This window comes from Mycobacterium branderi (assembly GCF_010728725.1).
Taxonomy (GTDB): domain Bacteria; phylum Actinomycetota; class Actinomycetes; order Mycobacteriales; family Mycobacteriaceae; genus Mycobacterium; species Mycobacterium branderi.
This window is the reverse complement of record NZ_AP022607.1, coordinates 513894-571564: the sequence shown is the minus strand read 5'-3', so window position 1 is coordinate 571564 and position 57671 is coordinate 513894. Positions and strand designations below refer to the sequence as shown.

Below are 57671 nucleotides of genomic sequence, written 5' to 3'. Positions count from 1 at the left end.
CGCCGCGTTCGCCGCCGTCGTGGCGTTGCTCCACCGCGATCTGACCGGAGTAGGCCAATTCGTCGACGTGTCGGCCGTCGAAACCCTCTCGGCCATGATCGGTGATCGCCTGCTCGAATATGCCCTCACCGGACGGGAACTCGGCCCCGACGGCAACCGTCATCCCGACATGGCGCCGCACGACTGCTATCCCTGTTCCGGCGGCGACTGGATCAGCATCGCGGTCTCCAACGACGCAGAATGGCACCGGTTGTGCGATGTCCTCGGAGCGGATCTCGCCCAGCAACGACACCATGTCGACGAGCACGACTTGGCCCCGCTGACCAGCCGTCAGGACGCCGAGCAGTTGGCGCAGCGGCTGCGGGCCGCCGGCGTCCCGGCCAGCAAGAGCGCAACGGCCCTCGACGTGATCGGCGACCCGCGACTGTGGGAGCGCGAGTTCTACCGATTCGTCAGCGACCATCGCGAAGGACAACGACCGGTGCTCGGACCGCCGTGGCGGATGTCGCGCGCCGTGACCCGGATCGCCCGCGGGGCTCCCGACCTCGGCGAGGACAACGACTACGTGCTGAACGCAGTGCTGAGCGCCCGTTCGGCTTCGGGGGCCAGATGAGTAAAACACTGACCGGCACCGCTGCGCTGGTGACAGGCGCCAGCAGCGGTATCGGCACGGCCACCGCGCAGGCCCTCGCCGCCCACGGCGCCGCCGTCGGCCTGCTCGCGCGCCGCGCCGAGCGGCTGCACGAACTCAAAGCCGACATCGAATCGGCATGCGGCACAGCGCTGGTCGTGTCCGCCGACGTCACCGACGCCGAGCAGGTGGGCGCGGCGGTGCAGCGCACTGCCACCGAGCTGGGGCGCCTCGACATCGTGGTGAACAACGCCGGCCTGGTGCGAATGGGGCCGGCCGCCGAAGCGCGGCTCGAGGATTGGGACGAGCTGGTGGCGGTCAACGTGCAGGGCGTCTTATACGTCACCCGCGCCGCGCTGCCCCACCTGATCGATGCCGCCGCAACCTCGCCGCGCGGTGTCGCCGATTTGGTCACGATCAGTTCCACCGCCGGCTGGGCTGCCCGTCCCGGCACCGCGGTGTACTCGCTGACCAAGTTTGGTGTGAACGCGTTCAGCGAAGCCGTCCGCCAGGAAGTACTGGACAAGCGGGTCCGCGTCGGCGTGGTGGGACCGGGCACGGTGGACACCGAGATCAGCAGCCACCTGCCACCGGAGTCCAGGGCAGCTTTCGAGCTTCAGACCGCTGACATGGTCAAAATGCAGCCCGAGGACATCGCCGACGCAGTGCTCTACATGGTCACCCGCCACCGCCGCCTAGCAATCAACCACATGCTGGTGCGCGCCGCCGAACAAACCTGGTAATCGGGGTCATCGCCAGCCTTGCGCAACCAGCGGGGCGGTGTCCTCGGTGAGCCGATCGGCGCGTGGCAGGGCGTTGTCGCCCCGGGGGTGCACGATCTGAGGCCACCAGAACCAGCGCCCGAGCAAAGTGGCGATCGACGGCATGAACAATGTGCGGACGACCAGGGTGTCGAGCAGTAGACCAATGCAGATCGTCGATCCCATCTGACCGATCACCCGCAGGTCGCTGCCGAGCATGGCGGCCATGGTGAACGCGAAGACCAGACCTGCGGCCGTCACCACCCCGCCGGTGCCGGCCATCGATCGGATATAGCCGGTCTTGAGTCCGGCCTGGATCTCCTCTTTGAATCGGGAGACCAGCAGCAGGTTGTAGTCGGATCCGACGGCCAGCAGGATGATGACCGCCAGAGCCATCACGATCCAGTGGATCTTGATGCCGAACAGGTCCTGCCAGATGAGCACCGAGAGCCCGAAGGATGCCGCAATCGAGCTGGCCGCGGTGCCGACGATCACCAGCGCGGCAACGACGCTGCGGGTGAGCAGCAGCATGATCATGAAGATCAGTGTCAGCGAGGACACCACCGCGATCATCAGGTCATACTTGGCGCCGTCGTGCATATCCTTGAAGGTCGCGGCCGTACCCCCAAGGTAAATTCGGGCTTCCGACAGCGACGATTGCTTCAATCCCTCCTGGGCAGCCGTTCGTTCCGCATCAACCCGCGAAATCCCTTCCGGGGTCATCGGATCGCCCTGGTGGGTGACGAAAAAGCGGGCTGATTTGCCGTCCGGGGACAGGAACTGTTTGAGGCCGATCTTGAAGTCCGGGTTGTCGAAGGCCTCCGGCGGCAGGTAGAAGAAGTCGTCGTTGCGGGAGGCATCGAAACTTTGCCCCATGACGATGCCGGTGTCGCTCATCGACTCCATCTGGTTGATCATCGCCTGGAAGGTGCTGTGCATCGTCAGGGTCAGGGCGTGGGTGGTCTTCATGCTCTGGATCTGCGGCGGCAAGATCGCGACCATTTCGCGCTGCAGCGCGTCCAAACTGTGGATGTCTTTCGACACCCGGCCGAACTGTTCGTCGAGCTGATCGATGCCGTCTAGGGCGTCGAAGATGGATCTGATCGACCAGCAGATCGGGATGTCGAAGCAGTGCTTTTCCCAGTAGAAATAGCTGCGGATGGGCCGCCAGAAATCGTCGAAATCCGCGATGTGGTCCCGCATTTGATCGGTGACGGCCACCATGTCGTCGGTGACACCGGACATGTCGTGCGTGGTGTCCGACAGCTGTTTGGTGATGTCGAGCATGCGTTCCAGGTAGTTGATAGTGACCTGCATCTGGTCGGCCATCTTGAGCATGTCGGCCATGCGGTCCTTCAAAAACGCCATGTTCTGCATCGTCGTTTGGCTTTGCATGCTGTTCTGAAAAGGGATCGAGCTGTGCTGAATCGGGATCCCGAGCGGTCGGGTGATGTCCTGCACCATCACGATGCCCTGCACCCGCAGCACATTTTTAGCGACCCGGTCCAACACCAACATGTCGGCCGGATTGCGCATGTCGTGGTCGGCTTCGACCATCAACAGGTCCGGGTTCATTCTGGCCTGGGAGAAATGCCGGTCCGCGGCCGCGTATCCCTGGTTCGCCGGCGCACTGGCCGGCAGGTAGTAGCGGTCGTTGTAACTGGTGACATAGCTCGGCAGACCCAGCATGCCGACCAGCACCACCGCCCCGCTCACCGCCAAAATCGGTGCGGGCCAACGCACCACAGCGGTGCCGATCCGCCGCCACAGCCGCCCCCTGGCCGCACCCTTGGGCTCGAACAGACCGAAGCGGCTGCCCACGAAAAGAACGGCCGGACCCAGCGTGAGGCCGGCGGCCACCACGACCACCATGCCGATGCCCGCGGGTGCGCCCATCGTGTTGAACCAGGGCAGCCGGGCAAAGCTGAGGCAGTACACCGCGCCGGCAATTGTCAGGCCCGACCCCAACACGACCGGGGCCACCCCGCGAAACGTTGTGTAGTAGGCGGTTTCGCGATCCTCGCCGGCTCGTCGCGCCTCTTGGTAGCGGCCGATGAGAAAGATCCCGTAGTCGGTTCCGGCGGCAATCGCCAGCATCGTGAGAATGTTCGCCGCGAACGTGGTGAGCCCGAAGACATCGTGATAGGCCAGCACCGCGACGACACCCCGCGAGGACGCCAGCGCTATTCCGGTCATGAAAAGCTGCACCACTGTGGTGACGATCGAACGGTAGACCAGGAACAGCATGATCGCGATCGCGCCGAGGGTGAACAGGGTGATCTTGGCCAGGCTGGCGTTGCCGATCACGTGCGTGTCATCGGACAGCGCCGCAGGACCGGTGACGTAGGCCTGCACCCCGGGCGGCGCAGGTGTGCGCTTGACGACGTCCCGGACCGCGTCGACGGAGTGGTTCGCCTGGGTGGTGCCCTGGTTGCCGGCGAGATTGAGCATCACGTAGGCGCTCTTGGCGTCGGCGCTTTGGACTCCTGCTGCCGTTAGGCGATCGCTCCAGAAGTCCTGAATGTGCTGCACATGTTCGGGGTCGTCTCGCAGTTGACGGACGATGTCGTTGTAGTAGCGGTGTGCGGCATCGCCCAGCGGTTGTTGACCCTCCAGCACGACCATGATGGTGCTGTTGGAGTCGAACTCCTTGAAGTTGTGGCCCAGCCGCATCATCGCCTTCATCGACGGCGCGTCCACAGGGGCCATCGGTGCCGAGTGCGCCTCGCCCACGACTTCCAATTTGGGGACAACGGTATTGACGACGACCGTCAGCAAGACCCAACCCAGGATGATCGGCACCGCCAACCACCGGATCATGTGCGGGATAAGGGGCCGGTGCGGCCGAGAATTGGTCGGTGTAGTCATGCGGATTTCACCAGGCAGAAAGTCTGGGCATTGACGCCGTCAGCGGTCTTGTCTTCGCGGATGACCCCGTCGATCGTGATGCGGCAACCGATTCGGTCGCCGTCGCCTTGGGCCATGATGTTGGCGCTGACGGCGGGCAGGGTTGTGCTGATCGTGTACGACCACGGCAGGGGCGCCGCATCTACTTGATGGGTATTGGCTTCTGCATCCCAATAGTTGATGCTCGCGGTTGCCCCCGCGGGGCCGAAGACGTCATAAACCACGACCTTCGGATTGAACTGCACGATCTCAATCCCGGCACCCGACGCCGCATTGAGGTCTTCGGAACCAAAGATCCGATGTAACCGGCCGACCACAAACCCCGAAACTGCCAGCACGGCCACTAAAATCAGCGGAATCCAAGCCCGTTTGAGCACTCCGGTAAGCGAGACCACCCTCACGAGACCTCCTTCGCGTTACTGGGTCGGCGGAGCAGTACCGCGGCAGTTCGGTTACGTGAGGGCTGTGCGCCGGTGGTCGTGTGGGTGTATGTGTGGTCTGTTAGGCTCACGAAAGCCTCTGGTGCACAGTGCTTTCGGGGATGCCAGCCAGCATGACCACCATCAGGCAAAGCCACGCCGCGCCCCCCACAACAAGCGCTGTAGACCGACTCTCGTGATCAAAATCCTTGCCCTCCGTTCGCGTTCGGGCCATCCAGCTGCTAGGTCACTGCTCGGGCTGCCGCAGCACCACCGGAACCCGAGGCGGTAGTGCCGGGCCCGGGACGTGTTGTTGGTGGGTCCATTGCCGCCTCGGGGTGGGTCGCGTTGTCAAGCAGCCGCCGCATGATCGGCAAGGCGACTTGCGCGGAAAGCCACAGCGCGAACGTGTCTTCGCCAGGCAGTACCGCCAGCAGATCGGCAAGGCGCGCGCGACGGGTGCGTGTGCGTTGCGTCAGCAGTTGTTTGCCGGCCGCGGTGATGATCACCAATGCCGCCCGCCGATCAGCGGGGTCGCTGAGCCTGGCGAGCAGGTTCTGACGCTCCAGGCGCTGGACCAGCTGCGTCATGGCCGGCTGGCTTATCCCTTCGGCCGTGGCCAGTGCCGTCAGCCGCATCGGACCTTCCCGATTCACCCGGTTGAGCACCGCCGCGGCACTGACGCTCAGATCGGCACGGTCGGCCAGATACCGCAGGACCAGGTCGGCCGCCTCATCGAGCACCTCGCCGATCACAGCGCTGCGCTCATCGCGTGGCGATTCGTCCACGCCGGAGTTATATCACAAGACGTATATACATTTAGTTGCGGGGTCCCGCGGCCGGATTAGACGGCCAAGGTGACTGCCGCGCCTTCCGGCCAGCACCCAGGCCGACGAACCCGAGCCTGGGGGGCACCGGATTTCGCCGCACGGCAGCCGCGTCCCTAGCGGCGATTCCGCAACGATCAGCGGTAAATCGTGTAAGTGCCGCTACATTAGGCTGCTAAAGTTAATCGCGTGTTCGTCGCCATGGGCGAGTTCCGAACGGGTGCGGGTGCCGACCGTCACCGCGCCCACGCGTGGTCGCCCAGTCCGGCGCCACGTACTGCGCAGGCGCGTCGGTCAGCCCGCCGATCCACGGTTTCGATCCGCCGATATGCACGCCCCTTGATTCGCCTCCATGGCGGGAAGGAACAACCGGGCCGGTCGGTCCCCGTCACCCGTGCCGTGCGGTCGTGCCGGTTCGCCGACTTTTCAACGAGCCGGTAGCCAATGAGGCAGGCCGAGCAGCGAACCGGTGGGCTCGCCGAAGAGTTGCACCGGGTCTTGTCCAAGGTGCTGCTGGTGTTTGGCCGCCGCGACCCCGTCATCATCGCCGCAAGCGACCTCACGCTGAGTCAACTGTCGATCCTGAGCGCCCTGTCGGAAGCGGGACCGATGCGACTCAATGAGTTGGCCGCGCATGAACGCGTCCAACCCCCCACCATCACGGTGTGCGTCCGACGTCTGGAGAAACTGGGCCTGGTCACCCGATTGTCCGATCCTGAGGATCAAAGAGTCGTGCTCGTCGAACGTACGCCGCGCGGAGACGCCGTTCGGCGCGAAGCGCTGGCGGCGCGTTGTGCGGCGCTGGCGGCGATGCTGACCGCGCTGAACCGCGAGGATCGGGAAACGCTGTGCCGGGCATTGCCTGCCCTGGAGCGGCTCGCGGAGCAGGGTCACACCTGACGTGAGCGCGCAGCCATGCACGTGTGGCCGTCCGCGGTTATTGCGTGCCGGCCGGGCAGATTATCCCGAGCGGCATCGAGGTCAACATCGGGCCAGCCGGCCATTGCCGCTGCGGTACAGACTCAACCGCAATGCCGTAATTCGGCATGAGCGTTATGCGAACACAAACACGAAACAACTGTTGGCTGTTACCGAGACGTCCCGCGGTTTCAGCACTTTCGCCCTTGACAGACAACCGAGCGAGGGCGATGCTCAGTATTTATTAATAATGCACGTAGAAGTGCGATTTTAGCACTCGCGGCCTGCGTGTCATGGGCAGAAGTAACACGTTCATGGAAGAGGCTGTCGATGAAAGTGACTGTCGAACAAGATAAATGCGTCTCATCGGGAAATTGCGTGATGCAGGCACCGGACGTCTTCGATCAACGCGAAGAGGACGGCAGCGTCGTACTGCTCAACGAAAGCCCGCCGGCCGAGCACGCCGACGGTGCTCGCGCCGCCGCCGGCGGCTGTCCTGCACAGGCTATTCACATCGAGGAGTGATCCGGCTATCCCATTCGAGGAGTGACTGTGTCCGACTCCCTGACCGATAACGCGACCAAGGCTGACATACCGGAATATCCGATGGCCAGGGCAGCCGGCTGTCCATTCGCCCCACCGCCGGCCATGCTGTCACTGGCGGAATCAAAGCCGCTTAACAGAGTTCGTATCTGGGACGGCAGCACCCCGTGGCTGATCACCGGCTATGCCGAAGCCCGGGCGCTGTTTTCCGATGCCCGCGTTAGTGTCGACGACCGGCGCCCCGGTTACCCGCATTGGAATGAGGGCTTTTCGTCGACAGCGCACCAACGACCACGCTCAGTCTTCACCTCAGACGCCGAGGAGCACACCCGGTTTCGGCGGATGTTGTCCAAGCCCTTCACCTTCAAACGGGTAGAGGGCCTGCGGCCGGTGATCCAGCAGATCACCGACGAGCACATCGACGCGATGCTGACCGGGCCCAAACCGGCTGACATCGTCACGGCACTGGCGTTGCCCGTGCCGTCGCTGGTTATCAGCCGGTTGCTCGGCGTGCCGTATGAAGACGCCGAATTTTTCCAGCGGCATGCCAACGTCGGGCTGGCCCGATACGCGACCAGCGAGGACGCCGTCAAGGGCACTGTCGTGCTCTCGGAATACCTGACGAAATTGGTCGAAACAAAGATGGCCAATCCGGCCGAGGATGCGGTGTCGGATCTCGCCGAGCGGGTCAAGTCGGGCGAACTCGATGTCAGCGAAGCCGCCGAGCAGGCTGTCGCCCTGCTGATCGCCGGGCACGAGACCACCGCCAACATGATCGGGCTCGGCGTGCTGGCGCTGCTGCAGGACCCGCAGCAACTCGCGGTGCTTCGTGACACCGACGACCTGGGAGTGGTCGCCAACGCCGTCGAGGAACTTTTGCGCTACCTGTCCATCATCCATAACGGCCAGCGCCGGATCGCGATCGAGGACATCGAGATCGCCGGTGAGACCATCCGCGCGGGCGAGGGCATCATCATCGACCAGGCACCGGCGAACTGGGATACCACGGTCTTTGACGAACCCGGCCGGCTGTACCTGCACCGGTCGGGGGCCGGGCAGCATGTTGCCTTCGGCTACGGCCGGCATCAATGTGTGGGCCAGCAGCTTGCCCGCGCAGAGTTGCAGATCGTCTACCACACACTGCTTCGCCGTATCCCGACGCTGAAGCTGGCCGTGCCGATCGAAGAGATCCCGTTCAAACACGACAGCCTCGCCTACGGGGTCTACGAACTGCCGGTGACCTGGTGAGTACCTATGCCCGCCTAGCTGAAACGACGAAGACCCGAAACCGAGCCGGCCTGATTGGAGATCAATAATGTCCACTGGAACAAGTAGTGTTTCGCTTTATCCACCGGAAGGGTTTGGCGCTCCCAAGAATCGCCGCGGCCATGCGGACCTGAGTAGTGTGGGCTTGCCGGAAGGCACGGTGGTTTTCTCCGCAGATAACCACATTTCGCTGGCGGAAGATATCTTCTACCAACGGTTCCCATCAGATCTCAAGGATAGGGCGCCGAGGATCTGGTACGAAGACGGCGCATATCAAATCGGCCTGCAGGCGGGCCAGTCGTTCCTGCCACCCGATTTCAGCGCAGTGCTGATGCAATACGACGACCTGCCCGGGGCTAAAAGCAACAACATCGAGGCGCGGATCCAGGAATTGCGTGAGGACGGCGTCGACAAGGAACTGGCCTTTCCGAACGCGGTTTTGGCGCTTTTCGGATTCCCGGACCACGAACTGCGCGAACTGGCGTTTCGCATCTACAACGAGTACATCGCCGACCTGCAGGAGCGCTCGGCTGGTCACTTCTATGGTGTTGGGCTCATCAACTGGTGGGATCCGCAAGGGACCCGCCGAACACTTGCGGAGCTAAAGTCGCTGGGGCTCAAGACTTTCCTGCTGCCGTTGAGTCCGGGCAAGGATAAGCAGGACAACGTCATCGATTACTCGAGCACGGCCATGAACGCGGTGTGGGACGAGATCGAGGAGGCCGGTCTGCCGGTGACGCATCATATCGGTGAGACTCCGCCCAAGACTCCCTGCGAGGTCAATAGCGTAGTCATCAGCATGATGGTCAATGTCGACTCATTCCGGGAAATGTTCGCCAAGTACGTCTTTGGTGGCATTCTTGATAAGCATCCGCGGCTGCGGGTCGGCTGGTTCGAGGGCGGAATCGCCTGGGTGCCCCCGGCGTTGCAGGACGGCGAGCACCAGATGGCATCGTATCGGCACATGCTGGATCGACCGATCGAGCACGATGTCCGCTACTACTGGGACAATCACATGAGCGCGTCGTTCATGGTCGACCCACTGGGATTGCAGCTCATCGACAAGATTGGGGTCGACAAGGTCATGTGGTCGAGCGATTATCCGCACAACGAAAGCACCTACGGCTACTCCGAGAAGTCGCTGGCTGCGGTCGTCGATGCGGTCGGGCCCGAGGCGGCCGCGCGAATCGTCAGTGACAACATCACCGAATTCTTAGGTCTCTGAGGCGATTTGATGACGGCGTTTATGCAGGCGCAGGGATCGACGATCGACATCCCGGACGCGCCGGATATGGGCCGGATGCGCCGCGAGACTGGTGCGCGGCTGCGCGCGGCGATGGCCGACCACCAAGTCGACGCATTGATCCTGCTCGCCAACAGCGCTGTGACCTACGCGACCGGGACGAGTTGGCCGCTGGGCGATGCGGGCCTGTCACACATCGAGCGGCCGGTGGCGGTGGTGCTCGCCGACGACGAGTGGCCGCATCTGTTCCTGCCGTTTCGTGAGGGCGCCGCATACGAATCGGGATTGCCTGCCGACCATCTGCACGGCCCGGTCTATCCCGAGTTTGACGAGGGTGTCGAAAACTTCGCGCGGGTGATCGCCGATCTGATCCCCTCCGGTGCGAGCGTCGGTGTCGACGAGTTCACCGGAGCGATGCGCCGCGCCGATCAGCGGTTGTTCGGTCCGGGCCGGACGATCGATGCCGCTCAGGTGATCGGTGCGGCTCAGGTCATCAAGACCCGCGACGAGTTGGCCTGTATCCGCACCGCCTGTCGGATTACTGACGACGCCATGTCCGATGTGCAGGCAGCCTTGGCGCCCGGAGTTCGCCAGATCGATTTGTCGGCCGGATTCGTGCGCCGGGCATTCGAGTTGGGCGCCACGGCCAGCATGCTCGAACCGATCTGGCAGGTGATGCCGCAGCGCAAGGCAGACGGTGTTTGGACCACGCATGGAGATCTGGCGCTGCCGTTGCTAACCACCGAACGGGAACTGGCGGTCGGTGATGTGCTCTGGACCGATGTCAGCATCACCTACCGCGGGTACTGTTCGGACTTCGGCCGTACCTGGGTCGTCGGCCGCGATCCGACGCCACGCCAGCAGGACCAATTCCGCAAGTGGCAAGAGATCATGACCGCCGTTTTGGATGTGATGCGGCCCGGTGTCACCGCTGCGGAGCTGGGCAGAGCCGCGACCAAGGCCAACGGCGGTGACCGCCCATGGCTGCCACATTTTTATCTGGGCCACGGTATCGGTGTGTACGCCGCTGAAACACCCATGATCGGAACGGATCTCGGCGACGAATTTGATGAAAACTTTGTTTTCGAACCGGGAATGGTGCTGGTCTTGGAGCCGGTCGTGTGGGAGGACGGAACCGGCGGCTACCGCAGCGAGGAAATCATCGTCATCACCGAGGAGGGCTGGATGCGCTTGACCGACTACCCGTATGACCCCTATGGCAACTGAGGTCCTGCCCGACGACCGCGTTCTGCGCTGCGGGCGGCGGGAGCGCGTGCTGGCCCAGATGGAAGCCCACGACCTCGATGTGTTGGTGCTCGGGCGACAGGCCAACGTGCGTTACGTTGCGGGCGCGCCGCAACTGTGGATTGCCGGCACGCGGCCATTCGGTCCGACCTGCGTGCTGATCCGTGCGACTGGCGCCATCCACCTGATGAGCACTTGGGACGAGGGCGTGCCCGACGACATCCCGCATGAAAATCTGTACGGTCTGGCATGGAACCCGATGACTGTGATCTCAGTGCTACAGGGCATCGAGGGCGCGGCCACCGCGAAGCGTGTTGGCACCGACGCACTTTCACCGCTTTTCGCACAGTTACTGCCGATAGCCTTTCCGAAGGCGGAGCTTGTCGATGGCGAATTGGCCATGCGGGCCGCGCGCCGCGTCAAGACCGCCGAAGAGGTGCGCGCGCTGCGTGATGCTATCGGGGTGGCCGAGGCGGCGCTGACGGTAGCGGTGGCCGAGCTGCGTCCAGGCATCAGCGAGAAGATGTTGGCCGGTGTCTTGTTGGAAGCCATGACGGCCGGCGGGGTGAGCACCCCGGCAACTCAGGACGTCGCATGGGTGACGTCGCGGGAGCATCCGTGGCGACGGGGCAGCCTCGAGGGGCGCATTGGGCCCGGAGACTTGGTGGCGCTGTCCGCAGGTGTGCTCGCCGGCGGCTACATCGGCGAAGTGGGCCGGACTTGGCCGCTCGGCGAACCGGTCGGTGCCGCCGACCTGTTCCGGCGTTGGGATCTGCTGTGGCGCAGGTTGTATGACGCGTGCCAGCCTGGTGCGGCCGCTGCGGATCTATTGTCCGCGTACGACGCGGCGGGGGAGCCACTGCCGCCGATGCCGGTGGCGTGCGGGTTAGGCATGGGCTTCGACCCGCCGGTCGTGTCAGCGCAGCTACCTGCCACGGCGGCCGGGGAACGGCTGGAACCGGGCATGGTGCTCGCGGTAACGGGCTATGTCTGGGAGCGGGGCGTCGGCGCGGTGTTCGGCCGGGAGGCGGTGCTGATCGCCGCCGAGGGGCCGCAAGTTCTCACCTCGAGTCCGTTTGCCAGTGCGGCGGTTTGAGAATTTTACGGTTGAGCTGTGCTGTCCGCCGTAGCCGGACAAGGTCACCCTCTAGGTCTTAGGCCCGTTTTATTTCCTGTTACTTCAGGCCGCTGCCCGCGTCGACGGAAAGCGTGATGCCGGTGACGTAGCGGGACTCGTCGGAGGCGAGGAACAGCACCGCGTTGCTGATGTCCTCGGGTTCGACCCACGGGATCGGCAGGGTATGGAATGCCTGGCAGATCGGCGCGATGTCGTCGGGGCCCGGGTTGTCCAGGTCCGGCCGAAACAACCGGTAATTACTCTCGTTCATCACCATCGGCGTGTTCACATGCGTAGGATGCACTGAGTTCACACGGATCATGTGCTGGCCAAGCTCGACGGCGAAGGATCGCATCAGGCCTACTACGCCATGTTTGGCGGCCACGTAGTGGCCGAAGTTCGCGTAGGCCTTCAGCCCGCCGATCGAGCTGGTCAGGATGATCGAGCCGCCGCGCCCGGCCGACAATAGATGCGGCACACCGACTTTCACCGTCTTCCACACCCCGGACAAATTCACGTCGATCATGTCCCGCCAGTCCCGCTCGCTGGTCTGGTCGAGGGTATCTCCGCCGCTGCCGATGCCCGCATTGGCAACAATGATGTCCAGTCTGCCGAGCTGCTCGACGCCGGTGTCCACTGCGGCTTTGAGCGCGTCGAAGTCACGCACATCCACCTCGGCGGTGAAAATACGGCGGTTATGGCCCTTGACCAGATCCGCGGTCTCGGCAAGATCCTCCGGCGTCGATGGCGGAGTCGACACGCTATCGATCGGCTTGCAGATATCGATCGCGATGATGTCGGCGCCCTCCTGCGCCAGCCGCACCGCGTGACTACGGCCCTGACCACGCGCCGCGCCGGTGATGAACGCGACCTTTCCGTCGACCCGTCCCGCCATCAATACCTCACTTGTGCAACGTTGAACTTCGGACCGCTGCCGCTCAGCGGAGAACAGCCGGCATCGATTCCCAGCCTCGCACCGTTGACGTCGGTGAGAGCTTGGCGTTGGTCAGGTCCACGTCCCACTCCGGGAACCGTTTCAAGACTTCCTCGAGCGCGATCCGTCCCTCCAGCCGGGCCAACGCCGCACCCAGGCAGAAGTGAATGCCGACACTGAACGTCAGGTGCTGGCGGGTTTCCCGGTGGATGTCGAAAACATCTCCGCCCGGAGGGAATTGGCGATGGTCACGGTTGGCCGCACCGACCAGCAACATCATGATGCTGCCCGCGGGCACTGTCTGGCCGTGGAGGTCGACGTCGCGAGTGACGTACCGGGCCAGGTGCGGCGCCGGTGGCTCGTAGCGTAAAAGTTCTTCAATGGCTTGCGGGATCAACGACTTGTCTTCGGCGAGTTGGCGACGCTGCTCTGGATGCTCGGCCAGCACCTTGCCCATCCAGCCGATCAGCCGACCGGTCGTCTCGTTGCCTGCGCCGGCGACCAGGCCCGCATAGGCGAGCAGTTCATTGCGCGTCAATCGGCGTATGGTGCCGGTTTCATCCTCGAACTCGACGTTGAGCAGCTCGGTCATGATGTCATCCGACGGGTGGTCGGCTCGCCAGTCGATGTACCTGGCGAAGACTTCGCCGGCGTCAATGCCCTCTGCGGCGACGTCCATGGGTTGGCCGGCCTCCGTGCGCAGGTTGTCGTCCCAGCGATCCCGGACGGCTTGCTGGTCAGCTTCGGGCATGCCCAACAGCATGCCGATCACCCGCATGGGCATCTGTGTACCGAGGTCGGTGACGAAGTCGAACCGGTCGGTGCCGATCCGCGGATCCAGGCACTGAGCGCAGAATTCGCGGATCTTGGGTTCCAGGTCACTGATTTTGCGCGGCGTGAACATCCGCCCAAGCAACTTGCGATGGACGTCATGTAGCGGCGGATCCTCGTAAAGAAGGAAACCGGCGGGGATTTCGATGTTGGCTCTGATCGTCTCCAAGATCGCGCCACGCGCCGAGCTGAAGGTTTCGTGATCAACGAGTGCCCCGTCGACATCGGCGAATCGACTCAGCGCGTAGAAGTCGTGTTCCCGGTTGTAGTAGAGGGGCGCCTCTTCCCGGAGCCGGTGAAACATCGGATAGGGATTGGCGTTGAGCTCAACGTTGTACGGGTCGTAAAAGACATCGCTGGTGGCGCTGACTGTCACGATATCGCCTCCCGTAAGGACCGCATTCGCCAGGGAATCGCCGATCGTGCTGCACACTCTGTCACCAGCGATCACCAACTGTCAACGACAAATTCGTTTGTGAGATCTCTTGTCACTCTATGCAATACGGGGCGGTCCAGCGATGCCGAAAATGTGCGATATTCGAACGATTTGTCCGGACCGATCGCGTCGTAGCCGCCGCCGGAATAGCGTGCGATACACGCACATCCTCAAGTCAGTCAGGCGACCTCGACGGGCGGCCGGCGCGAGCCATTGACACTGCATTGTGGCCGAATCTAGCCTGGCCGTGGAGAAATCGTCTTACGAAATTAGCGTCCGAGAAGCAGTTGGCTCCCCGGAAAGCATGCGGACGAAGGGTGATCAAGCGAAGATGCTCACCTCAGAAGTTGCCGACTACTTCAATATGAACATGGGTGATGACCCCTATTGGAGTGACAGTTCGTGGTTCTCCTGGGCGATACCCGAGAGGAACATAAACGGCTTCTTCTATACCCATTTCCGGCCGAACATGAATTGTCTACTCAGCGGCCCCGCCATGTGGGACCCCTCAGGCCAGCATGCCTGGGAGTTCCTGTACTACGACTGGCAGCTGATGAAACCCCTGCCGTCGGGAAAGTACGGAATCGACTACAACAAGTACGATTTCGAGGCGCCGTGTACGACGTCGGTACGAATGCTCGAGCCACTGAAGCGCTACCGCCTCGGGTACAACAGAAACAACTTCAAGCTAGATCTGGTCTTCGAAGCTGTCGCTGCACCCCACCCGGTCGGTGAGCGCAGCGAAGGCGGTCTCGAGCACGCGTTCCGGCTCCATTTCGAGCAGCCTGGACACATCACCGGCACCGTCGAATTGGACGGCGAAACCTACCGGGTCGACTGCTACTCCATCCGCGATGGCTCTCACGGGCGCCGGCACCTGGAAACAGTCATGACTGGTGGTTACACGTGGTCGACGGCCGACGACAAGACCGGATGGCACGTCCTCGCTGTTGATAAGGACAACAGCCGCGATACCCAAGTCGTTGCCGGCTACGGTTACCTGCTGCGAGACGGTCACATGGCCCCGATCACCAAGGGCGTGCGGCGGGTGCTCGAGCGCACCGGGCCGCGACCCAGCGTGGTTGAGGTCGTGGCCGAAGACGCCGACGGCCGGACGCTGCATGCCCTGGGGCGAGAGCAGACACCTGCGGAGGTCATCCTCTTCCCCGACCACGGGCAGTGGTGGACCTTGTACAAATGGGACTACGACGGCTTCACCGACGCGGTCGGCGAAGACCAGGAGTACTACAGCCTCGACACATTTCGTCGCTGGCACCGTGCCGGCCCGGCCAGCTGGAAAACACGATGACGGCGCTAGGACGGTCGGCTGACTGCGTCGACGCCGTGGGGTCGACTCACGAATTGGCGTGGCGATGACCGGGCGACTCGTCGTCATTACCGGCACGAGCGGCAGCGGCAAGACCACGACGTGCCGTGAGTTCATCGCACAGGCCGACGATTTGTGGCTGCACTTCGGCGCCGACATCTTCCTCGGCACAATGACGCCCGCCAAGTTCGTCGATGGTGGCAGCCGCTGTACCGAAGGGCTGTACATGAGGCCCGATGACAGCGCCGCACCCGACGGTCCAGCACACCTGGCATTGGGCAGACACGGGCCTACGATGATCCGCACACTGAATGAGATGGCCTCGGCGGCGGTGCGCATGGGCCAGAACGTCGTAATGGATCACATCACTACGGCGCGTCCGCCGATTCTTCAGCAGTGCGTAGCCCAATTGCACGAGTTGCCAACGCTTTTCGTCGCGCTCAAGCCCTCTACCGACCTATTGCGCAAACGCATCGACGATCGCCTGCCCGAGGTGATAAATATTCTCGGTGATGAGCAAGGCCGAAAGGTGAATGCAGCGACGAAGAGCTGGTCTGAATCCATGGCGAACGAGATCTTTTGCCATGATGAGTTCGATCTCGTTTTGGACACCGGCGCCTTGTCGCCGCCCGAAGTGGCAAAGGCAATCATGGCCCGGTTGAGCAAGGGTCCCGGAACAGCGCTTGCCTCGCTCGCCCGCAAGCTTGACCGTAGGTGGGTACCCACCGCAGATACGCATTCGATGACAACGTCCGGCTGATCTGGGCCGAAATGGCGAAATGACCTGTCCTGCATGAAGAAGTCGTCGGTGCAATCGAATGACAATCGGACAGTCGCCTTGCCTGTGAAAATTGTTGGTGGCCAAGGCCGAAAGCAACGACGGCATGCGCTTGTAGGCAAGAAACTCGGTCGAGGAAAAGGGAGTCGGCAGCCGTGGTCAACGAACTAACGGGCAGGGTCGCCATCATCACCGGCGGCGCGTCCGGTATCGGTCGGGGCGTGGCGGAAAGATTCGTTGCCGAAGGTGCGCGGGTGGTGATCGCAGACCTCGACCGGCAACGCGGCGAGGATGTTGCCGCCGCGCTGGGAGAGAACACGCTCTTCCACTGCACCGATGTGGCCGACCCGCACCAGCTCGGCCGACTTGTCGCTGTCGCCGTCGAGAGTTTCGGCGGACTGCACATCATGGTGAACAACGCCGGCGTTTCCGGCACGATGCACGAAAGCTTCTTGGAGGACGACCTAGACGACTTCCAACGCATCATGGCGATCAATGTGCTCGGGGTGATGGCTGGTACCCGCGATGCTGCCCGGCACATGGCTGATCACGGCGGCGGATCCATCATCAATCTGACGTCGATTGGCGGCATCCAGGCCGGCGCCGGTGTGGTCACGTATCGCGCATCCAAGGCGGCGGTCATCCAATTCACCAAGTGCGCCGCTATCGAGTTGGCCTGCCACGACATTCGAGTCAACGCCATCGCACCGGGCAACATCCCCACGCCGATGCTTGCGTCCGCGGCGTCCGGAAAGTCCGCGGATGAGATCCGGCATTTCGAGCAGTCGCTACGCGAGGCGATGCGCGCCGACCGTCCGCTAAAGCGCGAGGGCACACCCGAAGACGTCGCGGGCGCTGCCCTGTATTTCGCCGGCAACCGTTCGCGCTACGTCACCGGGACGGTATTGCCCGTCGACGGTGGACTGGTGGCGGGCAAGCCAATTCAAGCCATGAATAGCTGATTCGGCAGGAGGTCGGAATGGATTTAGAGCTGATCGATGATCCGCAGCTGACTCACGATCGCGGCGGTGAGACGACCGCGGGTGAACCGTCATGACGTGGCTGCCGATCACCGCTGATGGGCAAAGCGAGCGAGATGCCGTACTCGGGATGCATCCGGAAGTTTATGCGCGGCACCGGACATTCCTCGAAACGTGCGCGGCGGCAACCGATCCGGACCTGCTCACGTTGTGTAAGGCACGAATCGCTCAAATGTTGCATTGCCGCGAGGAACTCGCCTTGCACAGCCCTGATCTGCTCGCCGAGCTCACGTCGTGGGAACGGTCGTCGTCGTTCACCGAGCTGCAGCGCAACACGCTCGAGTTCGTCGAGCAGGTCGTCATCGACCCGTCAGTGGTGAGCCGCGAGCTGGTCGGCGGCCTCGAGCGCGAGCTCGGAACATCCGGGGTCATCAATTTCACCACCGTGATCGCGGCATATGAGGCCTCGCTCAGGTTATCGACGCTGCTCGACCTGGAGCCCGCGCCATGACGACTCCGAAGATCAACGTCGCGCCGGTCACGGCGGGCCAGGACGCGGCCATGTACCTCAACTCGCTCACCGACCAGCATCTCGTCGGCTCCTACATGGATTTCTACGTCGCCGCGCTGGGACTCCCTCCCGACGACCCCGAGCTGGTCGAGCTCATCAGGATCCGCAATGGGGTCGCACAGTCCTGCCAATACTGCTTGAGCATACGGATGCAGACCGCCAGCCATTTCGGTGCGGACATGACGCACACCGTGGTGAGGTTCGAGCATAGCGCCCTGCCCGAGCGGCAGAAAGCCGCGCTGCGACTCACCGCGGCGTTCCTCGAAATGCCTTCGGAGCTCACGCAAGAGGCGCGCGACGAAGCGCTCAAGTATTTCTCTCCCGAGGAGATCGTGGGCCTCATGCTCAGGCTCACGTCGTTCTTGGTCAACAAGCCACGTGCGGCGCTAGGAATCGACGGCGCCCTTGACACCCACCAGCTGACCACGATCGGCTCTGGGGACATCGACAAGTTCATGCCGCACAACCAGCCGGGCGGGCGATGAGTCTGCTGGACGCACGCGCTGGGCTGGCCGGAAATCAACCGGCTGCTCGTGTGACCCGGCGGCTCGTGGTGGAGTTGGCACCACAGCCGAGGATGAGGGGAGGTGTCGGCGCATGCGGTTGACCCCGTTACCGCCGGATCAGTGGGATGACCGGGAGCGTGAGGCGTTGGCCAGCGCGGTTCCCGCCGAACGGATTTCGGGGGTAGGCGTTGGTAATCTGGTGGCGACACTGGTTCGGCATCCGATGTTGACGCGGGCCTACCTGCCATTCGGTTTCTACCTACAGCGGGATTCGACTCTGCCGCCGAGATTGCGCGAGATGGTGATCCTGCGCGTGGCGCACCATACGCACTGTGAGTACGAATGGGCTCATCATGTGGGGCTGGGCCGCCAGGTCGGGCTATCTGATGCGGACATCGCGGCGGCCACCGCAGATTATGGCGACGACGGCCGAGCGGCTCCGGCACTGCGCGCAGTTGATGAGCTCCTGACCGGATTTCGCGTATCAGACGCTACCTGGACAGCGCTAGCCGAGTACCTCGATGAGCGCCAATGCATGGATCTCGTTTTCACAATCGGTGGCTATCTGCTTCTGGCGGCAGGAATAAACACCTTCGGAGTCCAACCCGAAGACCAGCACTGGCGCGACGCTGCCCATGGCCTTGACGAAAGCCAGGGCCGCTCTCCACACGAAGGCGCTTGCCGTGACGCTCAGCCGCCACAAGGGAATAACGGAACTTGACAGCATGGCTTGCGAAGCGGCCGCCCAGCACACAGTGTGCAATGTGACGAATGACAAACATGTTGTGTAACAAGTAGTTTGGAGATCAGCAGAGCGAAGGGATGCAAAATGACCTCACGGACTGCGGTGGTCACCGGGGGCGCGTCGGGCATCGGCGCGGCCATCGCAGCGCGGCTACGCAGCGATGGATATGACGTTGCGACCTTCGATATGAAGCCGGCATGCGCCGAACTCTGCTACGCCGTAGACGTTACCGACCGGTCCCAGGTCGATGCGGCGCTGGCCCAGGTACGCGCGCAACTGGGTCCCGTTACCGTTTTGGTCAACGCGGCCGGCACCGAGGGGTATGTCGCCTTCCACGACCTTGACTTCGCGGAATGGCAGCGGGTTGTCGACGTCAACCTCAACGGCGTGTTCCACTGTGTGCAAGCGGTGCTGCCGGACATGCTGACCGCCGGGTGGGGGCGGATCGTCAACATCTCGTCATCGAGCACCCATTCGGGCACCCCGATGAGGGCCCACTATGTGGCCGCGAAATCTGCCGTCAACGGCCTGACCAAAGTACTCGCCCTGGAATACGGCCCGCACGGCATCACCGTTAACGCCGTCCCGCCCGGCTTCATCGACACGCCGATGTTGCGAAACGCTGAACGGCGCGGCGATTTCGGGCACCTCAGCATCGACGATCTGATCGCGGCTACCCCCGTGAGACGAATTGGGCGGCCGGAAGACATCGCCGCCGTCTGCGGCTTCCTCGTTTCCGAGGACGCCGGCTATATCACCGGACAGATCATCGGCGTCAACGGGGGACGCGCGACCTGAAGGGCCGGGCGGAAGTTTGCGCGGGTCGGTCATTGTGGGGCTCATTTGGGGCAATTGAGAATATCCACGCATTTGGTCCAGACAAATAGGTTCAACGCGATCTGAGGTATGCGCCGCGATCACTGGCCACGGCGGAATTCCCAATGTACGCTCCGGTGTGAATAGTTAACTGGCATAACCTGCCTCGCGCCCGAACGTGGGCTGCATCCAACAATTGCATATTTGTCCGGACCATAACTAGGCAGCGTTGCTTGTCGAGTGGGCGTTAGAAGGGAGTTGGCGGTGTCGACCCCGCAGCTCGATATTGATTTTCGTGATCCAGCACTGGCGGTCGACCCGTTCCCGTTGCTCGAGGAGATCCGCGCCGCGGGTCGTGTCGTGTGGAACGGAGCAGCCCACGCCTGGATGGTTCCCGGATATGACGACTGTACGGCTGTGCTAACCGACAGCAACACAGTCCAATTCAGTGTGCCCGGTGCGCTGCGACCCGACGTCTATTTCTGGTTTGAGGCGCCGGCGATCAGCATCACCGAAGGAGCAGACCACCGTCGGCTCCGCGGCCCGATGGCCCGCCACTTCGCCGCCACGTCGATGCAGCGCACCTGGGAGCCTCGCGTCCGCAACATCGTCGGCCAGCTGCTCACGCCACTGGTCGACGGTCATGACCACTTCGACATCGATGACTTCACCAGGATCCCCGTGATCGTCGTCGCCGAGTTGCTGGGAGTGCCCGAGGAACGGCACGACGACTTCCGGCGCTGGTCGAACGTCCTTGTCGGGAACGTCGCATTCGGAAACGAAGGGCCCGAGGCCCGCCGCGCGATGGAAGCTGTTGTCGCCGAAGCGAAGACATACCTGAGCGAAGAGATTGAGCGCCATCGGCGCGAGCGACCTGAGGACCTCCTCACCGTGATGATCGACGTTGCCGATTGGAGTGACGCCGAGATCCGGGCGGTGGCTTTGAACCTCCTGCTCGCGGGTTATGACACGACCGCCAAGCTTTTGGGGCTGACGCTGGTCGCCCTTGAGCAGCATCCCGAGCAGCGCCACCAACTCGTGGAGGATTTGTCGTTGATCCCCAATGCAGTCGAGGAGGTGCTGCGCTGGCAAAGCCCAACGCAAGCGATCGTGCGCGTCGTCGTCCGCGACACCGAGCTGGCAGGGACTCACTTCGAAAAGGGCGACGTGATCTACGCGATGCTGGGTGCGGCCAACCGCGACCCACGACGCTGGCCTGACCCACAGCGTTTTGACATCGGCCGTGAGCTCAAAGCCCACCTGGCCTTCACGACGGGCAGGCATGTCTGCATCGGCGCCGCGCTCGCGCGGCTGGAAGCTCGGGTAGCGCTTGAGGCACTGCTGGCCACCGCTCCCGACTACCAGCTGCACGATATCGACTACGGAGACGCCTTTTTCGCGCGCGGACCCGTGCAGGGTGTCATCGACGTCGGAGTTCCGGCGACGGCCCAGTAGCGCGAGAAGGGAAGCACGGATGACCACGTCTGTGACGCATGATGGGCGGCCGGCAAGCGGACTGGTGACCAAAGACATCACGCCCCGTATCGCCACCGAGATCCGGGCGGACAAGCAGACACTTTTGAGCGGTGCGCACGCCGGCCGGATCCGCGAGTTGCTCGAGCAAAGGGGCGTGCTGGTGTTTCCTCAGATCGGCTTCACCGACGATGAACAGGTCGCCTTTACCCAGACGCTGGGGACCATCGCCCGTGAAGTAAGTGGGGAGGAGGTTTACAACGTCACCTTGGATCCCAAGGTCAGCCAAACCGCCGACTATCTCAAGGGATCGCTGTACTGGCACATCGACGGCACGATGAGCGAAGTGCCCATCCTCGCCTCCCTCTTGTCCAGCAAGGTAGCGCCTGAAGCTGGCGGCGACACCGAGTTCTGCAACACCTATGCCGCATATGAGAATCTACCGGACCGCGAAAAACGGGAGATCGAATCCTTGCGCGTGATGCATTCGGCGTGGAACACATTGTTTTACTACGACCCCGAACCGCGCATCGAGATGCTGCGTCGCATGATGGCGATCGGCGACCAGGAGTTGCCGTTGGTATGGACTCACCGCTCGGGTCGCAAGTCTCTTATCCTCGGCGCCACCGCCCGCCACATCATCGACATGGATTTCAAAAAGAGCGCTGAACTGCTTGTGCAGCTTCGTGATTGGGCGACCCAGCCACAGTTTGTCTACCGCCATAAATGGACCGTTGGCGACCTGGTGATCTGGGACAACACCGGCACAATGCACCGCGCCACGCCCTACGATGCGAAGTCCGGGCGGCTATTGCACCGGACCAAACTGCAAGGTGAGGAACCCTTCGCCTGATGGGTGGATACGGGAGTTCGCAACCATGAACCGCTTCGACGATGCGGCGATCGCGCAGGCCATCCGCCCGGAGCCTGCCGGCATGCATCGCCGAAGACAGACGCGATGCGAGAGTCCGTTCGTATCGTTGTCGGGCACAGACTTCGGGATGAATCGATGACAGAGCTCAGTGTTTCCCATGTTGGCTTATGCGTTGCGGACCTGAGGACATCGCTGCGCTTCTACACCGAAGGCCTCGGCTTTGAGGTTGCCGAAACCTACGACGCCGGAGCAGAAGTGGCGGGGGCCGCCGAAATCACGGGCAGCACGCAGCTAACCTCGCAGATGATCACCAAGGACGGTTTTCGGCTGGAGCTACTGTGGTGGGCTGAGCCCGGCTGTGTCGGCGCTCCGCCGGGCACGCGCAACCAGGTGGGTCTGACGCACCTGTCGTTCGAAGTCGACGATCTCCCCAGTGCCGAAGCCCGACTGGTCGCCCACGGCGCAACGGTCATTGAATCGACCCGCACATCGGTCAGAAACGATGACGTCGGCTACGACCTGGTCTTTCTGACCGATCCCGACGGTAACCGCATCGAACTCCTGGAGTGGAACAACCCCACTCCTATCAACACCTGATGCCGCGTCAGTGACTATCGAGGTCTCATGCGGGCCGCCGCCCGGACCCGCATTCAGCGAACTTGCCGTTCTGGCCGAAGATTTGGGCTATTCGCGGATCTGGACCTTTGACTGGGCCCCGCTGTGGGAGGACCACGCTGACCAGCCCGCATCGGACGATCTCTGAGCGGCACAAAACCAAACAGGGGGCCTGACACTGGGCCCTGCTGTGCCTCAAGCGTCGGCTTCGCATGCCGGTAGAAAACCTTTGCAGTCGACTGCAATCTCTGATACTGTCAAGTAGTATACAAAGCTGCCATGACGCACAGCATTCGTATCTGCGAGCCGGCCCGAGGTGTTGGCCCGGACGCCTAGTAGCCGGAGCTGGTCCATACAATAATGCCCACACCAGAGAGTTGTCGCCGTGCCTTGGGGCGTGGACATCCCGACTCATCCGCTATGAGCACTTCAGCCTGGCATCACACCCTTGACCAGGGTATCGGGAGGGTGAATTATGGCCGAAGGGCTGCCCGCAACGATCAGCACCAGGTTATTAAGGAATGACATATTGTCCGGACAATTAGTTGCTTCAACATCGACCAGCCACCAACGTCATGTGGCGTCGGCAAGGGCACGTGGCGATGGATGGCGGCCGGCTTTCAAGACGTGCAGAATCCGCCCTGCAGAAGGAGCTGGGGAAATCCGATCATGACTGTCAAGGTCTACGAGCGCATCCTGGAGCTGTTCGAGGCGGAGGGCATCAAAACCCTCTTCGGCATCCCGGACCCGAATTTTGTGCACATGTTCCACGCGGCCGAGCAACGGGGGTGGGATGTCGTCGCCCCGCACCACGAAGAATGCGCTGGGTTCATGGCCGAGGCCGTCTCGCGCATGACGGGCAGGCCTGGTCTGTGTATCGGCACGCTCGGGCCGGGGCTTGCCAATCTCGCCGGCGCCATGATGTGCGCGAAAGTCGAGAACTCACCGGTCATCTTTCTCGGCGGTCAGCGGGCCCGGATCACCGAACAGCGTGTGCGACGCGGCCGCATTCAATTCGTGTCGCAGACACCGCTTCTCGCGCCGTCGGTCAAGTATGCAGCCAGCATCGAATACGCAGACCAGACCGATGAGATCGTCCGCGAAGCGCTGCGACGCACGCAGACGGATACACCCGGACCGGCTTACATCGAATACCCGGCACACGTGATCACTGCAGAACTCGACGTGGCCCAACCGCTGGCACCCGACGCCTACCGCTTGGTGAACCAGGGTGCCAGCGCGCAGATGGTCGATAAGGCGCTGGAGCTGATCAAAAAGGCGAACCAACCGATTCTGTTGGTCGGTCACGCTGTGCAGTGCGCACGCGCCGGAGAATCGGTCGAGGCGCTCGCGAAACTGGTGAATTGCCCGGTGATCCAGACGTCCGGGGGGACCGCGTTCATCAAGGGCCTCGAGGACCGTACTTTTCCCTACGGATTTTCTCCCTCGGCCGTCGAGGCGGTGGTGAAGTCCGATCTATGTATCGCCATTGGCACCGAGCTCGGCGAGCCGGTCCATTACGGCAAGGGGCGTCACTGGGCCGCCAACGATGCCCACCGCAAATGGATCGGCGTCGAACTTGATCCGGCGGCGATCGGCGTGAACAGGCGTATCGATGTTCCGCTGGTGGGTGATCTGCGGGCGATCGTGCCGCAGCTGGTCGACGCGCTCAAGGATTCGCCACGCGCGGCCTCCCCACAGCTCGAGGGATGGGTCAAGCAGGATGCGGCGCGGCTGGCCGAACTGGCGAAAACCGCTCCGTCCGGAACACCCGTGCACACAGCGCGTTTCGTCGTCGAGGCGACAAAAGCGTTCCCCGCCGATGGGATCATGGTGCGCGACGGCGGCGCGACGGTCATATTCGGCTGGACCTACTCGCAGGCAAAGCCGCACGATGTGATCTGGAACCAGAACTTCGGCCACATCGGGACCGGTCTGCCCTACGCCATCGGTGCGTCGGTGGCGGACGGCCGCAAGCGGCCGGTGATGCTGCTGACCAGCGACTCGTCATTCATGTTCCACATCGCCGAACTGGAAACCGCTGCGCGCCTGAATCTTCCGCTGGTGTGCGTGGTGGGCGTCGACCACCAGTGGGGCCTGGAGGTTGGCGTGTATAAACGCACTTTCGGTCAGGGGTCGTTGGAGACCGGCGTGCACTGGAGCAGAGATGTGCGCTTCGACAAGGTCGCCGAGGGCTTCGGCTGCCGCGGCGAATACATCGAGCACGGCCAGGACATCGGCCCGGCGATCGAACGAGCTTATGCCAGCGGCAAAGTCGGCGTCATCCATGTGCCGATCGACCCGAAGGTGAATTCTGAGGAGATGCCAAGCTACGACGAATTTCGAACCTGGTACGCGGAAGGAACCCAATGATGCGTCAATACCTCAAGCTCTACATCGACGGGCAGTGGGTGGATCCGGCCGAACCCAAGACACTGGGTGTCGAAAATCCGGCCACCGAGCAGGTCTGCGGGAGGGTCGCGCTCGGTTCGGCCGCTGATGTCGATCGGGCCGTCGCCGCCGCCCGCCGAGCCTTCGCTGATTGGTCGCTGACCACCCGCGAGCAACGACTCGATATCCTGCAGCGGATCCTCACCGAATATCAGCAGCGTGCCGATGATCTTGCCGAGGCGATCACCGAGGAGATGGGTGCGCCCGTCACACTTGCCGCCGGTCCGCAGGTCGGACTCGGGCTCGGGCATTTGAACACTGCCATCGAAGTTCTCAAGTCTTACCCGTTCGAGCAGCAACGCGGCGCAACCCTTTTCGTGAAGGAGCCGATCGGGGTCTGCGGACTGATCACACCGTGGAACTGGCCGATGAACCAGGTTGCCGTCAAGGTTTTCCCGGCCCTGGCGACCGGTTGCACAATGGTTCTCAAACCTTCAGAGGTAGCGCCGTTTTCGGCGCACATCTTCACCGAGGTCCTGCATGCCGCCGGTGTTCCCGCCGGGGTGTTCAATCTCGTGCAGGGTGATGGTCCGGGCGTCGGGGTGGCGCTGGCCGGGCATCCGGACGTGGACATGGTGTCGTTCACCGGCTCGACCCGCGCCGGTGTCGAAATCGCCCGTAACGCCGCACCGACGGTCACGCGGGTCACCCAGGAGCTGGGCGGTAAAGGCCCCAACATCATCCTCGACGACGCGGCATTCGCCGCCAATGTCGGCAGCGGCGTCGCCAACCTGATGAGCAATTCCGGGCAATCGTGCAGTGCGCCTTCGCGCATGCTGGTACCCAGCGCGCGCATGGACGAAGCCGCCGACGTCGCCCGAGAGGCTACCGAAAAGCTCACGGTGGGCGACCCCACCGGGGATGTCGCGCTGGGCCCGGTGGTTTCCCGCGCGCAGTTCGACAAGATCCAGTCGCTGATCCAGAAGGGCATCGACGAGGGCGCCACGCTGGTTACCGGCGGGACCGGCCGTCCCGATGGGCTGGAAACGGGCTATTACATAAAACCCACCGTTTTCGCCAACGTCAGCAACGAGATGACCATTGCGCGCGAGGAAATCTTCGGTCCGGTGCTGGCCATCCTCGGTTACGACAACGTCGACGATGCCGTCGAGATCGCCAACGACACAGATTACGGCCTGGCCGGCTACGTCGCGGCCAACGACCTGGAGAAGGCTCAGGCGGTCGCCCGCCGGCTGCGGTCGGGATGGGTGGTGATCAACGACGGATTCGACTTCCACGCCGGATTCGGCGGTTACAAGCGCAGCGGCAACGGCCGCGAATGGGGCGAGTTCGGCTTCCACGAATACCTTGAAACCAAGGCAATTCTCGGCTACGCGCCGGAAAGCGCAGGCTGACCAAAGGGCATGGCCGATGTCTTGAAGCTCGACGGCCGGCTCGTTGTGGTGTGCGGTGCCGGGGGCGGTCGACTGAGCCCCCCCACCGCGCCTCGCGGCCGACGAGTCTGCTCCGTTCTTTCAAAAATGTTCCTTTCGTGCCGCCACACCGCCGCGCACGATCCGGTTCAGGAAGCGAGGTCACCGTGACTGAATCAACCATGAACATCACCGATCGCGACAAGAACGCCGTTGAGGAGCTGTCCGCGCCGGTGACGATCGGCGTCGAAGCCTACATCTCACCCGAATACGCCCGCGCCGAACGAGACAGACTGTGGCGCAAGGTTTGGCAGCAGGTGGGCCGCGTCGAAGACCTTCCCGAGATCGGCAGTTACCTCACCTACGACATCCTCGACGATTCGATCATCGTGGTGCGTACCGGCGCCGACGAATACACCGCACACCACAACGTCTGCATGCATCGCGGCCGTCGGCTGGTGGATACCCCCGAAGGTGCCAAGAATGCCTGCGGGCGGGCAAGAAAGTCCTTCGTCTGCGGATTCCACGGCTGGACCTACGGGCTCGATGGGGCATGCATCCACATACCCGAGCAGCAGGACTGGCAGGGCGCGCTGACGCCCGGGAACACCCGGCTGCGCGCCGTCAACGTCGACACTTGGGGCGGGTGGGTCTGGATCAACATGGATCCGGACTGTGAGCCGCTGCGCGACTACCTGGAGCCGGCGGCCGGCATGTTGGATCCCTTTGAGCTGCAGAACATGCGGTGCAAATGGCGCAAATGGCTGCATTTCGACTGCAATTGGAAGGTCGCCATGGAAGCCTTCAACGAGACCTACCATGTCGCCACCACACATCCACAGTTCAACAAGTTCGGCGACTTCCGCGGCTGGGCTAAAGCACAGGGCAAGCACAGCAACATCGGCTATGAGGCGCCCAAAGATCTGGAGAAGACCAAGTCGAAGATCCGGCTCGGTACGGGTGGCGACGCCCGGGTGTCAACCGCCGAGATGCAGCTCTACACCCTGCAAGAAACCAACGCCACCACGACAAAGACGCTGGTCGATGCCGCACTCCGTCTGGTAGACGAGCTGCCGGAAGGCACGCCGCCCGATCAGGTGCTCGAACACTGGCTGAATTCGGCGCGCCGCGACGACGCCGCACGCGGAGTCATATGGCCGACGATTGATCCCGAAGTGCTCGGCAAGAGCGGCACCGCGTGGCAGATTTTCCCGAATTTCCAGATCGGGCAAGGTCTGACGAGCGCGCTGTGCTACAGCGCCCGCCCGTGCGGCTATAACCCCGACAAGTGCACCTTCGAGGTCTCGGTGTACGAGCTTTTCCCGAAAGGCGAAGAGCCACAAACGCAGTGGGAGTACACACCGGCAGGTGACCCGAGATGGCTCAGCGTCTTACCGCAGGACTTCTCTAACATGGCTGCCGTACAGCAGGGTATGAAATCTCTGGGTTTTCCCGGCACGAAGCCCAATCCGTATCGCGAGCGCAGCACGGCCAATCTCCACCGCCAGCTCGCGAAGTACATGGGTACTGGCGAGCCACGAACCCTTGCAGGGGAGAACGATCGTGAGAGTTAGAACCCTGTTTACTGTGCACAGTATGGATCCGGCGCTGCACGCCGTCGCAGTTTCCAAGGCATACGTATGACGTGCCGGCCCACCCAGACGCCACAAGACCTCGATTTCTCGGCGCTGCGAGAGAAGTACCGTCAGGAGCGTGACAAGCGGCTGCGCACAGACGGTTCGAAGCAGTACATCGAGCTCTCGGGCGACTATGAGGATTACTACGAGATCGACCCGTACACGGCAGTGGTGGCCCGCGACCCGATCTCGGAGGACATCGACGTCGCCGTCCTGGGCGGAGGCTTCGCCGGCCTGTTGTGCGCTGCCGATCTGAAGAAGGCCGGTGTCGAGGACGTCCGAATTATCGAATTCGGTGGAGATTTCGGCGGCGTGTGGTACTGGAACCGCTTTCCCGGTATCCAGTGCGATAACGAATCATATTGCTACATACCGCTTCTCGAAGAGCTGAATTATGTCCCGACCAAGAAGTTCCCGGACGGAACGGAAATCTACGAGCATTGCCGACGCATCGGCAAGCATTTCGGCCTCTATGATTCAGCGATATTTTCCACCCGGGTGCGCGCCTTGCAGTGGGACGAATCGGTCAAGCGCTGGCGGATCAGCACCAACCGCAATGACGACATCCGGGCACGCTTTGTCGTTCTGGGCGCCGGTAGCCACCATCGGCCGAAGCTGCCCGGCATCCCGGGGATCAACGACTTCAAGGGACACAGCTTTCACACGGCGCGCTGGGACTACGACTACACGGGCGGAGATGCCACCGGAGGACTGCACAAGCTCGCCGACAAGCGGGTCGCGATCGTCGGCACGGGCGCTACCGCTATTCAAGTTATCCCGTTCCTGGGCCGCTACGCCAAGCACCTGTACGTCTTTCAGCGCACACCTTCCACTGTTGCCGAGCGCGACAACCGGCCGACTGATCCCGACTGGGTGAAAACGTTGCAGCCGGGATGGCAGAAGGAGCGCCGGCGAAACTTTCATGCCTGGACCTTCGAAGGCGGCGCGCCGGGCCAGCCGGACTTCGTGTGCGACTTCTGGACTGAACTGGGCCGCAATACGGCCGCGCGGATTATCGCGCGGGGAAACCCAGCTGAGCTGACTGCAGAGGAGTTCATGGCACTGCAGGAGGAGGAGGACTTCAAGGTAATGGAGCGGCTGCGCCGCCGCGTCGACAGCATCGTCGAAGATCCCGAGACCGCCGAGGCGCTCAAGCCGTACTACCGATTCTTCTGCAAGCGGCCGTGCTCCAACGACGATTACCTGCCGACGTTCAATCGCCCGAACGTCACGCTGGTCGACGTGTCGGCGTCGCAGGGTGTGGAACGGGTAACGGAAAAGGGCCTGGTGGCCAACGGAGTCGACTACGAAGTGGACTGCATCATCTATGCGAGCGGCTTCGAGATCTCCACTGAAATCAGCCGACGCTACAGCATCGACACGATCGAGGGCCGTGCCGGCTTGTCCTTGTTCGATAACTGGCGGGACGGGTTTCGCACCTTCCACGGCATGACGAGCTGCGGTTTTCCCAACCTGTTCTTCACCGGCTTCACCCAACTCGGGGTGGCGGCCAATATCACCGCAAACTACGAGCTGCAGGGTGAGCACATCGCCTACATCATCGCCGAGACCCTGGCACGTGGTGCAACGACTGTCGAGCCCACCCGCCAGGCCCAGGACCAGTGGATAACGACCATGCGCGAGACCGCAATCGACAACAGCCGGTTCGAAATAGAGTGCACCCCCGGGTATTTCAACAACGAAGGAGGGGGAGGGGGCGAAGGGATTCGCTCGTATCTGGGTGAACAGTACGGGCCCGGCTTTTACGCGTTCACCGACCTGTTGGAGCACTGGCGCGCCAAGGGCGAACTCGACGGCTTGGTGCTTGGAAGATGAATGTCTGAACTCAGATTCGACGATCGGGTCGCGGTCGTGACCGGCGCGGGCCGTGGGCTGGGGCGCGCCTACGCATCGCTGCTGGCATCTCGCGGTGCGAAGGTCGTCGTCAACGACATCGGCGCAGCCTTGACTGGCGAGGGTGTCGATTCCGGGCCCGCCGAGGAGGTGGTGTCCGAGATACGGGCAGGCGGTGGTCAGGCCATCTCGTGTGCCGAATCGGTGGCCACCGCCGCCGGCGGCGCCAGCATCGTCGAAGCGGCGATAGACCATTTCGGGCGCGTCGACATCCTTATCCACAACGCGGGCAATGTTCGTCGGGCCCCGTTGGGGCAGATGAGCTATGAGGACTTCGACGCCGTGCTCGATGTCCACCTGCGGGGCGCCTTCCATGTTGTGCGTGCGGCGTTCCCGCTCATGCGCGCGGCCCGTTACGGTCGCATCGTCGTGACGTCGTCGATCAGCGGGTTGTACGGCAACTGCGGGGTGGCCAATTATGCTGCCGCGAAGACGGGTGTCATCGGATTGGCCAATGTCGTCGCACTCGAAGGTGCGGCCGACAACGTGCTTTGTAACGTCATCGTGCCGTCGGCGGTGACCAGAATGGCTGAGGGCCTGGATATTTCGGCGTACCCGGCGATGGAGCCGGAGCTGGTGGCGCCGGTGGTGGGCTATCTCGCTCACGAGTCGTGCGCGGTCACCGGCGAGATGTTGATCGCGGTCGCCGGCCGGGTGGCGCGAGCGATGATCGGTGAAACCCCCGGCGTGTATCGCCCGTCGTGGTCGATCGAGCTGGTGAGCGAGCAGCTCGAGGCGATCCGCAATATGGACGCACCGGTGATGTTTCCGGTTGTGCCAGACGGTCATCGCGACCATCTTCGCTACAGCTTCGAGATGGCCAAGGGGGTTCCGCATGGGTAGTCGCAGTAACGGCAACGGCCCACTTGCCGGGGTGCGGGTGGTCGATCTCACCGCGATGGTGATGGGGCCCTATTGCACCCAGATCATGGCCGACATGGGTGCTGAGGTGATCAAGGTTGAACCACCGGGCGGGGACGACACTCGCTACATCTCGGTGGGACCCGAGCCGTCGATGAGCGGCGTGTTCGTCAACGTCAACCGCGGCAAGCGCAGCGTCGTCCTCGACCTGCGCTCCGAGGCCGGCGCGGCGGTGCTGCGGGCGCTGGTGGAAACCGCCGACGTGTTCATCCACTCGATGCGCGCCGAAGCGATCACGCGACTCGGGTTCAGCTACGCCGACGTCGCGGCCATCAACCCCGGCATCGTCTACACCAACTGTTACGGGTACGGCCGGCGCGGGCCGGACCGCGACCTGCCCGCCTACGACGACACCATTCAGGCGGAATGCGGGCTGCCGGGCGTTCAAGAGCAGCTGACCGGTGAGGCCAGCTACGTCGGAACGATCATCGCGGACAAGGTCACTGGGCTGACTGCGCTCTACGCAACGATGATGGCGCTGTTTCACCGCGAACGCAGCCTTGAAGGCCAAGAGGTGGAAGTCGCCATGTTCGAGACCATGGCGTCGTTCATGCTGGTCGAGCACGCCAATGGGGCGATGTTCGACCCGCCGCTCGGGCCGGCGGTCTATCCGCGGACCGTGGCGCCCAATCGTCGGCCGTATCGCACCAGCGACGGCTACATCGCCGCGCTGATCTACAACGATAAACAGTGGTCGGCGTTCATCGACGCGGTGCAGCCGGCGTGGGCCAGTGACCTCTACGCCACCCTCGAGCAACGCGCGCGCCGGATCGACACCGTCTATGCCCTGGTGGCCGAGACGCTGAAGGAGCGGACGACCGAGGAGTGGCTGAAGCTGTTCCGCGAACTGGAAATACCTGCCGCACCGCTGGGCGCGCCTGCCGACCTGTTCGACAACCCGCATTTGAACGCCGCGGAGTTTTTCGAAACGGTGGACAGCCCGCACGGCCCGGTGCGGTTTCCCGGTGTGCCGACCTGGTTTTCGCGCACCCCGGGCCGGGTCGCCGGCCCGGCCCCGCAGCTCGGCGCCGACACTGCTGACGTGCTCGACGAACTCGGTCTGGCGGTGGAGGCGAACCCAGTGCGCCGCCCGATGTAGTGATCAGGTCATGCGCTGCACAAGTGTGACCGCCGGAATCCAGGAAGGGCAGTGGGATGGCCGACTTCGATAGCATCGACTTTTTCAGCGATCCGTCCGTAGTCGAGAACCCCTATCCGTACTTCGAACATCTCCGTTCGAGCTGCCCGGCGTTTCGCGAACCACACCACGGGGTAGTGGCGGTGACCGGATACGACGACGTGCTGGCGGTATATCGCGACACCGACACGTTCTCGTCAGTCAACGCGGCGGTCGGCCCGTTCCCGCCGCTGCCGTTCGCACCCGAAGGCGACAACATCTCGGCGCTGATTGAATCCCATCGCCACCAGTTCCCCTGGGGCTCCGAAAACCTTGTCTGCTTCGACCCCCCGCAGCACACCCAGCATCGCGCACTGCTGAATGGAGTGTTTACGCCCAAGCGGCTCAAGGAGAATGAGGACTTCATGTGGGGGTTGGCCGACCGGCTGCTTGACGAGTTCATCGCCGACGGCCGCTGTGATTTCGTCCAGGCCTACGGCCGCCCATTCCCCCTGCTGGTGATCGCCGACCTTCTCGGCGTGCCCGAAGCCGACCACGCAACATTTCGCCGATGGTTCGGGGCGGACATGGGCTCACGACAGGGAAGCGACGGCACGATCACGATCAACCCATCGGCGGAACTCGACCGGTGGTTTACCACCTATATTGAGGAGCGCCGACGAGAACCGCGATGCGACATACTCACCGAGTTGGCGACGGCGACGTTTGCCGATGGGTCGTCGCCGGAAGTGACAGACATCGTGCACCTTGCGTCCTCGCTGTTCTTCGCCGGCCACGAAACCACCGCGCGTCTGCTGGCCAATTCGCTGCAAGTTCTGGCCGAGCAGCCACAGCTTCAGGCCGCACTGCGTGATCACCGTGAGCGCATACCCAACTTTGTCGAAGAGATGTTGCGCATCGAAAGCCCCATCAAAAGCCACTTCCGGCTCACCCGCGTCGCCACCGAGATCGGCGGCGTCGAGCTTGCGCCGGGCACCACGGTGATGCTGTTGCCCGGGGCCGCCAATCGGGATCCCGGCCGGTTCGAATGCCCGGCAGAGTTTCGGTCTCATCGCCGCAATGTGCGTCAGCATCTCGCATTCGGAAGGGGTGTACACAGCTGTCCGGGTGCCCCGCTGGCGCGCATCGAGGCCAGGGTAAGTCTCGAATGCATTCTCGACCGGATGGCCGACATTCGGATCTGCGAGGCACATCACGGGCCAGCCGACAACCGCCGTTACGCCTATTCCCCGGACTACATCCTTCGCGGACTGACAGCCCTGCACCTGGAGTTCACACCAGGGGAGCCGATCATGATCCAGGTGCAAAAGCCGACGCGCACTGGGAGGGGCGGCTGACATGTCATCGCTGGACGGAAAGGTCGCCTTCATCACCGGCGCCGCCCGCGGCCAAGGCCGCGCGCATGCGGTGAAGCTGGCGTCGGAAGGCGCCAGCATCATTGCAGTTGACCTGTGCGATCAGATCCCATCCGTGCAATACCCCATGAGCACGGCAGATGACCTGGCCGAGACCATCAAGCTCGTCGAGGACACGGGCGCCCGGATCGTCGCCATGAAAGGCGACGTGCGCGACCCCGCCTCGCTGACGGCAACGCTCGAAACCGGCTTAGCGCAATTCGGCCGCGTGGACATCGTCGTTGCCAACGCCGGGATCGCCCCGATGCAAGCCGGCGAAGAGGGTTGGCGCGACGTGATCGACGTCAACCTCACCGGCGCCTACCACACCATCGAGGTGACGGCACCGACGATGATCGATCAAGGCCGTGGGGGGTCCATCGTCTTGATCAGTTCGGCCGCCGGACTGGCCGGGGTAGGCAGCCCCGACGCCGGGGCAATCGGCTATGCCGCGGCCAAGCACGGCATGGTCGGATTGATGCGGGTGTATGCCAACCTGCTTGCCCCGCACAGCATTCGGGTGAATTCTGTTAATCCCGCCGGCGTCGATACGCCGATGATCAACAACGAGTTCACCCAAAAATGGCTTCTAAAGATGTCCGCCGGCAATCCGATGGGCCTGGAAAACGCGCTGCCGGTACAGGTGCTGCAGCCCGAGGACGTCGCCAACGCGGTCGCGTGGCTGGTGTCCGACGCGGCGCGTTACGTCACCGGCATCACACTGCCAGTCGATGCGGGGTTCCTCAATAAGCGTTAGAGGACAGTTGATGCAGATCGGTCTCCGCGCTGTGGCCCCGGTGCGCAATGATCAGCCTGGACGACGCTCGACTCAACGATCCATCAGTTCGCGACTTTCCCACTGACGGGACAGCATTTGCGAGGACAACGCATGGATGCGCTGATCAGGCCGGCCAGTCAGCGTGTGGGTCTGGCTATCGGCGAGGTGGCGCGCGGAAATGCGACGGGCCCGGTCGACATCGCCGGCCTCGATCATCTCGGCCAGCTTGAGGTGAGTGTTGAGCACCGCGCGCCGCTTGCCCAGCGACGGGTAGCTGCCGCGCGCCGCGCTCTCGTCGGCCCATTGCTGTTCGTGGCTGGTCCACAGCGTCTCAAGGGTCCCGACAACGGCGATGATGGTGCGGTTTCCGCAGCCACGCACAACGAGATCGTGGAAGCGACGGCCGATTTCGGTGAATCCGGGCCCGTTGTCCAGATGCTCCGCCATCTCATCGTTGAGCTGCTTGAGTTCGGGCACCAACCTGTCGGCGCGATCGGGCCGTTGCGCAGCCAACGCAGCGCATGCGGGCTCCACCTCCCGCAATGCCGCACCCAGATCGGCGATGCCGACCGACTCGCTTTGCAGCACCAGGCCCAGCATGTAGGCGGCGCTGGACTTGGCCGGCGCGTGCACAACTGCCCCGCCCCGGTTACCGCGCCGCACCGACACCAGACCTTCGGTCTCCAGAATCTGCAGCGCCTCACGCAGTGAGACCAGGCTGACGTTGAACCGCTCGACAAGCACGTCTTGGCGGGGTAGCAGGTCGCCATCGGCCAATTCGCCATCAATGATCTGACGCCGCAACTCGGCGGCAACCAACTCGCCGATCCGAGGCGCCGACAAACGACGTCGTGCCTCAGGGCCAATTCCCAACGCAGTCATGCGGTCCCAGCAGCGCAGCAAACGGATGGAGTACGCGGTCGCTGCCCCACGAACTCGATCGGTGCAAGCGTAACAATAATGGCCTTAACAATCGGCATACCAGCCAACCTGCTCGAAAAGCCCCGGCGCGGCGACCAACCACGACGGGACAAAGTTACCGAAGATATAGCACCTCTCGCCGCCAACGATTTTCCGTCAACCTCCTGTGCGCGACGGCAACCTTTGCTCTCGCTTCAGGCACCCGCAAGCGAGCCCCGGCATGTCGGTCGGCGGTCCTAAGGTCCCGGGCATGGACGGTCCGTGCACGAAGGACGAGCGTGCAGCGCTTCTCGCGCTCCTCGAAGAACTAGGAGCAGTCGATTCGCCGAAGGTTTACACGGCCTGGTCGACTATTGCGGCGGAGGTTGTGCGGCGTGGGTCGGCGACCACGCTATGGGACGAGTTGCATCCGCTGACACTTGACGGCTTGCGCGAGTCTGACGCAGCACTGGCGCGGGCGCGGGATCGGCTGGCCGAATGGCGAGGTGCCGACTTCGAGCTGCTGACAGTCCTCGACGGCGGATATCCATTGCAGCTGAGAAGAATTCATCCGATTCCGCCCCTGCTGTTTGTGAAAGGCAGACTGGCTGCCGATGAGGTTGGCGTGTCCATCGTCGGGTCTCGCGAAGTGTCGTCCCGCGGCCGTCGGATGGCCGCAGACATCGCTCGGGGACTCGTCAAGCGGGGGATCGCCGTTATTTCCGGTCTCGCCGCCGGCGTCGACACCGCAGCGCACGAAGCCACCCTGTCCGCCGGGGGCCGTCCCGTCGCAGTGCTGGGCACCGGCATCACCCGCGCCTATCCCAAGGCCGGCCGCGCCCTTCATGACCAGGTCGGGACCACGGGCGCCTTGGTGTCCCAGTTCTTGCCGGATTGTTCGCCGGCTAAGCACACCCTGCGGCTTCGCAACGCGACGATGGCCGGCCTCTCCTGCGCATCAGTGGTCGTGGAGGCCGCCGAGTACAGCGGGTCGCGTGTGCACGCTCGTTACGCCACCCAGTCAGCGCGACCGCTGATCTTGGCCGATGCGGTTGCCGAAACCACCCGCTGGGGCCGCGAATTGTTGCAGCAGCCAGGCGTTTACGTGGCGAGCGGAACCGCGGAGGTGCTGCGCATTGTCGAGGAGGTGGCGTGTGATATCGATGTCGGGGCCTGATGCGCTGCAGCTCAACGACACCCCACAGGACATTCCAGCCTGCGTGCGGGGCGCCGCTGGTTATCTGCGCAATGTGATCCGCGAACCGCGAATCACTTGCCGGGTTTGCGCTGCGCCGGTGGACGGGTTCGACCGGTGCTGGCGATGCAGTCAGCACCTGTGCAGGATCGGGCTGGCCGACATCGTGGCGCCGCTGACATATGCGGTCTCCGGCACGCTATCAGCAGATTTGTTGCACCGCTACAAGGACAACCCCGTCCGCGCAATTCGCGAGAAACACAGCGTGATCGTCAAACGGCTTCTGGAGCTTGGCATTGCGCTGCATGAGCGCTGCATTGCCAGCGCGGCCGGGCTGGCCGTCTCACTGCGCCTGGTCATTCCATCGCTGACCGGACGGCCCGGTCGGCACCCTTTCGCCGACCTCGCGCGGCAGATCAAAGCGGCCAGTGCAACCGTCGCGCTGGCGCCGGCACCGGATGCGGTGTGTGATCGCGCCGTCAACGACAAGTTCGCGCTCCGGCCCGCCGCCTGCCTCAAGGGCCGGCACGTGCTCATTCTCGATGACGTGTGGACCACCGGGTCCAATGCGCAGTCAGCCGCTTTGGCCGTCCGCCGCGCCGGGGCCAGCGCGGTCAGCGTAATGGTCATCGGCCGCTGGCTGAGCCCGCGCACCGGGATCGCCACGAACTTCATCGCGACCAGGCTGCAGCGCGACTACGACCCCACCATTTGCCCTGTGACCGGTGGCAAATGTCCATAACTCGGCAGTGTCTGGAGCGGGCCACCGGGCCTAATGATCCGGCGACCAACTACTCGCCCGAAAGACACCAGCCGTACTCACGCACCACCGAGATGCCGGGCAACTCGTCTTCGAGAAGTTCGGCGATGGCTTCGCCCTCGGCAGCCCACTTTTTGGTGTCGAAGCCATGCTTCCAGCCGTCTTCCTGATGAAAGTTCTTCTCCCACTCGTCATTCCACCTTTTGATCCGAGTGGTAAGCGTGTCGGAAATCCCGATGTCGGCGGGGGAGATGGGGTAATCAAGACCTGGCATGTTCCGCGACCAGAGCGGCCAAACTCTGCTGTACTCCGGGAACAATCGGACTGCAGGCCCGCCGACACCGCCGTTGTTCATGGGTTCAAGCTTGCCACTGGAGTCAGCGATTATCGTCGCGGTCGACGGCCCGCTGGCCCAGACCGCTGCGCCCGGGGATTGCGTCGCACCCGAGTGGTGCATAACAACCGCCGGAAGCCATGCCGGCCTGCATCAACTGCGCTCACCCGCACGGTAATTGACTGCGAGTGGCGTCCGAACGCGATCACAATTCGAGCCCATCATCAAGCTGGACACCCTGGTCACGCGCCGACTGTTCACGGGTAGTCGTGCCGGCCATCCGCTGGTACGCGGCTTGCCTGTCGCGTTCCGCAGCAGTGTGTTCGCGCCACACTGCGGTGCGAGCGGCGCTGCGTTGGTCTTGACGTTTGAGGAGGTTCGCGACAACCTCGGGCAGCAGGCCTCGCTCGGTGCGATCGGCTTCCGCGTGCATGGTGCGCGGTCGGTCGTCGTTGGCCAGAATCATCCGGAAGTAGTGTGCGGCAGAGTATTTGTTACCGCGCCGCAGGATGTGGATGTCGGCTCCGGCAACGGGCGTGGAGTGTTCGTGCTCGGCTTCGCCGGTGATGCGCTGATAAATGAAGGCCTCGTTGTTGTGGCGGCCGCGGGTCATCGCGACGTAAAGCATCGCACGTGTGGAACCTTCACCGAGGATGGTGTACGCGGTGTCGGCGGTCACGCCCTGCGCCGAGTGCACGGTGGCGGCATAACCCAAAGTGACGTGCTCGCGCAGATAGTCCCCTTCGAACACCACTCGGGCTTTATCGGAGGTGCGTTCGGCGGCAACACGGTTGGTTTTGGCGTCGACGGCCGCTACCAGCCAGCGGTTGCCGTTGCGAACTTGGTCGATGCGATCGGCGCGCCGATGCCGCGCACCGGGCTGCACCACGATTGTGGCGTCGTTGTTGCGGCTCATGATGATGTCGCCGACGCGAATCGTTTGGTCGCGGGCGCAGCGCACACTGGGACCTGGCCCAGTGAGTGCGTCATGCAGGCGATGGTTGAGCGCATCGGCCATTTCCCAGGTATCGCAGATAAGCAGTGCGTCCTTGCCGGCGGCCCGGTCGGCGAGGTAGGCGTCGCGGGCATCGGCGGCCATCGCGATGGGGTCACCGGTGTGCAGGCGACCGTGGGTGCGATACCAGCCGACCGCTTTACGGAGCCGGTTGCCGTGCGCGGAGCGCAGTGCCAGGGAGGCGTCACGTTCTTCGGGATTGCTCATCCGCCACACCTCGGAGAGGCGCTGGGACCACGGCAGATCCGCGCACAGGTGCTCGAACATGCCGCCACGTGCGCGCACCGGCGACAATTGGTAAGCATCGCCGACCAGCACCATCTTGGCGCGCCCAATCGCCGCACAGGACAGCAGCTTCTTCAACGCGGGCGTCCCGACCATCGACGCTTCGTCGACGACGATCACCGTGGAGCGGTCCACATCGAGTTCGTCGTCCTCGATCAGTTTCAACGCTTTGGCGACGGTCAGGCCGCGATCGCCGGCGCCTTCCTGCATGGCCTCGTCGACGGCCTTGCCGGTGGGCGCAAGCACAAGGACTTCCTTGCGCGCCCGGCGCGCGGCGGCGCGTAGCGCCCTGAGCGAGTGCGTTTTACCCGCACCGGCCGGGGCTTGCAGCGGCTGCACCAAAAACGGTGAGACCGCAATGCTGCGAATGGCGCGCTCCTGGTCGGGCGAAAGATCGCCGAGGTCCTCAGCGCGCACATCCAGCCGGGACCGCGCATCCGAGTCATCGACCATTTCGAAGACTCGTTCCTCCTCGGCGATGACCGCGTCCACGGTGAACTTCTCATGGCCCTCACGGTGCTGAGCCTCCCGCTTCGCACTGACACGCACGCTGACCTCGTCGACGATCGCCTCGATAAGCGCACGCGGGTCACCGGGCGCGTCAACCGGCAGCTGCGCGCCAACGATTTCCACCATGTCGGCGCGCGTGAACGCGGCCTTGTCGATGTGCGCTGCCATCTGGGCGACACGCGCGCGGTCCAATGGACGTCGCGCAGCGCGGCGGCGCTCATCGCGCGCTGCGAAATGCGCATCGCGCACCAGCGTCAGACCGCGCTCGTCTGCGCGCCACATCTCCTTGAGCTCCTCCCACGCCAGTGATTCCGGCTTGGCCGGACGGGTGGCCTTTTGCGCCGCCGCAAGCTGAGCGGCGGTGGGTTGGCCGTCGACGATCACGAGGTTGTCCTTCGCCCACTCCCGCAGCCGGGTCGAGCGTTGCGACCACACCTTGATCGAGTCCCTGTCCACCCCGGCGATCTCGGCCATGCCGGAATGCGCTTCGACCCCGGTCCATTCGAAACCGCGCTCAGCATGAAGTTCGTGACGCAACACGGCCTGATAGATGATGCCGGCGGCTTTGGCTTCGTGGTGCAGGGATTTGGAATCGATCGACACCAGCTTGCCGTCGGCGCGAGGTTGGCGGTTGGGCAGGATCACATGGGTGTGCAGGTGTGGGTCGCCGCAGCGTGATGTTTCGTGTTGATATGCGATGGCCACCAAGCCGGGCAACCGCTCGAGGTCCTTCGTGCCGGTCAGCGGGTTGTGCACCCGGGTGTATCCGGCGTGGGCGTGCAGATAGGTCAGGGCGGCTTGGACGGCTTTGATGTGGGCATTGGCAACTACTTTCTCGGCGACGTCATCAGTCAACGCCCGGATCAGCGACACACTCTTGGGCGCGGCGAAAACCAAATCGAATCCGTGCACGCTTTTCTCGGTGAACGCCCGCCCCGTCGCTCCGTTGGGCGCGATCCCGTCGTCGAGCCAACGCGCCGCCGTCTCGGTGTCGGCGAAGCCTCCATCAAGTGCGGCGCCGTCTAAGCCGGTCAGCCTTCCCACCGCCGCGGTATCACCGGTGATTACCCATGTGGGAGCGCGGGTATCGCCTTCGGTGTAGTACTCGCCGAGCCCGCCGTTGGCGCGGTGACGGTCCATCGCGGCCTGCTTGGCTTTGTTGGCGGTGTCGTTGTAATAGTCGATGCTCCACCGCGACAGCCGCGAAATCGTCAGCACGCCTTGCCACCTCACCACCGCGGGACAGGCCGTCGCTGACGGCCCAGGCTTTCGGCCGCGCAACGCGCGGCCGAAAGCAGTATTGCACAACTTGTGCCAATGTGCCGAAGTCTCTTGGGCGTGTTGGATATCCGTGGGGTGGGTTTGGGGCGTCGGGTTGAATTTGGTGTCGGGGGTTGGGTGTGGGGGTTTTAGGCTGGCCGTGAGGCGTGGTGGTTGTGTAGTGGTGCAGGTGAGTGAGCTGTGCGAGATGAGGGGCTGCCCCCGGCCGGGTTTCGGTAACGGTGCGAGCTTTCTGCGGCGGTCGCCGCCGCAGTTTCGGAAAAGCGCGGGCTGCCATGGGCGTTGGTGGCCGAGCGTGGGGCTGGTTGCGGGAAAGGCTCGGATGCACAAGGTTTGGATGGGTTTGGTGGTTGTCGCTGTCGAGGCCGTGGTGCTGGCGTTGCTGGTTGGTGCGCATGTGCTGCAGTGGTTAGGTAACGGGCTGGTTGGCCAATAGTTAATGGCCGCACAACCCGGATGGGGTCTCGGCGCAGGCGCGTATTTCGGGCGGGCGGCCTGACGCTGATGCGCGGTTAGCGCAGTGCGCTATCGGCACAGTGAAGTGGTGGGGCGTCGGGGCTTAGTCAAGGCCCGCGGCGTGGATGCGCCGCCGGATCTCGGCGAGATTGACGGTTTCGTCGGTGAGCATCGCCCAGGTCTGCCAGTCATCGAGGGCCTTCTCGATGTCCGCGCATTGCACGTGGGGTCGGCTGATCGTGACGATGTCCGCATAGTCGGTGCGCAGAGGGTCGGCGATCATTGCGATGAGTTGGCCGGTGGCTTCGACGGTGTTCGCCGAATCGGCCGGCATCCAGTCGCATCGGAACCGCAATTGCAGGGGACGACCGTCGCGGTCGTCAATGAAGTCGTAGGCCAGCCCGTAGTCGATGTCCATGTGAGGTTCTCTTTTCGATGAAGTATGCCAGCGTCGGTGTGGCCGGTGGGTCATGAGTTTTCGAGAGGCTTGACGTGGCGGTTTCGATGGGAGGTGGGGGCCGCTCGCAGTTAATGGCCAGAAGTTCGTGGACCTTGTGGCGGCTATGCCCGCGCCCGTAAACATCCGGCGGATGGAGGCCCCGGCCGGCTCCACGGGGGGCGGAACCGGCCGGGTTGGTGGTGCTGGCGCTAGGCCGCGTGGAAGTCGGGGCTGGTCGGGTCGGCGCTGTGGAGGTCGCCGTCGGGGAATACCGCGGTGGCGGTGCGGTGCACGCGGGTGAGCAGCTCGAGGGTGGACAGCAATCCGATTTGGTCGCGGATCTGCCAGGTGATCGGGCCGGTGTAGAGGTCGATCCAGTGGATGCGCGCTGTTTTGAGCTTGTTCAGCGAGGTTTGGGCGGCGACCGCGTATTCGGGGCGGCGGGTCCATTCGATCGACAGTGCTACTCGGGCTGATGGTTCGGTGAGATCGGCGCGAGGGGCGGGGATTTCGCGGGGCACTCGGGCGATGTGTCCGCGGGCTGCGGCGAATGCTTCGAGTAGTCCTTGGGCGGCGTGGCAGGTGTAGATGACCAATAGAATTCCGCTGAAGGTCAGCGAGATCCGGGCGTCGCTGGTGCGGGCGTGGTAGACGGAGATGTCGGCGTGCTGCTGGCCGCGGATCAGTGCGACGCTGTGGGTGATCATGGCTGCCGGGGTGACGTGGGTTGCGCGTGCGGACGTGCTCATTGTTGTTCTCCGTTCGGTCAAGGTGATTGGTGCGCCGGTTGGCGCTGGGGGCGGGGGGACCGGCGGGGTGGCGGGGTCAACCCCGAAGAGTCCGCGTCGGCGGAGGAGGAATTTTCGGCCGCGCGCGAGCGCAGCGAGCTTGCTTGAGAGGCCGGAAACGGCCTCGGTTCCGACGCGGGCGTCGGCACTCGGCGCGCGCTAACGGCTAAAGAAGTTGGGGAGCTACGGATTTGGTTGGCCGCCGGGCGGCGGCCATGGCGCGCGCCGGCGCGCGCGCTCAGTCTTGTGCGACAGTGGCCGACGGCAGATGCGGGCGACGGCCGCTCATGCCTGATCCGGCTCGGGCGTGGCGGCGGCTTCGGCGCGTTGCCACAGCTCGGCGAGGTCGTCGCGGATGATGCTGAATTGCTCGGTTAGATCGGCACGTTCGGCGCCGCACTGGGCCAGTTGCTGCATCCGCATGCCGTAATTGCTGAAGGCGCGCCGGTATGCGGTGTCGAGGACCTCGCCGGCGTAGGCATGGGCGTTGGTGGGTGTGATGACTTCGGTGTAGGCCTCGGCAAGGTAGATCGCAAGCTGGTGGTGTCGCCATGCCCGGTTTTTGGTCGCGTATTTTTCTGTGCTGAGGGCACTTTCGGTCGAGTCGTCTGCCGGTGATTGGTGTTCGGCGGTACGCAGCACGATGACCGGGTCGGGGTTGCGGCCCTGGATGGCAAGCGCGCTGATGATTTCGTAGGCCCAGCGGGTCATGGGTCGCCGGATGGCGGTGGCGGGGACAAGCTCGACGATGGGCTGGGCTTCGACCGCGCTGAGGTGCATCAGCGCGCCGACGAGTTGGTGCTCGGGATCCCACTGTGTGATGACGGTCTGGGCGCGCAGGTCACCGATGCCGTCGGCGGCGTCGGTGTTGCCCCTGCTGGGCGATTCGTCTGCCGAACGCATGGTTTCGGTGTCGGCGATGACTTGTAGGGCCGGTGGTCGTGGTGCTGCGCTCATGGTGCGGTGGCTCTCCGCTGGAGCGGGGCTGGCGGGGTGTTGGGCGGGATGACTCGCGTTGCAGCAGTGGCCAGCGGGTAGCCGGCGCCGGGGTCATCCTCGGCGCCGTGCTCCTGCAGGGCTCGGTGGTCGTCCAGCCAGCGGTGTGCCTCCGCGGCGGCGTTGTCGAGGGATTTGGTTGGCACGCCCGGGTCGGGGATAAATTCTTCGATGATGGCGTGTCCGGCGCTGCGCGGCCGCCGGTCTATCAGCTGGCCGTACTCGCCGAGGTCTCGCAACTGGAGGAGCTCATAGATGCTGTGCGGCTGGCTGGTTCGGATGAGTCGCAGGTAGTAGTCGCGGTCGATGATGTAACGCATCAATGCTGCGTGGGCGTGTGCGCGATCGGGGTGGTCGCTGGTGGTGATGCCGGCTTCGGTGTCGACGATGAGTTGGTACACGGTGGTTTTCCGTTCGTGATCGGACAGCGGTGTTCAGGCGGCGCCGGTCAGAGCGCGGATGCGGTCTGGTCTGAATCCGGCCCACTGCTCGGCGCCCGCGACGACGACGGGAATCTGCAGGTAGCCCAGGCTCAGCAGGTAATCGCGCGCGTCGGCGTTTTCGCTGATGTCGACGGCGCTGTAGGTGATTCCTTCGCGGTCTAGCGCGTGGAAGGTCGCCTTGCATTGCATTTCCCTGTCAACTCTGTGGCTGTTGCGCTCGGAGTCAGACGGTGGCACCGTGCCGTCGCTCGGTTCGTTGCGATCAGCGCGAAAATCTCTGCGACATGCGGGTGCGTCCATTAGTGCTTCTCTTTGTCGATGACCATGTGGACGACGGCATAGGCAGCTCGACCAAAGCGGACGCTGTCGTCGAGGAAGGATGCGACGTCGCGGCCGTCGCGACCCTCGATGAGCTCGATGTCGTGCAGGTGGTTGCTGCGCAGATGTTCAAGGGTGGCCGCAGCGCGCTGCATGGCGCTGATGCCGGCGGCGAGGTCCGCGAGAAGTTCCGACCGAGCCTGGCCGAGCAGTTCGGCCAGGTAGTCGTCGATATAGGCGTTGATGGTCATGTGATGTTCCTTTTGCTGCAGAACCCGTATGTTGGTTCAGGCGACCGTTATCGCATCAATTGTTGATCTTGCGATAACGAAGAACTGAAATGGTAGTTCCTTGTATTGATTTTATATCGAGCGCCAGGTGCTAGCAAGTTCTTTTTACTCGCATTCGTCATCTTATCGCCATTTTCCTTAAGCGCATTATGTGTTGACGCTGTGGTATTAATGAAATTGGTAAAGGCATGTGTATAAAATCATGGTAACGGCGTCGGCGAAGGCTGAAAGCGCGGGCCCTCGAAGTATTCCGTACCGCGCTTCCCGCCGGCCGGTCACCAGACTTCGCTCATGCATTTTTAGGGTGTTATTCGCGATCTACGCACGTCTCTCCAGGTCGAATTCCCGCGGCACCCAGGATCCTCATCTGGGCCGCGCCAGTGCCGCCGGCAGGTCACTGACCTGCCCCGACGCCTGCAGGAGGGCGTGCAGAGGCTCGCGGGTCAAGGGTGGCCGGAGACATCGCGAAGGCCACTCGCAGCGCCCTTGACGCGCGAGTGGCGCGCCCGTAGGCGGCGCGGCCCAGATCCACTCCGATCGGCGACGGGACCTCAAGAGAGCGCATGAGGCGGACCCCGAAGAAACGTCACCAAGACTTACAGCCGCGTCGGGCGCGGAAGCCAAACGCGATGGTCAGACGGGAAAGCCTTTCGCCGAGCTGCCAAACCGTCCTCGGATTGATGCCGCGTCCTTCTTCGAGGAGGATGCGGTTACGAACCGAGTTGCCGAAATAAGTCAACCGCCCATGCCAGCCTTCAAACACCAAGTTATCCCGGTTGCATGTCAGTCCATAGCGGCGGAGCTGCGTTGGCGGATAACCAAAATCAAGGGGATTGCAGCCAGTTGAGCGACAAGGGCAAATACCACGACGATGCCGAGCGAGACGCTAAAGAGCGCGCCGATGGCTGTGCTGCCGGCGAACCAGGCGATGCCGTAGATGCCGGTGAAGAGGCCGTAGGCGGAGGCGCGCCGGGTGGGCGATACCATCGGCGCTACGGCGGCCGGGACGATCGATTCGTGAACCCCCATGCCCAGTCCCCACAAACAGCTGCCGATCAAGGCTGGCCAGAATCCGCCGAAAGAAGACCAGCGGCGCGTACGCCGCGGCGATCACTGTTAGCGGTACCAGCAGTCCGATTCCGAATCGGTCGAACAGTCGTCCGAACACCAGAGAACCAGTGCCGGACACCGCCATTGCGGCCGCGTAAAAGATCGGCGTGTAGGTGGCCGAGACGGTTCCCGCTGTCTGGAAGTGGAAGGCCATGATCGGGAAGTCGGCGAAGCCGGCGGCCACCAATGCGGCGGCGACGAGGTAGGTCCAAAACACTCGGGGCAGCCCCTGCACTTGCATCTGTGTGGTTATCGGTTCGAGGTCCTGCGGACGTGGGTAAAGCAGCCGGGCCAACGCCAGCAGGGACAGCATGATCACCGCCGGAACGGCAAGTGCGGCAAAGGCAATCCGGTAGTTGTCGTGGGTACTGGCCACGACGAACGAGACGAGCAAGGGGCCGACCATGGCGCCGAACTGGTCGAGCGCCTCGTGGACGCCGACGCCCCAGCCGTAGCCCGTCTCTTTGGCGGCGTGGGACAGCATCGCGTCCCGGGGCGGGTTGCGGATGGCTTTACCGATCCGTTCTGCGACTACCAGGATGGCGGCGACTTGCCAACTTCCGGCCAGGGCCAGCAGTGGCACCACCGACATCTGAAGGATGTAGCCGCCGATCGTGATTGGCCAATAGAGTCCGGTGCGGTCTGCGCCGCGTCCCGAGAACAGGCGCAATCCGTAGCCGAGCAGTTCGCCGAATCCGGTGATCACCGCGATGGCCAGTGCGCCGGCGCCAAGCAAGCCCAAGAACTGGCCGACGATGCTGCGGGATGCTTCGTAGGTGAAGTCGGCGAAGAAACTCATTACGCCGACCATCAACACGAATTTCATTGCAGGCGAGACGCGCCGGCGGTCCTCTGGGCGCAGGGTCATGGCGCTCTAGTAGTTGTGGTGGGCGATTGTTGGCCCGCCGTTGCCGTTACCGTCGGCGGCTGTCAGCAGCGCGGGCACCATTTCGCTGGTCACCAGTCCCTGCTCCGAGGTGAGCTCGTCCACCACGTCGAAGGATGCGGCGATGTTGGCCGGGGTGTCGACGATGATCGTGACGACCGGGACATGACGGCTGAGCGAGAGCAGCTTGTCGCCGTGCGGCTCGTGATCACCGTGGAATCCCCAGATTCCGCGTAATACCGTTGCACCACTGGATGACTTATGCTGCCGAAGCCGCTGAACCAACGCGCGGTGGATCGGCATGCCGTCGTGGCGTGCCGATTCCGATGTGTAGACCATCAGTTTCTGCCACAGCGCCAGACCGTGTTCGTCGGTGCCCGGCAGCGCGTGCGGGCGTTCCAGCAGTTCTCCGTCGCGCTTGCAGACGCGCACTCGTTCCACGGTGATCAACGGGCGCCGCAGCAGACCGCCGAGTTCGGGAAGTACCCGGCCGATGTGCTCACCGCTTCCGACGGCGATGATCATGACCGGGACGTCGGCGTTGCCGCCGAAGAAGCGTGCACGTTGGCGGCTCCCATGAAAGGTGCCGTCCACGCCGAGAAACACCGAGGCGCCGGCGAGCTTTCGCCGGTACATCAGCTCACACAGCGCGATATATGCGGGGACACCGTAGACGCGTTCCTTGCGGCCGACGTAGATCGTCAGCTTCGTCGCTTCGTGCAGTTCGTCGGATAACTCGATCGGCCCGATGTCGTCGTACAGCAGACGGGCGCGCTCCATGGTCAGCAGACCGCATCGCTCGATCGCCAGCAAGGAGTCAAGCATTTCTTCAACCCGTGCTTTGGTATCCACGGCGATCACCGCGATGGGCGGATTCTCGGACAGGGTCAGCGACTGATCGCTCCTGAGGTGACGCCCGGTACCGAAGCCGGTGATGCCACGCAGCACGATGCTCGACGCGATCTGGCGCTGGCCGTACGGGTCGAGGATTGCGTCGGCCAGGAAGCGACGCCCACTGCGCTGGCGCTCGTCGAAGTACGCGGTGAGCTTGAGACAATCCTCATCCATGGACGCCTCCTTTTCGTTGCGATTCAAGGGCTTTCAGCTGAAATGCTGTGCCCAAAGGTCACCCGGTGCGATACCCTGATGGGAGCGTCCGTGGCTGCTCGGCCACGACGGAAGGAACTCAGATGGCCGTACGGTTTTCGTCGATATCGGCGATAGAGATCCTCGACTCGCGTGGCCGTCCCACTGTGTCGGTAACCGCCACATTGCCCGATGGAACCCAGGTGCGTTCGGGAGTACCTGCCGGCGCCTCGACCGGCACGCGGGAGGCCATCGAGCTGCGCGACGGCGACGACCAGCGCTACGCCGGGCAGGGTGTGCGACGGGCGGTCGAAAACGTCAACGGTCCCATCGCGGACGCCCTGATCGATCGCTCGTTCGCTTCCCTCGAGGAGCTGGATCAAGCTCTGCGGGAACTGGACGGCACTGTCGACAAATCGCGATTGGGTGCCAACGCGATCGTCGGCGTGTCGATGGCTGCGGCGCGGGCGTTCGCGCGAGAGTCCGGACAACCGTTGTGGCAGTGGCTGACTCCTGCCGGCGTGGTTCCTCGGCTGCCGGTGCCACACTTCAACGTCGTCAATGGCGGCGCACATGCGCTGAACAAACTCGACTTCCAGGAGTTCATGATCGCTCCCGTCGGCGCGCCGTCGCTGCCCGAAGCGATCCGGGCCGGGGCCGAAGTGTATCGACGGCTGCGATCCGCATTGGCCGATCGTCGGTTGGCGACCGGGCTTGGGGATGAGGGCGGCTTCGCACCGGAAATCGATTCCCCGGAAGAGGTTCTGGCGCTTCTGACCGAGGCCATCGACGACGCCGGATACACGGCCGGGCATAGCGGCGTCGCCATCGCGCTGGACCCCGCCGCCAGCGAATTCCACCGCGACGGCCGCTACTGGCTGTGCGCTGAATCGCTTAGCAGCGACGAGCTGATCGAGCGCTACATCAGCATTGTCGAAAAATATCCGGTGTGGAGCATCGAAGACGGGATGGGGGAACACGACACGGCGGGCTGGCGGAAGCTGACTGGCGCGCTCGGTGATCGCGTGCAGCTGGTTGGCGACGACAACTTCGTCACCAACTCCGAGCTGATCAGCTCCGCGGTGAGCGCGGGTATCGCCAACGCCGCCCTGATCAAGGTGAACCAAATCGGGACGGTTTCGGAAACCCTTGCCGCCTTGGCGGTTTGCCGAGCCTCGGGGTACGGCGCGATGATTTCGCACCGCTCCGGCGAGACGTCCGATTCGTTCATCGCCGACCTGGCAGTCGGTTCGGGGTGCGGTCAGCTCAAGTCGGGTGCCCCTGCCCGGGGCGAGCGGGTAGCCAAATACAACCGGCTGCTCGAAATAGCCGCCGATGCTGATTTGGCGTTCGGATTGCCCCGCCATTGACATCCCAGAGTTAGTGATCACGAGGTAGCGATCACCACCGCTAGCACGGCCAGCACCGCGATCAGCATGTAGGCCATGTATGCATCGAGCCGACCCGACTGCAGCCGCTTGGCAATTCGCGATACATAGAGCGTGCCGACGGTCAGCGGCCGATAGAAGTACCGCTCGACAAGGTCGACGACGTCGACACGGTAAGTCAGGCCTCGGGTCGGCTCATCCGTGGATGTGACCAATCCAGAAGTCGTCAACAGCATGGTGCTCAGCACATTGCGGACCGGGTTGGCGTAGGCAAACGAGGTGTAGCCCACTCCCCGGTCGACCCCAGGCGATGCGGACGACCACGGCACCACCCGGCGTGTCCGAAAAGGGTTACGTCCGGCGAACAACGCCGCAAAGCCGGCAATCACGACTGCCATTGCGGGCAACACGATCCAGAGCCACGTGGGGGACAGCGCGGAGAAGTCGGCGTAGACCGGCTGCAGCACCCACGGCTTGGCGTTGGCGCCCGACGCCTGATCGCCCACGATCGGCGTCAAGCCGCGTCCGATGAGCCGCACCTGCAGCGGCGCGAAGGCCGCGGCGCCCAGGCAGCCGGCCACCAAGGCGGCTATGCCGAGTCGGTACGGCCATTCACGATCCACCCGCGCACCATCCGGATCCATCGGCGGCTCACCCATTCGCTCCGGACCGAACGCCGTCAACGCGACCACCCGCACGAACGTCACGGCTGCGATACCGATCGTCAAGGCGACCAAGGCACCGCTCACTGCGGTAGAAAGCTGCATGGCAAGGCTCGATACCCGGAACTGCTGCATCAGCGACTCCAGCGTGAACCACTCCGACGCAAAGCCAGCGGTCAACGGCACGCCAGCCAATGTCAGCGACCCGATCACCAAACCCGTCCCGGCCCAGGGCAGGCGACGAACGACGGCCCCCAGCCGGTCGAGGTCGGTGGTGCCAGTCGCCTGCTCGATCGCAGAAGCCGAGACGAACAACGCTGCCTTGCCCAAGGCATGCGTCATCACCTGGGCGGTGCCGGCCACCAGTCCGGCCGCGATCAATTTCGGCTCGGCCGCAGCAGCGCCAACCAGCGCCACGCCGAACCCGGCGATGATCACGCCCGCATTTTCCACACTCGACCACGAGATCAACGCGGCCAGATCGGGATTGACCGCAGCATGGGCGATGCCCAGGATGGCGGTCACCCCCCCAACGATCAGGACCGTGCATACTAGCCACACCGGCGGCGCACCAAGGACGTCCAGCGTGCGCCACATCCCGTAGAAGCCGACGTTGACCGCGACTCCGGCCATCACCGCGCGTGCCGGCCCGGGAGCTGCGGCATAGCCGCGAGGCACCCAGATATGCGCGGGAACGATGCCGACTTTGATGCCGAAGCCCAGCAACAGGAACGCATAGGCGGCCTGACCGACAGCGCTGCGTGAATCCACCATCTCTGGGCTGAACACGAAGGTGTGCGTCCGCCCCACCAGCAGCAGTGCGCCCAGCAGTATCGCTGCGCCGCTGGCCTTGCCGAAAACGACTGTGATAACCGACCCGGCAACTCGGCCTGGTAGATCGCGGTCGTAGCCGGCCATCAGGTAGAACGCGACGGTCAGTGTCTCCCAACCGAAGAGCAGTACGAAGAAGTTGTCCGCGGTGACGATGACCGCGACGGCCGCCAACCCGATGGCGGCGGCGGCCGGCAGGCGGGGACGGGGCCGGTTCGCCGGTGCCGCCGCCGCCATCAGGACCGGGACGGCAACTCCGAACGAAATGACCAGGAACAGGCCCGACAACCGGTCGATGGTCAGGTTGGCCGGCCCCAGACCGGCCAGGCCGCCGAGTTCGAGTCGCTCGGACCGACCGGCTAAGCCCAACGCTCCGCCGATTGTGAACAGCACGGCCGCCGTCAAATTCACGACGGACGCCATCGTCTCCAGCCCTACCTGTGCGCCCCTGCGACGGTCAAGCCCTGCGCACCAGCTGAGGACGACTGCCGCGGCAGTCAACACCAGCCCGACGGCGATCACCGCGTGCCCCCTGTGATTCCCGCGGGCACGCGATCCAGCGCCAGCAGAATGCCGTGCAGCACGCTGAACGGCGAGGCCGGCGCGCCCGGCACCCACACATCAACCGGAACATGTTCGGATATCCCGGTACCGCCGATATATCCGCCGCCGAGGATGCCTCCGCTGATGGCGTCGGTGCCAACGGCGATCACGACGGTCGGCTCCGGCATCGCCTCGAGCGTGCGGCGCAGCGGCTCGACCATCCCGGCAACGCCGATACCGGTTGCCAGCAAAATGTCCGCGTGACGGGGGCTGGCGGTAAAGAAGATGCCCAACCGGTGCACGTCGTAGACCGGATTGGTCAGCGCCTGGATCTCCCACTCGTCGCTGCCGTTTGATCCGGTGTCGACATGACGAATGTGCACCGAACGGCGCAGCCGCCGCACCCGCCGGGCCAAGCTGGCTCGCAGCTGCGCCAACGCCTCGTCGGTTTCTTCGACATCACCAACCACCAATGCCCGGCATGCCAGGTCTGCTGTGCCACACCCCGATTCCCATGCGAACCAATCTGGGGCCAGGCGAACGCACCGCCCGCACAGAATGCAGCGCCCGCGATCCAGCTGTGGCCTCGGCTCCACCGAAATAGCATCGGTGGGACAGGCAGCGGCCGCGTCGGCAACCGAATCCGGCACGGCAGAGCCGGAATCGAGCACCCGGACTGACGCGGCGAATCCGTCGAAGTACTCGTCTGCACCCTTCGGCCACGCAGTCGTGACAACTCCGTTGCGCAGCCCTCTGAACGCCCACGCCATCTACATCGCCACCCCGGCGTAGCACAGCCCGAAACTCGCCTCGATGAACGGGAAGTCGGTGAACACGTCGCCCTGGAAGACGTCGTGAAAAAGCAACATGTTGTGCAGAGAGGCGGAGCGCGCAAAGCAACGCACGATCGCCCCGTCGCGGACCTCCAGCCCGTACAGCACCTCGCCCTGCGGCGCCTCCGCCCAGCCCAATGCAAAGCCGTCGACGTCGGGTATCGGCATTGCGAGTGCGGTATCGGACATGGTTGCAAGCCGGTCGCAGGCACGGGCGATCAGCTCGGCCGAGATGTCGATTTCGGTCCACCGCACCCGTAGTCGCGCCAAGGCGTCACCACCGTCCTGCACTACAGCGCCGTCGACGGCCGGCAGTTGGACGTAGCCGTCGTAGGCGCGGCGACGAGCATCATCGTCGTATCCGGAGCCGCGGCCGACCGGTCCGAGTGCGCCATGCGACGCGGCCAGTGCGGGGTCGAGATGTCCGGTTCCTCGCAGCCGGTCGAGGAACGACGCGTCGACCATGAGTGCGTCGCGGTCGCCACGGATGCGTCGCAGGATCACCGCGACTTGTTCGGAAATGCCCGCGGGCGGGAGTCGCGGCTCGGCGTTGACACCGCCGGGGCAGACCACCGAGCGGCCGAATCTGTTGCCGCACAGCGCCGACACCAATCGCAACACCAACTCCTTGTGCCACCCGAATCGAGCGATGGGGACGGCCAACCCGGCGGCGTCGCAGAGCCGCATGACCACGTCGAGGTGGTTCGCGATGCGTTCCAGCTCGGCGTGGATCACCCGCACCATCTGCGCGCGCGGCGGTGGGCTGACACCTGCGAGCGTTTCGACAGCGTGGGCGAAAGCGAGCGCGTGCGCGATCGAGGCGATGCCCTCCACCCGTTCGGCAACCAGGATTCCGTCGGCTACTGGCAATGTCTCGAACCGCTTGGCGATTCCGCGATGCTTGTAATGCGGCCGGATGTTCAGATGCGGAATGTCCTCGCCCGGTGTTTCGATCAGGAATTCGATCGATTCGAACACGCCGGAGCGCACCGGTCCGAGTGGCAACGTGAAGACGCCGCCACCCCTGACGTCGACGGGCCCATGTTGCTCCGCGGCGCGAGAATGGATGTGGCGTTCCAGTGCGGCCTGCTCCGAGTTGCCCGGCCGCGGCGACGGCTGCCCTGGCTCGCGAGGCAGCAGCAGCGGATCCAGCCGTGAGTGGCCCAGGGGTATCACACCGGACAGATCGTGTAGTGCGCGTTCGTACCAAAATGCCGCCGGCACTTCGGGCGTCAGCGACGGATACGACAGCGAGCCGTTGGTTTGCGGCGACAGGCCGGCCCGCAGACAGCTGACCGAATCGCCGCCGACGAGTAGCGCGTGCAGTTGTGCCGCGTCGCCACGATGGGTGCTGTATAGCCCCGCGAATCGCTCACCCGCTGTGACACGGTCGCGGATCTGCATGCGCCACTGATTCAGATCCAGGTCGGTGACGGTGATCGTAACCGCGATGCTCATCGCGTACCCACCATCAACTCGGCCGCACCGTGGTGGAGCAGATCGACCAAATCCGACGGCGGTGCCACCCCCAACACCACGAGAACCAGCACTCCTACCGCGACCGGTGCCACCATCCAGCGGCTCGGCTCGCCGGCACTCAATGTAGACCCGTCCGCGCTCGGCGCTTCTGGCTCCGGTCGAAACAATATCCGCGTCGTCGCCCACGTCAGCCCCAGAAACGCGAGGTTGACCAGGATGACGAGCGCCGCGGTGGCCACGTTGCGGCCGTGGGTGAAGCCGCCGGCAACAATTTGAAACTCACTGCGGAACAAGGCGAACGGCGGCATCGCCGACAAAGCGAAAACGGCGACCAAAAACATCGGACCCGACCACGGAAGCAGCCCGATGCCCTGTGCCATCCGGGCGAGTTCCTTGGTCCCGAACTTGCGCACCAGCACACCGGCCCCCATGAACGCGTTGGCCTTGGCGGCGGCGTGCGCGAGAACATGCAAGAGCACACCCGAAAACGCAATCGACGCGCCGAAGCTGACACCGATCGCAATGATGCCCATATGCTCGACGCTCGAATAAGCGAGCAGCCGCTTGATATCACGCTGCTCGAGTAGGTACAGCGCCGCCAGCAGCAACGACAGCACACCAAAGACCAACAGCACGATCTGCGGAAACCGCGGCCCGAGGGCCGCGACGGTGATCTGGTAATAGCGCAGGATCGCGTAGAAGCTCACCGCCAGCAGTGACCCCGACAGCAGCGCCGACACCGGTGTCGGCGCCTCGGCATGCGCATCCGGCAGCCACGTGTGCACCGGAAACAGTCCCACCTTGGTGCCGAAACCCACCACCGCCAAGACGAACGCCAAACGTACCGGCGTCTGGGACAATTGGTTGCCGGCGGTGATCAATGGGTCGAACGCCAGATCATAGGACTGGCCGAGAACCTGCGCGCCCGAGTAGTACATGAAAATTGTGGCCAGCAGCGCGATGCCGAGCCCGGACGACGCGATCAGCACATACTTCCACGCGGCCTCGGTTGCGCCTTCGGTGTTGTCCAGCGCCACCAACAGCGCCGAGACGACGGTGGTGATTTCCACGGCAATCCACAGCAGGGCCAGACCGTTGACCAGCGGTGCGCAGATCATCGACCAGGCAAAGGCGTTGACCCCCAAATAGAACTGGGTGCTATAGCGGGCGAACAGCGCCTGCTCCTCGGCGGTGTCGGATCGAACAGCACGCGCTTCGTCGCCGAGGTATCCGATGGAATACACCCCGACGACCGCATAGACGAAGCAGGTGCCCAGCAGGAACACGACAGAAAGTGCATCGGCGCGCAGGTACCGCAGCGCCGTGAGGGTGTGGTTGAGACTGGCCGGCACCAGTATCGCTGCCAGCACGAGGGCGATGATCCCCGTAACTGCGGTGGCAGCCGCGGCAACTCCGTGTGGCGCAACGGTACACACCAGCATGGTGAGCAACGGCAGGACAATGAGCAGCACCATCACCGCGGACATCGGCTACCCCCGGAGCCGATCGAGCGATGCCGTGGACAGCGACCGCGTCCGCCGATGGTGGGTGCGCATCAGCACCCCGAATACCACGACGGCCACCAGCAGGTCGAACAAGAACGCGACCTCGAGGATGAGCGGCATTCCCGCTGCTACGACCATGCTCGCCAGGGACGCGCCGTTTTCCAGCGAGAAGAAGCCGATGGCTTGACTGACCACGTCGCGCCGAACGATCATCAGCACGAAGGCCACCAGCACTACCGCCACCGACAAGCTGAGCGCGGTGGTGGGCAGCATTTCGGAATGGATACCGAGAACACCAACGGCGAAAAACCCGAACGCACCGATGCCGATCGAGATCAGCACTTCGGTTGCCACACCGAGCACTCCGCTGCCGGCGATCTCTTCAGGGGCTTCCCGAAGCAGCCCGAACACCAGCAGCGGGACGGCGATCACTTTGAGCAAGAACGACAACACGGCAAGCGCGTACAGCTCGGGAACATGATGGTGGAAGGCGACGACGCCGGCCAGCACGCTGACCGCGAATGACTGCCCTGCGTACAGCCGGACCTGGCCGCGCAGCATCGCTTGCCGCAACATCCCGAACTCCAGCAGCAGCACGATCAGCGCCACGGTGTTGGCGGTTCCGTCGTAGACCGTGGGAACGAACTGGTTGCCCGCCAACGCCATCAGCCGCCTCCCAGGTAGAGCGTGAACACCGCCAAGACTGCCAACAGCAATGCGGCCGAGACGAATTCGGTGATCTTGTAGAGCCGCAGCTTGGCATAGCTGTTGTTCAGCACCGCAATTGCAGCACCGAGCAGCGCGGCTTTCCCCAAGATCGCGGGGATGGCCAATCCAACCTCGATCGGCGATGCACCCGCCGCCATTCCCCAGGGCGCTACGAAGACGTTGAGCAGGATGACGTACAGCACCAGTTGTTTGGCCGCCGAGCCCCAGTGCAACAGCGCCAAATCGGGTCCTGAGTATTCGAAGGTGCGGCCTGTTTCGATCATCCCGAATTCGATGGTGCCGGTGTGGGTTTCGATGGGGATGCGCCCGGTTTCGTAGATGATCACCATGAACAGCGCTGCGGAGGCGAGCAGGTGTGCGGGACGGACGATTTGGTCTGGCCCGCTGCGGACGGTGGCTCCGATGACATAGGGCAAATCGGTTGTGCTGATCATCGCCGCGGTGAAGAAGACCAGCAGCATGACCGGCTCGGTGATCGCGGCAAAGGTCTTGGCCCGGCTGGACGCCAATTGGGCGTAGGAGTCACCGGTTTCGGCCGCACCGACGGCGACCAGGAAGCTGGCGAATGCCAGGATCAGTCCTCCACCGAGTACGTCGGCCATGTATCCCAATGGCAGCGCGTAGGTGGTGAGCACCGGGATCAACAGTGGAACGGTGAGATAGCAGGCGAAGGACACCACTGGTGCCAGCCGGAAAATCGGGCCGGCGCCGTTTGGTGTGAGCGACTCCTTGCCGAAGAGCTTGGCCAGGTCGAAATAGGGCTGCAGGATGCGCGGCCCGCGCCGGCCCTGCAGGCGGGCCTCGAACCACGCGATGAACCCGCTGACACCTGGGGCGCCACCCGCGACGGTGGCCACCTGCAAACCTTGAATCAACGGTAGCGGCAGTGCTGTCATGAATCACCGGGCTCCGGGCGCCACATATTGCCGAGGTAGCGGGCGTAGCCACCACGACGAAGGTCCGGAAGGAATCCGGCGATGGGCGGGTGCAGCGTAATCGTTTTCAACTCGTCCCAACTCACCCACGCCGGCCGCCGGCCCGCCTCTCCGGCGACCTGCGAGGCTGCGTCGAACTCCTCGGCGACGAACACCAGCTCGACGATGCGACGGTCCCTGAGGCGGTCGTTGACTTCCAGCACAAGGCCACACCTATTGGGGAAGACGTCAAGCCCGGTCTCTTCACGGGTCTCTCGCCGCGCGCACGACACCATGCCTTCGTGTGGGTGTGGGCGTCCGCCGGGCAGTACCCAATCGCCGCGGTCGGGAGGCTCTATCAACAGCACCGCGTCGCCACGGACGACGGCTACCGCACAACGTAATTCGACTAGTGAGTCCTCGGCCGACGTCATGGTGCCGGCGCGCCCGGACAGGGAAGTGCATAGATCACCTGCGACTCCATTCGTTCGCAGGCGCCATCAGCCATGTGACGGTTTGGAAGACGACTTCCCGGCGGGCACCATCGCCGCCACTAGTTAACCAACGCAAATTCGGCTTGGTCAAGCAGAACACGCACGTTGGTCGATGGCCTAAGGTGGATGGTGGCGATGGATCTCCGCCGGGGTGCCGGAGCGCCCGAACCGCCGAACAGGCTAATGGTTCCTGCACAGGTGCAGTGAGGAGATCACCGTGGCTTTGGTCGTCGGATACGACCGTCACCCGGCCGGCCGGGCCGCCCTGGTATTTGCCGGCGAACTAGCAGGTGCGTTGAATGTGCCGTTGCATGTCGTCCACGTCGTCAACGGACGAGGTGCAGACTTCGACGCAGAGCGTCAGCGGGTGGCGGATGCTCTCGGCGCGGCGGACTTGCAGTGGACATACCACCAGATTCGCGGCGACCCGGCCGAAGTGCTTGTGCAGGTCGCCGACGAGCATTCGGCGTCGATGCTCGTGGTGGGCCGGCCGCAACACGGCCCCGAGGCCGCCCTGGGGCATGTGGTGACCGGCTCTGTCGCGCGAAATGTGTTGCGGCACAGCCGCCGCCCTGTCGTGGTGGTTCCCGAATACGGCGGTCCGACGTGACGACGGGCGCGACGCGGGTCTACCTCGCCCGACATGGCCGTACTGCGCTTAACGCCGAGGGGCGACTGCGTGGGTTGAGCGACCCACCGTTGGACGAAGTGGGCATCGCCGAAGTAGCACGACTCGCCGAGGTTCTCGCCGGCAAACGCCCGACCGTGGTGGTCTCCAGTCCGTTGCAGCGAGCGGTGGCGACCGCCGAGGCGATCGGCCGCGCTGCGGGTG

53 protein-coding genes, 2 pseudogenes and 2 riboswitches (2 of these 57 cut by a window edge) are annotated in these 57671 nt (G+C 63.8%); of the genes and pseudogenes, 32 read left to right on the top strand and 23 right to left on the bottom strand.

Features of this window, described 5'->3' with window-relative positions; translation table 11 throughout:
* Positions 1–613: pseudogene (locus tag G6N47_RS30235) on the top strand (CaiB/BaiF CoA transferase family protein); it begins 1744 nt to the left of the window's first position.
* Positions 610–1374, top strand: coding sequence for an SDR family NAD(P)-dependent oxidoreductase (locus tag G6N47_RS27785; RefSeq protein ID WP_083133741.1), 765 nt, complete (start codon positions 610–612; stop codon positions 1372–1374). The pseudogene G6N47_RS30235 and the gene G6N47_RS27785 overlap by 4 nt, the downstream one beginning before the upstream one ends.
* A gap of 6 nt (positions 1375–1380) precedes the next feature.
* On the opposite strand, the gene G6N47_RS27780 is transcribed toward G6N47_RS27785, so the two are convergent.
* From G6N47_RS27780 to G6N47_RS27770, 3 genes are all read right to left on the bottom strand, one after another.
* A complete protein-coding gene (locus G6N47_RS27780) occupies positions 1381–4260 on the bottom strand; it encodes an MMPL/RND family transporter (RefSeq protein ID WP_083133740.1) in 2880 nt (959 codons plus the stop codon).
* A complete protein-coding gene (locus G6N47_RS27775; RefSeq protein ID WP_139799665.1) occupies positions 4257–4700 on the bottom strand; it encodes an MmpS family transport accessory protein in 444 nt (147 codons plus the stop codon). Before G6N47_RS27775 ends, G6N47_RS27780 begins: the two co-directional genes overlap by 4 nt.
* Positions 4701–4960: 260 nt before the next feature.
* A complete protein-coding gene (locus tag G6N47_RS27770; RefSeq protein WP_232080447.1) occupies positions 4961–5506 on the bottom strand; it encodes a MarR family winged helix-turn-helix transcriptional regulator in 546 nt (181 codons plus the stop codon).
* Between the two features lie 483 nt (positions 5507–5989).
* Between G6N47_RS27770 and G6N47_RS27765 the strand changes: the two genes are divergently transcribed.
* The 6 genes from G6N47_RS27765 to G6N47_RS27740 all read left to right on the top strand — a co-directional run bounded on the left by G6N47_RS27765 (position 5990) and on the right by G6N47_RS27740 (position 11856).
* Positions 5990–6445, top strand: coding sequence for a MarR family winged helix-turn-helix transcriptional regulator (locus G6N47_RS27765; protein WP_083133738.1), 456 nt, complete (start codon positions 5990–5992; stop codon positions 6443–6445).
* Positions 6446–6793: 348 nt separating this feature from the next.
* On the top strand, positions 6794–6988 hold the full coding sequence (locus G6N47_RS27760; protein ID WP_083133737.1) for a ferredoxin: 195 nt from the start codon (positions 6794–6796) through the stop codon (positions 6986–6988).
* Between the two features lie 27 nt (positions 6989–7015).
* The gene (locus G6N47_RS27755; RefSeq protein ID WP_083133793.1) at positions 7016–8254 is read left to right on the top strand and encodes a cytochrome P450; all 1239 of its coding nucleotides are present in this window, start codon (positions 7016–7018) and stop codon (positions 8252–8254) included.
* Between the two features lie 67 nt (positions 8255–8321).
* Entirely contained in the window at positions 8322–9497 is a 1176-nt protein-coding gene (locus G6N47_RS27750; protein WP_083133736.1) for an amidohydrolase family protein, read from the top strand.
* Between the two features lie 9 nt (positions 9498–9506).
* Positions 9507–10742 carry a M24 family metallopeptidase gene (locus tag G6N47_RS27745; RefSeq protein ID WP_083133735.1) on the top strand — a complete coding sequence of 412 codons (1236 nt, stop codon included), beginning with the start codon at positions 9507–9509 and terminating at the stop codon, positions 10740–10742.
* Entirely contained in the window at positions 10732–11856 is a 1125-nt protein-coding gene (locus tag G6N47_RS27740; RefSeq protein WP_083133734.1) for a M24 family metallopeptidase, read from the top strand. Before G6N47_RS27745 ends, G6N47_RS27740 begins: the two co-directional genes overlap by 11 nt.
* A 79-nt stretch (positions 11857–11935) precedes the next feature.
* On the opposite strand, the gene G6N47_RS27735 is transcribed toward G6N47_RS27740, so the two are convergent.
* Positions 11936–12772 carry a mycofactocin-coupled SDR family oxidoreductase gene (locus G6N47_RS27735; RefSeq protein WP_083133733.1) on the bottom strand — a complete coding sequence of 279 codons (837 nt, stop codon included), beginning with the start codon at positions 12770–12772 and terminating at the stop codon, positions 11936–11938.
* A gap of 43 nt (positions 12773–12815) precedes the next feature.
* The gene (locus G6N47_RS27730; RefSeq protein WP_083133792.1) at positions 12816–14018 is read right to left on the bottom strand and encodes a cytochrome P450; all 1203 of its coding nucleotides are present in this window, start codon (positions 14016–14018) and stop codon (positions 12816–12818) included.
* Positions 14019–14409: 391 nt separating this feature from the next.
* Here G6N47_RS27730 and G6N47_RS27725 point away from each other — a divergent pair, with 391 nt between their 5' ends.
* The 19 genes and pseudogenes from G6N47_RS27725 to G6N47_RS27635 all read left to right on the top strand — a co-directional run bounded on the left by G6N47_RS27725 (position 14410) and on the right by G6N47_RS27635 (position 34348).
* A complete protein-coding gene (locus G6N47_RS27725) occupies positions 14410–15387 on the top strand; it encodes a DUF7065 domain-containing protein (protein ID WP_139799664.1) in 978 nt (325 codons plus the stop codon).
* Positions 15388–15451: 64 nt separating this feature from the next.
* On the top strand, positions 15452–16165 hold the full coding sequence (locus G6N47_RS27720; RefSeq protein ID WP_083133731.1) for a phosphotransferase-like protein: 714 nt from the start codon (positions 15452–15454) through the stop codon (positions 16163–16165).
* Between the two features lie 173 nt (positions 16166–16338).
* A complete protein-coding gene (locus G6N47_RS27715) occupies positions 16339–17145 on the top strand; it encodes an SDR family NAD(P)-dependent oxidoreductase (RefSeq protein ID WP_083133730.1) in 807 nt (268 codons plus the stop codon).
* 91 nt (positions 17146–17236) lie between these two features.
* Positions 17237–17674, top strand: a complete 438-nt coding sequence (locus tag G6N47_RS27710; RefSeq protein WP_083133729.1) for a carboxymuconolactone decarboxylase family protein — start codon at positions 17237–17239, stop codon at positions 17672–17674.
* The gene (locus G6N47_RS27705; RefSeq protein ID WP_083133728.1) at positions 17671–18219 is read left to right on the top strand and encodes a carboxymuconolactone decarboxylase family protein; all 549 of its coding nucleotides are present in this window, start codon (positions 17671–17673) and stop codon (positions 18217–18219) included. The genes G6N47_RS27710 and G6N47_RS27705 overlap by 4 nt, the downstream gene beginning before the upstream one ends.
* 112 nt (positions 18220–18331) lie before the next feature.
* Positions 18332–18853 (top strand): annotated as a pseudogene (locus G6N47_RS27700) (carboxymuconolactone decarboxylase family protein); the annotation flags it as partial.
* 216 nt (positions 18854–19069) lie between these two features.
* Complete coding sequence (locus G6N47_RS27695) at positions 19070–19783, top strand: SDR family NAD(P)-dependent oxidoreductase (protein ID WP_083133726.1); 714 nt, start codon at positions 19070–19072, stop codon at positions 19781–19783.
* Positions 19784–20065: 282 nt separating this feature from the next.
* Positions 20066–21256, top strand: coding sequence for a cytochrome P450 (locus G6N47_RS27690; protein WP_083133725.1), 1191 nt, complete (start codon positions 20066–20068; stop codon positions 21254–21256).
* A 19-nt stretch (positions 21257–21275) separates the two neighbouring features.
* Positions 21276–22127: a TauD/TfdA dioxygenase family protein gene (locus tag G6N47_RS27685; RefSeq protein ID WP_083133724.1), complete on the top strand. Its 852-nt coding sequence runs from the start codon at positions 21276–21278 to the stop codon at positions 22125–22127.
* A gap of 156 nt (positions 22128–22283) precedes the next feature.
* The gene (locus G6N47_RS27680; RefSeq protein WP_083133723.1) at positions 22284–22745 is read left to right on the top strand and encodes a VOC family protein; all 462 of its coding nucleotides are present in this window, start codon (positions 22284–22286) and stop codon (positions 22743–22745) included.
* Between the two features lie 10 nt (positions 22746–22755).
* Entirely contained in the window at positions 22756–22911 is a 156-nt protein-coding gene (locus G6N47_RS27675; protein WP_211281511.1) for a hypothetical protein, read from the top strand.
* Positions 22912–23432: 521 nt separating this feature from the next.
* On the top strand, positions 23433–25136 hold the full coding sequence (locus G6N47_RS27670) for a thiamine pyrophosphate-binding protein (protein ID WP_083133791.1): 1704 nt from the start codon (positions 23433–23435) through the stop codon (positions 25134–25136).
* Positions 25136–26569 (top strand): aldehyde dehydrogenase family protein, encoded by a 1434-nt coding sequence (locus G6N47_RS27665; protein WP_083133790.1) that lies wholly within the window; start codon positions 25136–25138, stop codon positions 26567–26569. The genes G6N47_RS27670 and G6N47_RS27665 overlap by 1 nt, the downstream gene beginning before the upstream one ends.
* A 200-nt stretch (positions 26570–26769) precedes the next feature.
* The gene (locus G6N47_RS27660) at positions 26770–28161 is read left to right on the top strand and encodes an aromatic ring-hydroxylating oxygenase subunit alpha (RefSeq protein ID WP_083133722.1); all 1392 of its coding nucleotides are present in this window, start codon (positions 26770–26772) and stop codon (positions 28159–28161) included.
* 66 nt (positions 28162–28227) lie between these two features.
* Positions 28228–30060 (top strand): flavin-containing monooxygenase, encoded by a 1833-nt coding sequence (locus G6N47_RS27655; protein WP_083133721.1) that lies wholly within the window; start codon positions 28228–28230, stop codon positions 30058–30060.
* Positions 30061–30981: an SDR family NAD(P)-dependent oxidoreductase gene (locus G6N47_RS27650; RefSeq protein ID WP_083133720.1), complete on the top strand. Its 921-nt coding sequence runs from the start codon at positions 30061–30063 to the stop codon at positions 30979–30981.
* Positions 30974–32158, top strand: a complete 1185-nt coding sequence (locus G6N47_RS27645) for a CaiB/BaiF CoA transferase family protein (RefSeq protein ID WP_083133719.1) — start codon at positions 30974–30976, stop codon at positions 32156–32158. The genes G6N47_RS27650 and G6N47_RS27645 overlap by 8 nt, the downstream gene beginning before the upstream one ends.
* Before the next feature lie 56 nt (positions 32159–32214).
* Positions 32215–33534 (top strand): cytochrome P450, encoded by a 1320-nt coding sequence (locus G6N47_RS27640; protein WP_083133718.1) that lies wholly within the window; start codon positions 32215–32217, stop codon positions 33532–33534.
* Position 33535: 1 nt separating this feature from the next.
* Positions 33536–34348 (top strand): mycofactocin-coupled SDR family oxidoreductase, encoded by an 813-nt coding sequence (locus tag G6N47_RS27635; RefSeq protein WP_083133717.1) that lies wholly within the window; start codon positions 33536–33538, stop codon positions 34346–34348.
* A 72-nt stretch (positions 34349–34420) separates the two neighbouring features.
* On the opposite strand, the gene G6N47_RS27630 is transcribed toward G6N47_RS27635, so the two are convergent.
* Positions 34421–35251 carry a FadR/GntR family transcriptional regulator gene (locus G6N47_RS27630; RefSeq protein ID WP_083133716.1) on the bottom strand — a complete coding sequence of 277 codons (831 nt, stop codon included), beginning with the start codon at positions 35249–35251 and terminating at the stop codon, positions 34421–34423.
* Between the two features lie 289 nt (positions 35252–35540).
* On the opposite strand from G6N47_RS27630, the gene G6N47_RS27625 reads away from it, so the two are divergent.
* Complete coding sequence (locus tag G6N47_RS27625; protein WP_163659934.1) at positions 35541–36446, top strand: DNA-processing protein DprA; 906 nt, start codon at positions 35541–35543, stop codon at positions 36444–36446.
* A 232-nt stretch (positions 36447–36678) separates the two neighbouring features.
* Positions 36679–37206, top strand: coding sequence for a ComF family protein (locus tag G6N47_RS27620; protein ID WP_139799663.1), 528 nt, complete (start codon positions 36679–36681; stop codon positions 37204–37206).
* Between the two features lie 49 nt (positions 37207–37255).
* Here G6N47_RS27620 and G6N47_RS27615 read toward each other — a convergent pair whose 3' ends face one another.
* The 10 genes from G6N47_RS27615 to G6N47_RS27570 form a co-directional block, all read right to left on the bottom strand.
* Complete coding sequence (locus tag G6N47_RS27615) at positions 37256–37498, bottom strand: hypothetical protein (protein WP_139799662.1); 243 nt, start codon at positions 37496–37498, stop codon at positions 37256–37258.
* Between the two features lie 265 nt (positions 37499–37763).
* Positions 37764–40586, bottom strand: coding sequence for a MobF family relaxase (gene mobF, locus G6N47_RS27610; protein ID WP_083133713.1), 2823 nt, complete (start codon positions 40584–40586; stop codon positions 37764–37766).
* Between the two features lie 622 nt (positions 40587–41208).
* Positions 41209–41523, bottom strand: coding sequence for a hypothetical protein (locus G6N47_RS27605; protein ID WP_083133712.1), 315 nt, complete (start codon positions 41521–41523; stop codon positions 41209–41211).
* A 230-nt stretch (positions 41524–41753) separates the two neighbouring features.
* Entirely contained in the window at positions 41754–42293 is a 540-nt protein-coding gene (locus G6N47_RS27600; RefSeq protein ID WP_083133788.1) for a hypothetical protein, read from the bottom strand.
* Between the two features lie 324 nt (positions 42294–42617).
* On the bottom strand, positions 42618–43289 hold the full coding sequence (locus G6N47_RS27595; protein WP_139799776.1) for a hypothetical protein: 672 nt from the start codon (positions 43287–43289) through the stop codon (positions 42618–42620).
* Positions 43286–43729: a hypothetical protein gene (locus G6N47_RS27590; RefSeq protein ID WP_083134747.1), complete on the bottom strand. Its 444-nt coding sequence runs from the start codon at positions 43727–43729 to the stop codon at positions 43286–43288. Before G6N47_RS27590 ends, G6N47_RS27595 begins: the two co-directional genes overlap by 4 nt.
* Before the next feature lie 33 nt (positions 43730–43762).
* Positions 43763–43960 (bottom strand): glutaredoxin domain-containing protein, encoded by a 198-nt coding sequence (locus G6N47_RS27585; RefSeq protein WP_083134748.1) that lies wholly within the window; start codon positions 43958–43960, stop codon positions 43763–43765.
* A 110-nt stretch (positions 43961–44070) separates the two neighbouring features.
* Positions 44071–44340 (bottom strand): hypothetical protein, encoded by a 270-nt coding sequence (locus G6N47_RS27580; protein WP_083134749.1) that lies wholly within the window; start codon positions 44338–44340, stop codon positions 44071–44073.
* 925 nt (positions 44341–45265) lie between these two features.
* Positions 45266–46357, bottom strand: coding sequence for an MFS transporter (locus G6N47_RS27575; RefSeq protein WP_211281518.1), 1092 nt, complete (start codon positions 46355–46357; stop codon positions 45266–45268).
* 6 nt (positions 46358–46363) lie between these two features.
* Entirely contained in the window at positions 46364–47443 is a 1080-nt protein-coding gene (locus G6N47_RS27570) for a DUF190 domain-containing protein (RefSeq protein WP_083134750.1), read from the bottom strand.
* 122 nt (positions 47444–47565) lie between these two features.
* Here G6N47_RS27570 and eno point away from each other — a divergent pair, with 122 nt between their 5' ends.
* Positions 47566–48831, top strand: a complete 1266-nt coding sequence (gene eno, locus G6N47_RS27565) for a phosphopyruvate hydratase (RefSeq protein WP_083134751.1) — start codon at positions 47566–47568, stop codon at positions 48829–48831.
* 17 nt (positions 48832–48848) lie between these two features.
* Here eno and G6N47_RS27560 read toward each other — a convergent pair whose 3' ends face one another.
* From G6N47_RS27560 to G6N47_RS27530, 7 genes are all read right to left on the bottom strand, one after another.
* Positions 48849–50753 (bottom strand): proton-conducting transporter transmembrane domain-containing protein, encoded by a 1905-nt coding sequence (locus tag G6N47_RS27560; protein ID WP_232080446.1) that lies wholly within the window; start codon positions 50751–50753, stop codon positions 48849–48851.
* Positions 50754–50860: 107 nt separating this feature from the next.
* Entirely contained in the window at positions 50861–51655 is a 795-nt protein-coding gene (locus G6N47_RS27555; protein WP_083134753.1) for an NADH-quinone oxidoreductase subunit B family protein, read from the bottom strand.
* Positions 51656–53176 (bottom strand): hydrogenase large subunit, encoded by a 1521-nt coding sequence (locus tag G6N47_RS27550; protein ID WP_083134754.1) that lies wholly within the window; start codon positions 53174–53176, stop codon positions 51656–51658. It lies immediately after the preceding gene.
* Positions 53173–54684, bottom strand: a complete 1512-nt coding sequence (locus G6N47_RS27545) for a proton-conducting transporter transmembrane domain-containing protein (protein ID WP_083134755.1) — start codon at positions 54682–54684, stop codon at positions 53173–53175. Before G6N47_RS27545 ends, G6N47_RS27550 begins: the two co-directional genes overlap by 4 nt.
* A gap of 3 nt (positions 54685–54687) precedes the next feature.
* Positions 54688–55368, bottom strand: coding sequence for a hydrogenase (locus G6N47_RS27540; RefSeq protein WP_083134756.1), 681 nt, complete (start codon positions 55366–55368; stop codon positions 54688–54690).
* Positions 55368–56327: a respiratory chain complex I subunit 1 family protein gene (locus G6N47_RS27535; protein WP_083134757.1), complete on the bottom strand. Its 960-nt coding sequence runs from the start codon at positions 56325–56327 to the stop codon at positions 55368–55370. Before G6N47_RS27535 ends, G6N47_RS27540 begins: the two co-directional genes overlap by 1 nt.
* Positions 56324–56779 (bottom strand): NUDIX hydrolase, encoded by a 456-nt coding sequence (locus tag G6N47_RS27530; RefSeq protein ID WP_083134758.1) that lies wholly within the window; start codon positions 56777–56779, stop codon positions 56324–56326. Before G6N47_RS27530 ends, G6N47_RS27535 begins: the two co-directional genes overlap by 4 nt.
* Positions 56780–56829: 50 nt before the next feature.
* Positions 56830–56903: riboswitch (Fluoride riboswitch) on the bottom strand.
* 58 nt (positions 56904–56961) lie between these two features.
* Positions 56962–57039: riboswitch (Fluoride riboswitch) on the top strand.
* Positions 57040–57056: 17 nt separating this feature from the next.
* On the opposite strand from G6N47_RS27530, the gene G6N47_RS27525 reads away from it, so the two are divergent.
* On the top strand, positions 57057–57449 hold the full coding sequence (locus G6N47_RS27525; protein WP_083134759.1) for a universal stress protein: 393 nt from the start codon (positions 57057–57059) through the stop codon (positions 57447–57449).
* A protein-coding gene (locus tag G6N47_RS27520; RefSeq protein WP_083134760.1) for a histidine phosphatase family protein crosses the window boundary here: on the top strand, positions 57446–57671 show its 5' end (the start). 344 nt of this gene lie beyond the right edge of the window; 226 of the gene's 570 nt are visible here — the first part of the coding sequence; it begins with the start codon at positions 57446–57448; its stop codon lies off the right edge, out of view. Before G6N47_RS27525 ends, G6N47_RS27520 begins: the two co-directional genes overlap by 4 nt.

Bases quoted from the DNA above. Each gene is read 5' to 3' on its own strand.
- G6N47_RS27555 (WP_083134753.1), bottom strand. From the start codon at position 51,655: ATGGCGTGGGCGTTCAGAGGGCTGCGCAACGGAGTTGTCACGACTGCG.
- G6N47_RS27605 (WP_083133712.1), bottom strand. From the start codon at position 41,523: ATGGACATCGACTACGGGCTGGCCTACGACTTCATTGACGACCGCGAC.
- G6N47_RS27635 (WP_083133717.1), top strand. From the start codon at position 33,536: ATGTCATCGCTGGACGGAAAGGTCGCCTTCATCACCGGCGCCGCCCGC.
- G6N47_RS27695 (WP_083133726.1), top strand. From the start codon at position 19,070: ATGACCTCACGGACTGCGGTGGTCACCGGGGGCGCGTCGGGCATCGGC.
- G6N47_RS27660 (WP_083133722.1), top strand. From the start codon at position 26,770: ATGAACATCACCGATCGCGACAAGAACGCCGTTGAGGAGCTGTCCGCG.
- G6N47_RS27725 (WP_139799664.1), top strand. From the start codon at position 14,410: ATGCTCACCTCAGAAGTTGCCGACTACTTCAATATGAACATGGGTGAT.
- G6N47_RS27615 (WP_139799662.1), bottom strand. From the start codon at position 37,498: ATGCCAGGTCTTGATTACCCCATCTCCCCCGCCGACATCGGGATTTCC.
- eno (WP_083134751.1), top strand. From the start codon at position 47,566: ATGGCCGTACGGTTTTCGTCGATATCGGCGATAGAGATCCTCGACTCG.
- G6N47_RS27655 (WP_083133721.1), top strand. From the start codon at position 28,228: ATGACGTGCCGGCCCACCCAGACGCCACAAGACCTCGATTTCTCGGCG.
- G6N47_RS27595 (WP_139799776.1), bottom strand. From the start codon at position 43,289: ATGAGCGCAGCACCACGACCACCGGCCCTACAAGTCATCGCCGACACC.
- G6N47_RS27710 (WP_083133729.1), top strand. From the start codon at position 17,237: ATGACGTGGCTGCCGATCACCGCTGATGGGCAAAGCGAGCGAGATGCC.
- G6N47_RS27685 (WP_083133724.1), top strand. From the start codon at position 21,276: ATGACCACGTCTGTGACGCATGATGGGCGGCCGGCAAGCGGACTGGTG.
- G6N47_RS27540 (WP_083134756.1), bottom strand. From the start codon at position 55,368: ATGGCGTTGGCGGGCAACCAGTTCGTTCCCACGGTCTACGACGGAACC.
- G6N47_RS27760 (WP_083133737.1), top strand. From the start codon at position 6,794: ATGAAAGTGACTGTCGAACAAGATAAATGCGTCTCATCGGGAAATTGC.
- G6N47_RS27625 (WP_163659934.1), top strand. From the start codon at position 35,541: ATGGACGGTCCGTGCACGAAGGACGAGCGTGCAGCGCTTCTCGCGCTC.
- G6N47_RS27640 (WP_083133718.1), top strand. From the start codon at position 32,215: ATGGCCGACTTCGATAGCATCGACTTTTTCAGCGATCCGTCCGTAGTC.
- G6N47_RS27670 (WP_083133791.1), top strand. From the start codon at position 23,433: ATGACTGTCAAGGTCTACGAGCGCATCCTGGAGCTGTTCGAGGCGGAG.
- G6N47_RS27535 (WP_083134757.1), bottom strand. From the start codon at position 56,327: ATGACAGCACTGCCGCTACCGTTGATTCAAGGTTTGCAGGTGGCCACC.
- G6N47_RS27600 (WP_083133788.1), bottom strand. From the start codon at position 42,293: ATGAGCACGTCCGCACGCGCAACCCACGTCACCCCGGCAGCCATGATC.
- G6N47_RS27645 (WP_083133719.1), top strand. From the start codon at position 30,974: ATGGGTAGTCGCAGTAACGGCAACGGCCCACTTGCCGGGGTGCGGGTG.
- G6N47_RS27745 (WP_083133735.1), top strand. From the start codon at position 9,507: ATGACGGCGTTTATGCAGGCGCAGGGATCGACGATCGACATCCCGGAC.
- G6N47_RS27750 (WP_083133736.1), top strand. From the start codon at position 8,322: ATGTCCACTGGAACAAGTAGTGTTTCGCTTTATCCACCGGAAGGGTTT.
- G6N47_RS27740 (WP_083133734.1), top strand. From the start codon at position 10,732: ATGGCAACTGAGGTCCTGCCCGACGACCGCGTTCTGCGCTGCGGGCGG.
- G6N47_RS27720 (WP_083133731.1), top strand. From the start codon at position 15,452: ATGACCGGGCGACTCGTCGTCATTACCGGCACGAGCGGCAGCGGCAAG.
- G6N47_RS27580 (WP_083134749.1), bottom strand. From the start codon at position 44,340: ATGACCATCAACGCCTATATCGACGACTACCTGGCCGAACTGCTCGGC.
- G6N47_RS27570 (WP_083134750.1), bottom strand. From the start codon at position 47,443: ATGGATGAGGATTGTCTCAAGCTCACCGCGTACTTCGACGAGCGCCAG.
- G6N47_RS27705 (WP_083133728.1), top strand. From the start codon at position 17,671: ATGACGACTCCGAAGATCAACGTCGCGCCGGTCACGGCGGGCCAGGAC.
- G6N47_RS27665 (WP_083133790.1), top strand. From the start codon at position 25,136: ATGCGTCAATACCTCAAGCTCTACATCGACGGGCAGTGGGTGGATCCG.
- G6N47_RS27680 (WP_083133723.1), top strand. From the start codon at position 22,284: ATGACAGAGCTCAGTGTTTCCCATGTTGGCTTATGCGTTGCGGACCTG.
- G6N47_RS27780 (WP_083133740.1), bottom strand. From the start codon at position 4,260: ATGACTACACCGACCAATTCTCGGCCGCACCGGCCCCTTATCCCGCAC.
- G6N47_RS27530 (WP_083134758.1), bottom strand. From the start codon at position 56,779: ATGACGTCGGCCGAGGACTCACTAGTCGAATTACGTTGTGCGGTAGCC.
- G6N47_RS27765 (WP_083133738.1), top strand. From the start codon at position 5,990: ATGAGGCAGGCCGAGCAGCGAACCGGTGGGCTCGCCGAAGAGTTGCAC.
- G6N47_RS27550 (WP_083134754.1), bottom strand. From the start codon at position 53,176: ATGAGCATCGCGGTTACGATCACCGTCACCGACCTGGATCTGAATCAG.
- G6N47_RS27630 (WP_083133716.1), bottom strand. From the start codon at position 35,251: ATGACTGCGTTGGGAATTGGCCCTGAGGCACGACGTCGTTTGTCGGCG.
- G6N47_RS27545 (WP_083134755.1), bottom strand. From the start codon at position 54,684: ATGTCCGCGGTGATGGTGCTGCTCATTGTCCTGCCGTTGCTCACCATG.
- G6N47_RS27575 (WP_211281518.1), bottom strand. From the start codon at position 46,357: ATGACCCTGCGCCCAGAGGACCGCCGGCGCGTCTCGCCTGCAATGAAA.
- G6N47_RS27785 (WP_083133741.1), top strand. From the start codon at position 610: ATGAGTAAAACACTGACCGGCACCGCTGCGCTGGTGACAGGCGCCAGC.
- G6N47_RS27650 (WP_083133720.1), top strand. From the start codon at position 30,061: ATGTCTGAACTCAGATTCGACGATCGGGTCGCGGTCGTGACCGGCGCG.
- G6N47_RS27585 (WP_083134748.1), bottom strand. From the start codon at position 43,960: ATGCAATGCAAGGCGACCTTCCACGCGCTAGACCGCGAAGGAATCACC.
- G6N47_RS27735 (WP_083133733.1), bottom strand. From the start codon at position 12,772: ATGGCGGGACGGGTCGACGGAAAGGTCGCGTTCATCACCGGCGCGGCG.